53 protein-coding genes (2 of these 53 only partly in view) are annotated in these 57,011 nt (G+C 69.1%); 23 read left to right on the top strand and 30 right to left on the bottom strand.

Translation table 11 applies throughout. The features are described from left to right. The 4 genes from OG801_RS27330 to OG801_RS27315 form a co-directional block, all read right to left on the bottom strand. Positions 1–97: the 5' end (the start) of a hypothetical protein gene (locus tag OG801_RS27330; protein WP_406032202.1), read on the bottom strand. The gene continues 578 nt to the left of window position 1, outside the view; 97 of the gene's 675 nt are visible here — the first part of the coding sequence; its start codon is at positions 95–97; its stop codon lies beyond the left edge, outside the window. Between the two features lie 165 nt (positions 98–262). Next, complete coding sequence (locus OG801_RS27325; protein WP_406032200.1) at positions 263–577, bottom strand: hypothetical protein; 315 nt, start codon at positions 575–577, stop codon at positions 263–265. 123 nt (positions 578–700) lie between these two features. Next, positions 701–6,115 carry an AAA domain-containing protein gene (locus OG801_RS27320; RefSeq protein ID WP_406032198.1) on the bottom strand — a complete coding sequence of 1,805 codons (5,415 nt, stop codon included), beginning with the start codon at positions 6,113–6,115 and terminating at the stop codon, positions 701–703. Between the two features lie 323 nt (positions 6,116–6,438). Next, on the bottom strand, positions 6,439–8,124 hold the full coding sequence (locus tag OG801_RS27315; RefSeq protein ID WP_406032196.1) for a DUF262 domain-containing protein: 1,686 nt from the start codon (positions 8,122–8,124) through the stop codon (positions 6,439–6,441). Positions 8,125–8,553: 429 nt separating this feature from the next. Here OG801_RS27315 and zwf point away from each other — a divergent pair, with 429 nt between their 5' ends. Beyond that, on the top strand, positions 8,554–10,005 hold the full coding sequence (gene zwf, locus OG801_RS27310) for a glucose-6-phosphate dehydrogenase (protein ID WP_406032195.1): 1,452 nt from the start codon (positions 8,554–8,556) through the stop codon (positions 10,003–10,005). Positions 10,006–10,025: 20 nt separating this feature from the next. Here zwf and OG801_RS27305 read toward each other — a convergent pair whose 3' ends face one another. Continuing rightward, complete coding sequence (locus tag OG801_RS27305; protein WP_406032194.1) at positions 10,026–10,829, bottom strand: alpha/beta fold hydrolase; 804 nt, start codon at positions 10,827–10,829, stop codon at positions 10,026–10,028. Positions 10,830–10,906: 77 nt separating this feature from the next. Here OG801_RS27305 and OG801_RS27300 point away from each other — a divergent pair, with 77 nt between their 5' ends. Continuing rightward, positions 10,907–11,746 carry a helix-turn-helix domain-containing protein gene (locus OG801_RS27300; protein ID WP_406032193.1) on the top strand — a complete coding sequence of 280 codons (840 nt, stop codon included), beginning with the start codon at positions 10,907–10,909 and terminating at the stop codon, positions 11,744–11,746. Positions 11,747–11,778: 32 nt separating this feature from the next. Beyond that, positions 11,779–12,795, top strand: coding sequence for a 5'-3' exonuclease H3TH domain-containing protein (locus tag OG801_RS27295; protein WP_406032191.1), 1,017 nt, complete (start codon positions 11,779–11,781; stop codon positions 12,793–12,795). A gap of 7 nt (positions 12,796–12,802) precedes the next feature. Here OG801_RS27295 and OG801_RS27290 read toward each other — a convergent pair whose 3' ends face one another. Further along, on the bottom strand, positions 12,803–13,711 hold the full coding sequence (locus OG801_RS27290; protein ID WP_406032189.1) for an NAD-dependent epimerase/dehydratase family protein: 909 nt from the start codon (positions 13,709–13,711) through the stop codon (positions 12,803–12,805). A gap of 74 nt (positions 13,712–13,785) precedes the next feature. On the opposite strand from OG801_RS27290, the gene OG801_RS27285 reads away from it, so the two are divergent. After that, complete coding sequence (locus tag OG801_RS27285) at positions 13,786–14,706, top strand: AraC family transcriptional regulator (protein WP_406032187.1); 921 nt, start codon at positions 13,786–13,788, stop codon at positions 14,704–14,706. A gap of 40 nt (positions 14,707–14,746) precedes the next feature. Here OG801_RS27285 and OG801_RS27280 read toward each other — a convergent pair whose 3' ends face one another. After that, on the bottom strand, positions 14,747–15,982 hold the full coding sequence (locus OG801_RS27280) for a trans-sulfuration enzyme family protein (RefSeq protein WP_406032185.1): 1,236 nt from the start codon (positions 15,980–15,982) through the stop codon (positions 14,747–14,749). Between the two features lie 114 nt (positions 15,983–16,096). On the opposite strand from OG801_RS27280, the gene OG801_RS27275 reads away from it, so the two are divergent. Then, the gene (locus OG801_RS27275) at positions 16,097–16,588 is read left to right on the top strand and encodes an Lrp/AsnC family transcriptional regulator (RefSeq protein ID WP_355017071.1); all 492 of its coding nucleotides are present in this window, start codon (positions 16,097–16,099) and stop codon (positions 16,586–16,588) included. A 22-nt stretch (positions 16,589–16,610) separates the two neighbouring features. Here OG801_RS27275 and OG801_RS27270 read toward each other — a convergent pair whose 3' ends face one another. Beyond that, on the bottom strand, positions 16,611–16,823 hold the full coding sequence (locus OG801_RS27270) for a dodecin (RefSeq protein WP_350657846.1): 213 nt from the start codon (positions 16,821–16,823) through the stop codon (positions 16,611–16,613). A gap of 158 nt (positions 16,824–16,981) precedes the next feature. Between OG801_RS27270 and OG801_RS27265 the strand changes: the two genes are divergently transcribed. From OG801_RS27265 to OG801_RS27250, 4 genes are read left to right on the top strand one after another with little or no spacing between them, the layout of a single operon-like run. Continuing rightward, positions 16,982–18,412 carry an MFS transporter gene (locus tag OG801_RS27265; protein WP_406032183.1) on the top strand — a complete coding sequence of 477 codons (1,431 nt, stop codon included), beginning with the start codon at positions 16,982–16,984 and terminating at the stop codon, positions 18,410–18,412. Then, a complete protein-coding gene (locus tag OG801_RS27260; protein WP_406032181.1) occupies positions 18,409–18,855 on the top strand; it encodes a hypothetical protein in 447 nt (148 codons plus the stop codon). The genes OG801_RS27265 and OG801_RS27260 overlap by 4 nt, the downstream gene beginning before the upstream one ends. Further along, entirely contained in the window at positions 18,852–19,316 is a 465-nt protein-coding gene (locus OG801_RS27255; RefSeq protein WP_406032179.1) for a GNAT family N-acetyltransferase, read from the top strand. Before OG801_RS27260 ends, OG801_RS27255 begins: the two co-directional genes overlap by 4 nt. Continuing rightward, a complete protein-coding gene (locus tag OG801_RS27250) occupies positions 19,286–19,927 on the top strand; it encodes a TetR/AcrR family transcriptional regulator (RefSeq protein ID WP_406032177.1) in 642 nt (213 codons plus the stop codon). Before OG801_RS27255 ends, OG801_RS27250 begins: the two co-directional genes overlap by 31 nt. A gap of 5 nt (positions 19,928–19,932) precedes the next feature. Here OG801_RS27250 and OG801_RS27245 read toward each other — a convergent pair whose 3' ends face one another. Beyond that, positions 19,933–21,201, bottom strand: coding sequence for an oxygenase MpaB family protein (locus OG801_RS27245; protein WP_406032175.1), 1,269 nt, complete (start codon positions 21,199–21,201; stop codon positions 19,933–19,935). A gap of 61 nt (positions 21,202–21,262) precedes the next feature. Between OG801_RS27245 and OG801_RS27240 the strand changes: the two genes are divergently transcribed. Beyond that, positions 21,263–21,856, top strand: a complete 594-nt coding sequence (locus tag OG801_RS27240) for a TetR/AcrR family transcriptional regulator (protein ID WP_406032173.1) — start codon at positions 21,263–21,265, stop codon at positions 21,854–21,856. Between the two features lie 20 nt (positions 21,857–21,876). On the opposite strand, the gene OG801_RS27235 is transcribed toward OG801_RS27240, so the two are convergent. Beyond that, positions 21,877–23,505 carry an ABC-F family ATP-binding cassette domain-containing protein gene (locus tag OG801_RS27235; RefSeq protein WP_406036311.1) on the bottom strand — a complete coding sequence of 543 codons (1,629 nt, stop codon included), beginning with the start codon at positions 23,503–23,505 and terminating at the stop codon, positions 21,877–21,879. 286 nt (positions 23,506–23,791) lie between these two features. Here OG801_RS27235 and OG801_RS27230 point away from each other — a divergent pair, with 286 nt between their 5' ends. From OG801_RS27230 to OG801_RS27210, 5 genes are all read left to right on the top strand, one after another. Then, complete coding sequence (locus OG801_RS27230; protein ID WP_406032171.1) at positions 23,792–24,307, top strand: GNAT family N-acetyltransferase; 516 nt, start codon at positions 23,792–23,794, stop codon at positions 24,305–24,307. Between the two features lie 77 nt (positions 24,308–24,384). Further along, positions 24,385–25,602: a PucR family transcriptional regulator gene (locus OG801_RS27225; RefSeq protein WP_406032170.1), complete on the top strand. Its 1,218-nt coding sequence runs from the start codon at positions 24,385–24,387 to the stop codon at positions 25,600–25,602. An 86-nt stretch (positions 25,603–25,688) separates the two neighbouring features. Beyond that, positions 25,689–27,101, top strand: a complete 1,413-nt coding sequence (locus OG801_RS27220) for a fatty acid desaturase (protein WP_406032168.1) — start codon at positions 25,689–25,691, stop codon at positions 27,099–27,101. After that, positions 27,098–27,292, top strand: coding sequence for a ferredoxin (locus OG801_RS27215; protein WP_355017060.1), 195 nt, complete (start codon positions 27,098–27,100; stop codon positions 27,290–27,292). Before OG801_RS27220 ends, OG801_RS27215 begins: the two co-directional genes overlap by 4 nt. 29 nt (positions 27,293–27,321) lie before the next feature. Continuing rightward, a complete protein-coding gene (locus OG801_RS27210) occupies positions 27,322–28,530 on the top strand; it encodes an NAD(P)/FAD-dependent oxidoreductase (protein ID WP_406032167.1) in 1,209 nt (402 codons plus the stop codon). On the opposite strand, the gene OG801_RS27205 is transcribed toward OG801_RS27210, so the two are convergent. The 5 genes from OG801_RS27205 to OG801_RS27185 form a co-directional block, all read right to left on the bottom strand. Next, a complete protein-coding gene (locus OG801_RS27205; protein ID WP_406032166.1) occupies positions 28,488–29,375 on the bottom strand; it encodes a universal stress protein in 888 nt (295 codons plus the stop codon). The two genes, OG801_RS27210 and OG801_RS27205, sit on opposite strands and share 43 nt — an antisense overlap. A 45-nt stretch (positions 29,376–29,420) precedes the next feature. Continuing rightward, entirely contained in the window at positions 29,421–29,837 is a 417-nt protein-coding gene (locus OG801_RS27200) for a pyridoxamine 5'-phosphate oxidase family protein (RefSeq protein ID WP_406032164.1), read from the bottom strand. Positions 29,838–29,851: 14 nt separating this feature from the next. Continuing rightward, the gene (locus tag OG801_RS27195) at positions 29,852–30,826 is read right to left on the bottom strand and encodes a universal stress protein (RefSeq protein ID WP_406032162.1); all 975 of its coding nucleotides are present in this window, start codon (positions 30,824–30,826) and stop codon (positions 29,852–29,854) included. A gap of 81 nt (positions 30,827–30,907) precedes the next feature. Next, positions 30,908–33,265, bottom strand: a complete 2,358-nt coding sequence (ppsA, locus tag OG801_RS27190; protein WP_406032160.1) for a phosphoenolpyruvate synthase — start codon at positions 33,263–33,265, stop codon at positions 30,908–30,910. After that, on the bottom strand, positions 33,262–33,849 hold the full coding sequence (locus tag OG801_RS27185; RefSeq protein ID WP_406032158.1) for a hypothetical protein: 588 nt from the start codon (positions 33,847–33,849) through the stop codon (positions 33,262–33,264). The genes ppsA and OG801_RS27185 overlap by 4 nt, the downstream gene beginning before the upstream one ends. Before the next feature lie 239 nt (positions 33,850–34,088). Between OG801_RS27185 and OG801_RS27180 the strand changes: the two genes are divergently transcribed. Beyond that, entirely contained in the window at positions 34,089–35,666 is a 1,578-nt protein-coding gene (locus OG801_RS27180; RefSeq protein WP_406032156.1) for a GAF domain-containing protein, read from the top strand. A gap of 87 nt (positions 35,667–35,753) precedes the next feature. On the opposite strand, the gene OG801_RS27175 is transcribed toward OG801_RS27180, so the two are convergent. From OG801_RS27175 to OG801_RS27165, 3 genes are all read right to left on the bottom strand, one after another. Then, the gene (locus OG801_RS27175; protein WP_406032154.1) at positions 35,754–36,674 is read right to left on the bottom strand and encodes a universal stress protein; all 921 of its coding nucleotides are present in this window, start codon (positions 36,672–36,674) and stop codon (positions 35,754–35,756) included. Positions 36,675–36,795: 121 nt separating this feature from the next. After that, a complete protein-coding gene (locus tag OG801_RS27170; RefSeq protein WP_406032152.1) occupies positions 36,796–37,737 on the bottom strand; it encodes a universal stress protein in 942 nt (313 codons plus the stop codon). A gap of 105 nt (positions 37,738–37,842) precedes the next feature. Continuing rightward, positions 37,843–38,568, bottom strand: coding sequence for a hypothetical protein (locus OG801_RS27165; RefSeq protein ID WP_406032150.1), 726 nt, complete (start codon positions 38,566–38,568; stop codon positions 37,843–37,845). A 237-nt stretch (positions 38,569–38,805) separates the two neighbouring features. Here OG801_RS27165 and OG801_RS27160 point away from each other — a divergent pair, with 237 nt between their 5' ends. Both OG801_RS27160 and OG801_RS27155 read left to right on the top strand, forming a co-directional pair. Then, on the top strand, positions 38,806–39,195 hold the full coding sequence (locus tag OG801_RS27160; protein ID WP_406032148.1) for a hypothetical protein: 390 nt from the start codon (positions 38,806–38,808) through the stop codon (positions 39,193–39,195). Beyond that, positions 39,192–40,004, top strand: a complete 813-nt coding sequence (locus OG801_RS27155; RefSeq protein ID WP_406032146.1) for a hypothetical protein — start codon at positions 39,192–39,194, stop codon at positions 40,002–40,004. Before OG801_RS27160 ends, OG801_RS27155 begins: the two co-directional genes overlap by 4 nt. Here OG801_RS27155 and OG801_RS27150 read toward each other — a convergent pair. The 5 genes from OG801_RS27150 to OG801_RS27130 all read right to left on the bottom strand — a co-directional run bounded on the left by OG801_RS27150 (position 39,966) and on the right by OG801_RS27130 (position 45,375). Beyond that, positions 39,966–40,736 carry a hypothetical protein gene (locus OG801_RS27150; protein WP_406032144.1) on the bottom strand — a complete coding sequence of 257 codons (771 nt, stop codon included), beginning with the start codon at positions 40,734–40,736 and terminating at the stop codon, positions 39,966–39,968. The genes OG801_RS27155 and OG801_RS27150 overlap by 39 nt on opposite strands. An 11-nt stretch (positions 40,737–40,747) precedes the next feature. Then, on the bottom strand, positions 40,748–41,710 hold the full coding sequence (locus tag OG801_RS27145) for a universal stress protein (RefSeq protein WP_406032142.1): 963 nt from the start codon (positions 41,708–41,710) through the stop codon (positions 40,748–40,750). Between the two features lie 112 nt (positions 41,711–41,822). Continuing rightward, entirely contained in the window at positions 41,823–43,478 is a 1,656-nt protein-coding gene (locus tag OG801_RS27140) for a SulP family inorganic anion transporter (RefSeq protein WP_406032141.1), read from the bottom strand. Positions 43,479–43,534: 56 nt separating this feature from the next. Continuing rightward, entirely contained in the window at positions 43,535–44,641 is a 1,107-nt protein-coding gene (locus OG801_RS27135) for an ATP-binding protein (RefSeq protein WP_406032139.1), read from the bottom strand. Beyond that, positions 44,638–45,375, bottom strand: coding sequence for a response regulator transcription factor (locus OG801_RS27130; RefSeq protein WP_355017042.1), 738 nt, complete (start codon positions 45,373–45,375; stop codon positions 44,638–44,640). The genes OG801_RS27135 and OG801_RS27130 overlap by 4 nt, the downstream gene beginning before the upstream one ends. Before the next feature lie 159 nt (positions 45,376–45,534). Between OG801_RS27130 and OG801_RS27125 the strand changes: the two genes are divergently transcribed. Together OG801_RS27125 and OG801_RS27120 are read left to right on the top strand one after the other, a co-directional pair. Then, positions 45,535–46,977, top strand: a complete 1,443-nt coding sequence (locus OG801_RS27125) for a multicopper oxidase family protein (protein WP_406032136.1) — start codon at positions 45,535–45,537, stop codon at positions 46,975–46,977. Positions 46,978–47,075: 98 nt separating this feature from the next. After that, positions 47,076–48,134, top strand: coding sequence for an alcohol dehydrogenase catalytic domain-containing protein (locus OG801_RS27120; protein WP_406032135.1), 1,059 nt, complete (start codon positions 47,076–47,078; stop codon positions 48,132–48,134). Positions 48,135–48,146: 12 nt separating this feature from the next. Here OG801_RS27120 and OG801_RS27115 read toward each other — a convergent pair whose 3' ends face one another. The 4 genes from OG801_RS27115 to OG801_RS27100 all read right to left on the bottom strand — a co-directional run bounded on the left by OG801_RS27115 (position 48,147) and on the right by OG801_RS27100 (position 51,667). Further along, positions 48,147–49,901: a GAF domain-containing protein gene (locus OG801_RS27115; protein ID WP_406032133.1), complete on the bottom strand. Its 1,755-nt coding sequence runs from the start codon at positions 49,899–49,901 to the stop codon at positions 48,147–48,149. A gap of 39 nt (positions 49,902–49,940) precedes the next feature. Continuing rightward, positions 49,941–50,612: a response regulator gene (locus tag OG801_RS27110; RefSeq protein WP_406032132.1), complete on the bottom strand. Its 672-nt coding sequence runs from the start codon at positions 50,610–50,612 to the stop codon at positions 49,941–49,943. 96 nt (positions 50,613–50,708) lie between these two features. Then, positions 50,709–50,909 carry a hypothetical protein gene (locus OG801_RS27105; protein ID WP_355017037.1) on the bottom strand — a complete coding sequence of 67 codons (201 nt, stop codon included), beginning with the start codon at positions 50,907–50,909 and terminating at the stop codon, positions 50,709–50,711. Beyond that, positions 50,906–51,667: a DUF4389 domain-containing protein gene (locus tag OG801_RS27100; protein ID WP_406032130.1), complete on the bottom strand. Its 762-nt coding sequence runs from the start codon at positions 51,665–51,667 to the stop codon at positions 50,906–50,908. Before OG801_RS27100 ends, OG801_RS27105 begins: the two co-directional genes overlap by 4 nt. A gap of 154 nt (positions 51,668–51,821) precedes the next feature. Here OG801_RS27100 and OG801_RS27095 point away from each other — a divergent pair, with 154 nt between their 5' ends. Together OG801_RS27095 and OG801_RS27090 are read left to right on the top strand one after the other, a co-directional pair. Further along, positions 51,822–52,343, top strand: a complete 522-nt coding sequence (locus tag OG801_RS27095; RefSeq protein ID WP_406036310.1) for a flavodoxin family protein — start codon at positions 51,822–51,824, stop codon at positions 52,341–52,343. Position 52,344: 1 nt separating this feature from the next. Continuing rightward, positions 52,345–53,328, top strand: a complete 984-nt coding sequence (locus OG801_RS27090) for an Acg family FMN-binding oxidoreductase (RefSeq protein WP_406032128.1) — start codon at positions 52,345–52,347, stop codon at positions 53,326–53,328. 1 nt (position 53,329) lies between these two features. Here the strand turns inward: OG801_RS27090 and OG801_RS27085 are convergent, their stop codons facing one another. Beyond that, positions 53,330–54,550 carry a universal stress protein gene (locus tag OG801_RS27085; protein WP_406032126.1) on the bottom strand — a complete coding sequence of 407 codons (1,221 nt, stop codon included), beginning with the start codon at positions 54,548–54,550 and terminating at the stop codon, positions 53,330–53,332. A gap of 246 nt (positions 54,551–54,796) precedes the next feature. Between OG801_RS27085 and OG801_RS27080 the strand changes: the two genes are divergently transcribed. Beyond that, positions 54,797–55,759, top strand: coding sequence for a 1-phosphofructokinase family hexose kinase (locus OG801_RS27080; protein ID WP_406032124.1), 963 nt, complete (start codon positions 54,797–54,799; stop codon positions 55,757–55,759). A 107-nt stretch (positions 55,760–55,866) separates the two neighbouring features. Here OG801_RS27080 and OG801_RS27075 read toward each other — a convergent pair whose 3' ends face one another. Continuing rightward, on the bottom strand, positions 55,867–56,865 hold the full coding sequence (locus OG801_RS27075) for a zinc-dependent alcohol dehydrogenase family protein (protein WP_406032122.1): 999 nt from the start codon (positions 56,863–56,865) through the stop codon (positions 55,867–55,869). After that, on the bottom strand, positions 56,865–57,011 hold the final stretch of the coding sequence (locus OG801_RS27070) for a GNAT family N-acetyltransferase (protein ID WP_406032120.1). 2,598 nt of this gene lie beyond the right edge of the window; only the last 147 of its 2,745 coding nucleotides appear in the window; its start codon lies beyond the right edge, outside the window — the gene reads right to left on this strand; the stop codon is at positions 56,865–56,867. The genes OG801_RS27075 and OG801_RS27070 overlap by 1 nt, the downstream gene beginning before the upstream one ends.

Genomic DNA, 57,011 nt, shown 5'->3' with positions numbered 1-57,011 from the left:
GGAACAGGTCGGCCTTCGACAGAGCGACAATCCAGATCCGCGGGAACCTGGTCAGGGGACCTTTGTCCTGGAGGATGTCATCCTGAAGGTGGAGCATCCCTTGCCGGAAGTTTCTGAAGAGCGCCTTGAGGGGCGATGTGCTGCTCTTTGACGTCCAGGGGCATGCCGCGAAACGTAACGATACCCGTGTCCCCTCGGACCCCTGCTTTCAAGTCCGTACCCCACATTGGGGAGGCGAGTACACCAGTCCGTGGTCGTGTGATCAGAGACGGTCGATCCAGGTGTCCTCGTCACGTTCGTCCCAAGCTGAACTCGACGAGGAGGGCGAAGCGGCCTTCCGGGCGTGCAGCCCCTCGAGAAGCGGGCGGACCTTGTCGTACGTCAGGTCTTTCAGGGCAGTGATCGAATGACCAATGATCTCCTCAACGACCATCTGCCGTTCGGACATCTCCGTCACGCCCAGATTGTCCAACGCAGTTCGCAATTGCTCGATCTGCCAGGCGGCCGCAGGCTGAACCGCGGCCGGCTGCTCCTCAGGCTCGTCGCCGAACCGAAAGAGCATGTCGTCGTCTGTCACGTTGGGCATCCTAGAACCGGCGCCCGCCAACCGCGCTAGGTGCCTGCGGGGTCAGCAGAGGCCACCACACTGGATCGCCGACCACGCCCAACAGGCCTTTGCCCTTAGGGTCGTAGCTTCACGTCACCGTGATCCAGCCGCGGGCTTCGCGAGGGTGAGGGTGTCGTCATCAGAACGGAGGACGTCGTCGGTCGCGATGAGCCGATTGATGGCCTCGTTGATGCGTCGCTCGACGATAGCGCCCGTCCTCGTCCACCCGAAGACTCGAGCGATGCCCTGCACCGCTTCGGACCGAGTCACGGCGCCCACGTCGCGAATAGTCAAGACTGCCGCCATAGCAAGTTCATCGAGATGAACCTGTTCAACCTTGCGGGCAACGCCGTCGCCCGGGGTTCTCACCAGAGTCACGTCAGCCGCTGGCGCCAAGAGGAATGCGCCGTCGCGGACAACCTGCGCCCGTTTGATTGCCATGTCGATGTTCGCGCGGATGTTCACGCCGATGCGGCCGACATTCCACCAGGCCCGGAGACGTTCGTACGCCACGTCGAGATGAACCGGCGTCTCGTGCGCGACGAGGGCTTCGATGGCTTCGACCATGTGAAGATGGTTGCCTGCTTCGCCGGGGTCTACCCATCGAGGCAGACCCCGGGCCGGGGCCACCGTGTACGAGCTTGTCCAGGTCGGTAGAGCTGCGATGTCTGCCTGTTCGGTCTCAACGACCGGTCGTTCGACGGGCGGCACCCGCTTCGTTCGGCTCTCGAGGGGTGCAGCGATCGCTTCCTCGATTGCAGCCCGTAGTCGGGTCTCCTCGATCGCGCGGTCGCGGTACCAGGCGGTACCCCAGATGCGGTGGAGTCGCCAGCCGAGGCCGACGAGGATCTGATCACGGAGCCGGTCGCGGTCGCGAGCGGCTGGAGCGGAGTGATACTGGTAGCCATCACATTCGATGCCGATTGCGAACATGCCAGCGTAAGCGGGGTGGCGGACGCCGATGTCGATGCGGAAGCCAGCGGCTCCGACCTGTGGTTCGACGACATAGCCCCACCCCTGGAGAGTTGCGATGACCGACTCTTCGAACGGCGAGTCGGGATCGAGTCCGGTCGACGAGTAAGGGACGGCGAGCGTTTGTGGGCCCTTCTCGGCATAGTCGAGGTAGCCGCGGAAGTACTCGACGTTCTCGTTGGTCGAAGGCGGGATCTGTCCAGCGTGCATGGATGCAACGACCTCGACCCGCTGCCGAGCACGGGTAATGCCGACGTTGAGGCGCCGCCATCCCTTCTCCTTGTTGAGTGCGCCGAACCCGGTTGACACCTTGCCTGCTTCGTCCGGGCCGTATCCGACGGAGAAGATGATGACATCGCGCTCGTCGCCTTGAACTTGCTCCAACGCACGGATGAAGAAGCCGTCGAGGCGGTCCTCGGTGTCGAAGAATCGGTCGAGGTCGCGCCTGTCGACTCTGGCTTCATCGATGGCGTTCTGCACTGCATCAGCCTGGGCGACGGAGAACGTCACCACCCCGAGCGTCAGGGTTGGACGGTTGGCGAAATGTTCGATGACCCTTTCGGCGACCTTTGCCGCCTCGATCGGGTTGTAGGCACCTCCCCCACGGCGGTAGGTGCCGTGGGCATGGAAGAACTCGACGCCCACGTCGTCGCCTTCAGCGTGCGCGGAAGGGAATGTGACGAGCTTGCCCTCGTAGAATTTGTAGTTCGAGTACGCGATCAGGTCCTCGTGTCGGGATCGGTAGTGCCATCGCAGACCAAGGTTGTTGAACGCTCCTGACGCCTTCGCCAACTCCAATACTGACTGGAAGTCCTTGACGTCGGTCTCCTCGTCTTCGTCATCGGCCATGCGCTCAAAGAACGAGGTAGGAGGAAGCTGCTTGTCGTCGCCAGCCAGGATGAGGGCTTTGCCACGGTAGATGCAGTTGATGGCGTCCCCCGGCGTCACCTGTGATGCCTCGTCAAAGATGACGACGTCGAACGTCATATCGGACGGCAGGTACTGCGAGACTGCCAAAGGCGACATCATGAAGACCGGCTTGATGCTGGGGGTGACGGTGCGAGTCAGCGACATCAGGTCACGAACTGGCTTGTGCTTCCTCTGCTTGCTGCCTTCGCGACGGATCACGCCGGGTTCGCCCATGGTCGTGTTGACCGGGCGACGGGCGTTGGTAGCAAGAACGATGTCAGCGGTCGCCGTCTTGAGGAGGTCGCGGTCGAGGGTTCGGTACTCCTCGACGAGCGAATCGCGGTCCCCCGCGAGTAACGGCCGGAGTCGCGCGTCGGCTTGGATCATCGCGTCCAACCAGCCCCGCAGCAGAGCTCGGTTGACGACGTTCGGAACCTCGCGCTCGGTCAGTCGCTGCTGAATGCAGAAGTCGACGGCGGTGTCGAGTCCGCGTGCGGCGAGGTCGGCGTACGCGTGTTGGTAGTCGAACCACTCCTGCTGACCAACAGTGTCGCCTCGGAGGTCGGCTGTCAGTTCCAACGCACCGCTGTAGTCGTCAAGTTCCGCGGCGAGTTCACGGTGACGCTGGGGAGCGAAGGCGCTGATGATCCTGCTGCTTGCCTGCATCCATCTGTCGTAGGCGGGCCACGTCGCCTCGACAAGATTGGAGTCCTCCAGCGCCTTTACCTGGCTGGTTGTGAGCGGTCCCTTTGCGATCGAGCGAAGGCCGATTGCCCATCCGATTGCTTCGTCGAGCAGGTCAAGGTCGGTTTCCCCGAATTTGAAGACGTCCCCGAGCGCCGCTCGATAGGTCGCTTCGGCGGCGACGATCTCTTCGGTGCCACGTTTGGCGTTGGCGACGAGTTCGACCAGGTCGTTGATTTCGGCCAGCGTGTGTATGCCACCAGTAATGCGCGCGACGGCGTTGATGCGGGCTGCTCCGCGCCGGGCTGGCTGGACATGGGCAGTGAGCCAATCGATGGCATGGCCGATGGATCCGAGCACCAATTCGAGCCGACCTGACAGCGCCGGCGCCGGTCGAAGTTCGCGTTTCCACCTATCGATATCGGCACGCGCAGCATCTGCGACGGTCTGAAACGCGTCGTTGGATTCAGTCCCTGTCAGGTAGGTCACCAACGCTGCGGGCACCTCGCCAGCAGTGAGGGTGAGGACTTCTTCCACGATCCTGAAAGCGAGGTCGAGGGAAACGAAGTCTGTGTCCCGCCCTGCCCAGTGTGCACCCAGCGCTTCGCCTCGAGCTGCGGCAAGCCTTTGGAAGGCCTGGTTGGAATCGCCCCACTCGACGGCGTCGGCGAGATGCGTGATACCGATCTTGACGTCGGCTGCATCGGTGAGCAGTCCCGCTACGGCTCGTTTGTCCATGCGGTAGTTGCCTGAGAGTTTCTTCAAACCCTTGTGGAGGTTGGCGAACCGATCCTGCAGATCGGCCAGCGGAGCGTGAAGAGCCGCTGGGGTGAAGACCGAGGCTGCTTTCGTCTCAGCAGCGGCCAATGCAACGACATGCTCGCGCATCTGAGCTGCCAGGGCACGTGCATCTACCAACCCGGTGGGTGTGAACCATCGGCGGTCCGGGCGGGTGTTCTGGGAGCGCAGGTCGATCAGTCGAGTAATGCGTTCGATGTCAGAGAAGGTGTCCACCGGGGGGAGCCCAAGGTTGCCTGCCAAGGACGAGAGCGAGCCAACCCACTGCCCGAGCATCCGGGCGTCAGCCTCGAATCGGTCCGCGGTGGCGGACAGGTCAGCTGCCGATGACGTTTGCAGATCGACTGCGAGTGGTGAGACCGCGACTGGCGGCGGGGATGATGGTAGCGACCCCGGTTCGGGAAAGGCGGTCCACGGTCGCGAGCACGCTTGTAGCACTGCGCCCTCAGCGTCCCTCAACTGAGCTATCTGCTGGCCGATGCCTGCGCGCGCAGAGACCAATGACTCGATCGAATCAGCCGTAAGCCAACGTTCCAAGACACGATCTGGGTGTGGGCGATGCTGGTGCTCAATCAGCTCGATGAGCTGAGGGGTGTCGGAGGGCCTAGTCAGCTCGAATACCTCGACCAGGTCAGCGTTCAGCGCGACCGTACCTCGCAGTTCCTCGAGCGCGGATTCAGCCTGGTAGAGGCGTACCTCCAGCGACTGCTCGTCGACGACGTCGCGCCACAGGAACGAGTTACCCTGCGCAGCCGGGCGCCACGCACGTACGAGCTTTGCCAGAGTCTCCTGAATGCCGAGGTAGTCGCCTTCGCTGAGATCGGTCGGCGCGACCTCTGGGACCGGCGCGGTCGGTGTGCCCACGAGGTTCGCGTAGTCCCCCAGCACATGGTGCAGCGACTTGTTCAGTGGTTCGCGGATCTCGTTCATCGCCGCCGCGTAGTCATTGAGCGACTCCCGGCGGTCCTTGAGGGACTGGCGGGCAAGCGTCGGCATCTCCACGGGTGGCCTGGCGACATTGTCGAGCGTCTTCAAGAGCTCGGTCGCGACCTCTTTTCGACTGGCCTTGTGAGAGTGAAGTTCCATCAGGTAAGACCCGAGCCCGGCGGCGGCCAGACGGTTGCGTACGACATCGAGTGCCGCGATCTTCTCTGAGACGAACAGCACGGTCTTGCCGGCGTGGAGAAGCGCACCGATCATGTTGGCGATCGTCTGAGACTTACCAGTTCCTGGAGGGCCGTCCATGACGAAGGTCTTGCCTGCCAAGGCCGCGGCAACCGCGGTCCGCTGAGACGAATCGGCGTCCAGGACCAATGGCGTCGCTTCTGGCGGGGCGAGCCTGTCGATGTCCTCAGGATCGATCGGATCGAACTGGAACTCCCTCGACTGCTGCATCGGGTCCGATGTCGCCAATGCTCGCACCACAGGGTGGTCAAGAATGGTGGCTTCGTTGTCGGCCAGATCCTTGAACATCGCCTCTTTGGCGAAGGAGAAGGTAGCCAAGTAGACAGCGTCACGAAGCGTCCAACCGACGAACGTCTTGCTGGTGGTCAGCGCAGCGCGTACCTCGGCTAGGGTCTCGGAGACCGTGAGCCCCTCGATGTCCTGTGCAGTCGGAAGCTCGATCCCGAACTCCCTCAGCCGCAACGCGAGCGCAGGATTGATCACCGGGTCGTCCTCACCAACAGTGATGCGCGGCGTCCCCTTGGGCCCCTCGGGCAGCAGCTGCACCGGCACTAGCAAGACAGGGGAGACCATCGCTGTCTCATCAACGTCGCGCCAATCCAGCATGCCGAACGCGACATAAAGCACCGTTAGACCTCGATCGAGGAACTCTGCAGCCGCTCTCCGCATCAGGTTCCTGACCACAGGGCCTACCTCGCCGTCGGGCCTTGGCGAATGAAAAAACACCCCCGACGGGAGCTGGCGCGGCCCGTTCGAGTCATCAAGATCCACATCGCCGCGGAAAGCCTGCGACTTGCTAGACATCAGGAGGGCCAGGACGTCGTCAGCGTCCGGGGAGTCAATGAGCAGCGACGACGTCTTGGGCGCGCGGAACTTGATGAGCGCACTCTGGCGCGTCAAGCCAACGAGCCCGTCACGCCATGCCTTGAGAGCCGCTTTGATCTCGTCGTCCTGAGGCACTGTCCTACTCCCGATCACCACTCTGAGCCGACGTTCGTACGGCAGAAGCAGGATCTTTACGATTCGCGGGATCAGGCTCGAGAGGAGAACCGGCTACACCAATTTGGGTACGGCCAGTCTGGCCTCGTGCTCGCGGATGAGACCTGCCGCCCTCATGCCTGTAAGCCAAGCTGGGGGTGGCTTCCTCAAGACTTCGGCCCAGTCCAATCAACGCGTCGTCGGAGGCGTCGAGGTGTCCCGTGCGTGTCGCCTGGAGTGCCGGACAAACCCGTGAATCGAATATTCAAGCCGATCCGATGAGTAACATCGCGCGGCCCAGCACATCACGTCGCCAACGACCACTCATCGATCAAGAGTCCAAGAAGCGCCTCCTGGCGTGCCTGAATGACCTTCGGCGTCCATGCCTGCTTCCCGATGACCTGGGTAGTCAGCGCGAAGTTCGCCACGCCATTCGTGCTAGTGAAGTACTGACTCTTCTTGTAGGCGAAGTCGAAGTTGTTGGCGGTGGCGTTCTTTGCCCTGTTGAGGAGCACGAGATTGCCCAACTTGTGGGTCCACGCGACTCGTTCTTCGTCGGTAAAGTTCTGCCGCCACTCGCTGTCGCTGCTCGGAGTCTGTGGGAGCACGTGCTCGATGGTGATCTTGTCGTGCTCATAGACAACGCCCGAAGTTCTCGCCAAGATCTCGTCCGTGCGCAGGAGGATGAACTTGGTGATCTTACTGACGAGGTAGATGTCGCCGCCGAGGTGTTGTGTCGTTGCAGCGCGCTCCTCGGGCGAAAGTTCGAATCTGTCTGCATCGAGCCCGTGGCCGTCATCGAGTTGCTCGAGAAGCTCGTTGTAGCGAGCCACCCGTGGAGTTGTGTAGATGCGACGAACGAAGAGGCTGGCAGCCAGGCGCTCGAGTTTCCGTAGAAAGGCGTCCAGGAACACCGGGTCGTCAGCGTGGTTCTTCAGCGCCCATAGCGCAGCTGGCCGCCAGTCCTGGTTGTCGAACTGGGCAAGCCGCTGAAGCCAGCCGTTGATCAAGCTCCACTTCGGGTCCGACTTGTCGAAGTCACGATTGACCAGACGCATGTTGGCCTGAGCATACGGTGTGAGGAAGTCGTCGATGAAGCCCTTAGCGTTCGTCGGCAGGTACTTCGAGAGGACGAGCTCGGGGAACTCGATGAGCAAGCCCTTGACTCCCTTTTTCTTCACCACGAGCGTGCGTAGATGAAGGAAGAGTTCGGCGAACTGATCACGGCCCAGTTCCTGCTCCAGGTCCTCCCAGGTCTCGGCGTACGCCGCCCGCTCGTCGTCGTCCGCGATCTCCCCGATCACGGTCGACTTGAAGATGTCTGGCGCCGTCAGCGGCAGACCACGCGAGTTCATGACGCTGAAGATTCGGTACGCGCTCGTAAGGTCGGGAGTGCTGACGACCACGAGGTATGTGCGGCCTCCGAGCATCTTGAAGAGAGCCGTCCGCTCCTCGGCAGACCACCCGGCAAGCGCTCTGTACAGGGCTATGGCATTGTCACGGATTGACTTCTGGGAGTCGGTCTCCAGCGCCTGGTCGGACTGAGCCATCAAGTCATCAATCGAGCCGTCAGTCTGCACGTGCTTCTTGAAGAACTTCGCATCACGCTTGCGCAGCTTCAGCCGCACCCGTGCTGCCTTGTCGTCCCACACCACCTCAGGTTCCTCAACGAACTTATGAATGTCAGCCCGCAACGAGGCGTTGCTCGTTAGGTCTCGAAGCACAGCACACAGGATGGTCAACGTCGTCAGTCGCTGCTGACCATCAATCACCTCAGAGGTAGGAAGACCCTTCTGCTTCACCAGCACGATCGACCCGAGGAAGTACGGCTCGTCGCTCGTTCGGGTCAGGGCGTCACGGAGGTCATCGAGCAGCTGAAGCGTCTCGTCCTTACCCCAGGCATACGGTCGTTGGTACTCGGGGATCACGAAGTCATACTCCGCAGAGAAGACCTTGCCTACCTGCACCTCGCCGGCTTCAAGCAACTTCACTTGCACCAATTCCTCTCCAAAGTGTCGAGGCTGTTTGCCCGATTGCGGTTCTCGGGTGACGCTACAGCCTCGCCGCGGTGACGAGTTCGCCTTTGCATTGATGGACGCGCCTGTCACGCTGACCGCCGGCGCCGTGGCAGCCACCGACGGTGGGTTCTCGCTCATCGCGCAGATCGACACGCACCACCCGCAGGCCACCTACATCGAACTCAGCGCCGCGCGCACCACGTACACCCACACCGCCGCCAATGCCGCCCCGAAAGCCTCGAGGACGCCACGGGGGTCATCGATGCGAACACCGAGGACGGTGTATTGCGCCACCTCACGGCAGCCTGGGCAGCCGACACCGCGACCATGATTCCAAGCTGAACGCACCCTGGTAGCGCGAGTCCCTGGCACCGATTACCGCGGGTGGCGGAGACTAAGGATGTGCCCACCAAACCAGCCCCGCACGTACTCGTCCTCTTCGGCGCGACCGGTGACCTGGCCGCGCGCAAGCTGTTCCCCGGGCTGTATCGGCTCGCGCTCGCGAAGCGGCTTCCCGAGCAGCTCGCGATCATCGGCAGCGGGCGGCGCTCGCCCGGAACCGACGACGAGTTTCGTGACCAGGTTCGCCAGTCGCTGAAGGAGTTCGTCCACGAGATCGACGAGGGCGTCGCCGGGCCGCTGCTGGAGCGGATCCGCTTCGTACCCTCCTCCGCCGAGGACGGGACCGCGCTGGCCCAGGCGGTGCACGAGGCCGAGGATCGGCTTGCGCTGGAGAGCGGGCAGACGGTCGGCGACGTACAACGCCTTCTCTATCTCTCCGTGCCGCCGCAGGCCGTGGAGGGGATGGTCGGGATGTTCGCCCGGGAGAAACTGAACGTCCGCAGCCGGCTGGTCGCGGAGAAGCCGTTCGGCACCGATCTTGCCTCGGCGCGCGAGCTCGATGCCGTGCTCAGCGAGGCGTTCGAGGAGGTGCAGATCTTCCGGATCGACCACTTCATCGGGAAGGAGGCCGTGCAGAACCTGCTGGCGCTGCGCTTCGCCAACGGCCTCTTCGAGCCCGCCTGGAACCGGCACAGCATCGAGTCCGTGCAGATCGACGTACCGGAGAAGCTCACCGTCACCGGGCGCGGCAGCTTCTACGAGGGCACCGGCTGCCTGCGCGACATGGTCACCACCCACCTGTGCCAGCTGCTCGGGTTCGTGGCGATGGAGGATCCGCACGCCTTCCGCGAGGGCGCGATCCGCGCGGCGAAGGCCGCCGCCTTCGCGGCCGTGCGGCCGCTGGATCCGGAGCGCGTGGTCTTCGGGCAGTACGACGGCTATCGCGAGGAGCCCGACGTCGCCGAAGACTCCGACGTGGAGACGTACGTCGCCATCGAGGCGTGGATCGACAACGACCGGTGGCGCGGGGTGCCGTTCTACCTCCGCACCGGCAAGGCGCTCGCGGCCGGGCGACGGACGATCACGATCCGGTTCATCGACCCGAGACATCAGTGGCTGCAGCCGGCGGACCCTGGGCGCGCGGAGCCCAACGAGCTGGTTATCGAGCTCAGCGACGAGGCCCGGATCGAGATCGACGTCCGGGCCAAGCGCCCCGGCCCCGGCATGGCGCTGGTCGAGGGGGTCTTCCGCCTCGACCTCGCCGAGGACACCCCGGACGCCGGGCCGCTGGAGGCGTACGAGCGGCTGCTCCTCGACGTCATGAACGGCGACCGGACGCTGTTCACCAGTGCGCGCGAGGTGGAGCGGCTGTGGGAGATCTGCCAGCCGGTCCTCGAGCATCGGCCCGACGTGGAGAGCTACCCGCAGGGATCCTGGGGCCCGGAGTCGGCGCTCGAACTGCCCGTCGGCGGCTGGCGGCTGGGCAGGAAGCAGACGAAGCAGTCGACCTAGGCTGCGTACGGCACCGAGGTTCAGCCGAGGAAGTCGAGCAGCAACCGGGCCGTCTCGTCCGGCGCTTCCAGCATCGCGATGTGCCCGACACCGGCGAGGTACTCCACGCGCCCACCCGGCAAGACGTCGTACTCATGGGCCGATTCAGGGTTCCAGCGCGGGTCCGCGTCTCCGAAGACCACGAGCGGCTGGCGCCCCAGCCGTAGGAGCCGCTGCGGGATGCTCTGTTCGACGAGGTAGTCGCGGTTCGCCTGCATGATCGCCCTGAACGTCTTGAACGATGTCCGCCTCAGGTCATCGATGACCGCGTCGCCGATCGTCACCGGCCGTGCGGCGGTGGCGGCGATCCCCTTCCGGAGCAGTGCGTCAGTACGCAGCGGCCACACCAACGCACCGAGCGCAGCCCCGGTGAGCAGCTTGACCAGCGCGGGTTCTGGAAGCAGTGCCTCCATGCTCGGCCCGGTGCTGATCAACGCCAGTGGCCCGACCAGTTCCGGGCGTCGCTCGGCCAAGGCGGTGGCGACGTACCCGCCGCTGGAGTGGCCCACGACTGCCACATCCTTCGTGATCCCGAGGTCGTCAAGCACAGCAACGACACGGTCGGCCTGGTCAGGCACGGCGTACGTCGCCGCCGTGCTCGAGCTGCCGCAGCCCGGCAGGTCGATCCGCAGCACCCGGAACCGCTCGGCGAGCGCAGGGACCATCGGCCCCCACGTCGAACCGGTCGCACCGGATCCATGGATGAGCAGCAGCGGCGGTGCCGTCTCCGGCCCGTCCTGGAGCAGGTGGACACCGTGGGCAATGGGCGTGTCGTACGCAGTCATGCTCATGACGGTCTCGTGCAAACCCGCATCTCGTCTTGGACGAATGTCGCGCTTGCCTGCCGCCCTAGCCTTGCGTCATGGACTGGTCGCAGGTGGGCGTCACCATCCCCCGCGGGTCGCTCGGCGTCGCGCCGGTCCCGGGCGTCCACATGGCGGGTTTTCACTACTCCGGCACCGGTCCCGTCGACATCAGGATGGTTGCCCACCCGGCGGTCACCCTGCTCTTCGACCTCAGCGACCACGGCTGGACCGCGCATGGCGATGCCGGCACGCACACACGTGGCAGCGTCGCGATCGGGCTTCTGCCCGGCAACGTGAGCCTCACCGGCTCTGGTGCCGGCGCGTGCCTTCAGGTGCGCCTCTCGCCGGTTCTCGCCGCCGAGATCCTCGACACCGCCGGCCTCACCGGCACCTTCGCCGAGCTCGATGACGTCCTCGGACCGAAGGCGAGAAAACTCAGCTCCGACCTTCGAAGCACCACTTCGTGGGACGAACGGTTCGCCTTGACGCTCGACTTCCTCGGCGCTCGCCTGGACGGGCGACGGCAGGTCGACCGCGAGGTCGCGTACGCCTGGCAGCAGACCTCGCTTCGACAGGGCCGGGCCGATATCCACGCACTGGCCGCGGAGACAGGATGGTCCCGCCAACGCCTCTGGTCCCGCTTTCGGACCCAGCTCGGCCTCTCACCCAAGCAGGCCGCCCGACTCGTACGCTTCGACCACGCCGCCCGACTCCTCGCCGACGGCACTCCGCCCGCGGAGGCTGCAGCCCGGGCGGGCTACTCCGATCAACCGCATCTCAATCGCGAAGTGCGCTCGATCGTGGATACGACGCCTCTCGGCGTCGCCACCGCGCCCTGGCTTGCCATCGACCATGCCGCCTGGCCGACATTCATGCCGCGAGGCCGTCAGAGATAGCCATCGGACGTCCCGCGCCTACGATGGGCGCGATGTCGATGAACAGCTCGCCGAGCCCCCGCCGCCTCCTGCTCGTCGTCGACGCCCCGTCGCTGCTGCATCGCAACCACCACGCCCGCGCGCACACCCGGATGATCGACCGTGCCGGCCGGCCCGCCTGGGCGCTGCACGGCATGCTGCGCCAGATCCTCGACTCGATCGACGCCTTCGCCCCGGACGCGGTGCTCTTCGGCCTCGACGACCGCACCTCGTCCGTACGCCGGGACGCCTATCCCGACTACAAGGCCGGGCGCGCCGAGAAGGACCCCATGCTCGTCGAGCAGCTCGGCAGGGCCGGCGCCATGCTCGACGCCCTCGGGCTCGCGACCCTCACTCCCCCGGGCCTCGAGGCCGACGATGTCAACGCCTCCGGGGCGGCGTGGGCGGGCCGCAACGGCTGGAACTGCGTCGTGATCACCTCTGACCGCGACGCGTTCGCGCTGATCAGTGAGCACACCCAGGTCCTGCGGCTGATCAACGGCGGGATCAACGGCTCTCCCCTGCTCAACCCCGCCCGGTTGTATGCGATGTACGGCGTGCCGGCCTCTCGCTATCTGGAGTACGCAGCCCTGCGCGGTGACGCTAGCGACAACCTGCCCGGGGTGAGCGGCATCGGCGAGAAGACCGCCGCCGCCCTCCTCGACCAGGTCGGCCCGATGGAGGGCGTCTGGGCCGACATCGACCACAACTCGGGTCAGATGGTCACCGCGGTCCTCGACGCGTGGGCCGCCGACACCGGCGTACGCCGCATCGGCGCGCGCGTCATCCGCGCGCTCTCCGCGCCCGACGCCCGGGCGCGCTTCGACTTCAACCTGCGGATGATGACCTGCCGCGACGACCTCGATCTACGCCTCACCCCGGACGTCCCCGGCACCCCCGGCCTGCTCCCGCTCGACATCGACCGGGTCACCCGGGTCGTGGGCTTCCTCGGCGTCGACGCGACCACAGCGGTGGCGCAGCGGGTGCTGAGCACGAACCCCGCCTCGGCGGTCTCGCCGGCCGAAAGGTGAGCACAGCTCAGTTCGCCGGTGCCAGTTCGCGTAGAACATCGTCCAGCGGGGTGGGTTTCAGATCGAAGGCAGTCGCGGTCTCCGACCAGTCCATGACTGCCGGACGGCGATACAAGTACTGCATCTCCGGCATCTCCGCCGTGACCGGATCCGCGGTCGCCTGCGTGTGGAGTTCCTGCGGGGTCGTCTCGCGGATCGAGGGCATCGGGACCCCGGCCACCTCGGCGAAGCGGGTCGCCATCTCCCGGATCGAGATGTCCGAGGTCTGCGGGGTGTGCCACGCGCGGCCCCACGACTTCTCCGACCTCGCTACCGCGACCAGCGTTGCCCCCACGTCGCCGGTGTACGTCCAACTGTGTGCCACATCCAGGTTCGCAGGGAACACGACCTCCCGACCCGCGAGCACGTTCGGGGCGATCATCATGTTGAACAGCGCCAGCGCACCCACGCCCAGGTAGTCGCCGGGGCGTACCTCCGTGAACCGGATGCGGCCCGCCTCGTGCGCTGCGAGGCCGTCCAGGTACATCTGGGCCCGGACTTGGCCTTTGATGGTCGTCGGACGCAGCGGCAGGTCGGGGGTCAGCGGGTCGTCCACTGGGCCGTAGCCGTAGCCGTTGGACAGGCTGACGTACGCCGCGCCCGTGGTCTCCGCCGCTGACAGCAGGGCCGCCGACAGCGCGGGGGCTTCCTCCGGCCAGAGGTGGTATGCGGGCATCGCGCAGTTGATGATCGTGCCGGCCCCCCTGGCCAGCGCCGACAGCTGGGTGGCGGCGTCGGCCGCCACCAGCTCGATCCTTGGATGGGACGGACCGGTGCCGCGGCGAGTGACGACTCGAACGTCGTCGCCGGTTTGTGCCAGTAGTAGGGCGGTCGCGGTGCCGGTCGGACCTGCGCCGACCACAACATGTGAAGTCATGGCGCCGACATTATGGTCGACCGCGAAGACTGTAGATGGTTCAAAGTCTTCATTTGATGTCCTAGAGTCTTTCCATGGACGTTCTGAGCGACGTGTTGATCGCCCTGCGAACCGGGCAGCCCTCCGCCGCGCGGTCGTCGAGCCACGCACCGTGGGGTGTCCGGTTCCACCGCGGTCCGGCCGCCGGTTGTCACGTGGTGCTCGAGGGTAGTTGCTGGCTGCTCTCTGACCACGGCGAACCCCGCCGGCTCAGCACAGGCGATGTCCTGTTCACACCGCACGGCGACGGGCACTCGCTCGCCGACCACCCCGACAGCCCCATCGTCGACTTCCAGCCAGAATCGCACGGCTCCGAACCGCTCGGCGGGATGCGCATCGACGGCGCAGGTCCCGTCACCGAACTGCTGTGCGCCTACTACTGGTTCGACCCCGACCGGCCGCACCCTCTGCTCGCCGAGCTGCCCGCAATGATCCACGTGCCCGCGCGGGTCGGGCAGCACCCGTCGCTGCGGGCCACCGTCGAACTGCTCGGGCAGGAGGTCGCCGATCAACGCCCTGGCACCGAAGCCGCCGTGCGCGCACTGATCGACATGCTGCTGCTGTACGTGCTGCGCGCCTGGCTCGACGAGCAGCCCGACGGGCAGCCCGGCTGGGCCACCGCCCTGCGCGACCCCGCGATCACCACCGCGCTGCGGCAAGTCCACCGCCACCCCGAGAAGCCATGGACTGTCGAGGACCTCGCCGCCGTCGCCGGGCTGTCGCGCGCCGCGTTCGCGAAGCGGTTCACCACGATCATCGGGCAGCCGCCGCTGACCTACCTGACGTGGTGGCGGATGACCACCGCCGCCCGGCTACTCCGCGAGACCGACGAACCACTGCGCGCCATCGCCGCCCGCTGTGGCTACGCTTCGGAGTACGCGTTCAGCAAGGCCTTCAAGCGTGCCTACGACGCCGCGCCGGGCTCATACCGGACGGCACTCAAGCGCACGGCGTAGCGCCCGTCGCCTTGGCCCACAGAACCGGCGTCGACGCAGATCAGGCGTACTCGGGTGACCGGCCCAGGTGGGTCTCGGAGATGGCGCGGCGAGCAGCGGGGACGGGCGCTCCGGAGAGCGCGGCATCGAGGTCGGCAATCAGGTCCGCAGGGCTCTCCAGGCCGATCGAGAGACGTACCAAGTTGGCCGACGGCTTGGCGTGGGCGGCGACGGGGCGGTGGGTGAGGCCAGCGGGGTGCTGGATGAGCGAGTCGACGCCGCCGAGCGAGACGGCGTGGGTGAAGAGCTGGACCGATGAGGTCAGGCGGGCGGCTGCTTCGTACCCGCCGCGCAGGGCGATCGTGACCATGGCGCCGGGGCCGCGCATCTGCTTGCCGACCAGGCCCCGATCGTCGTCCTCCCCGGGGAAGTAGACCCGCTCGATTGCCGGATGCGCTCGCAGCCACTCCGCGATCTCGACCGCGCCGGCCTGCTGGGTCCGTACGCGGGTGGGCAGGGTGGCGAGGCCGCGGTGCAGGAGGTAGGCGCCCAGGGGGTGCAGGAGGCCGCCGGTGACTGCGCGGACCTGGCGCAGGCGGGCCGCGGTCTCCTCGTCGCACGCGATCACGCCGCCGACGACGTCGCCGTGGCCGCCGATGTACTTGGTGGCGCTGTGCAGCGACATCGCCGCGCCCAGGGTGAGCGGGTTCTGCAGGATCGGGGTGGCGAAGGTGTTGTCAACGAGCACCGGTACGTCACCGGCGGCCGCGACGACCGATGCGATGTCGACGAGGTCGAGCGTCGGGTTGGCCGGGGTCTCCAGGACGACCAGCGCCGTGTCGGAGCGGACGGAGGCGGCGACCTCGTGCTCCGCGCAGAAGGTCACCTCCACGCCGAGCAAGCCGGAGGCGAGCAGGTGGTCGGTGCCGCCATAGAGCGGCCGGACCGCGACGACGTGCCGCTTGCCGCTGAAGGAGGTGCTCGCGATGATCGCTGCCGTCATGGCCGCCATCCCCGAGGCGTACGCGACCGACGTCTCGGCCTGCTCGAGCTGTGCCAGCGCCGACTCGAACCGCGCGACGGTGGGGTTCCACAGCCGCTGGTAGACGGACCCGCCGTCCGGGAGCGGATGACCGCCGGTCGCCATGGCCTCGTACGACGCGCCACCGCGCTCGATGTCGGGGAGCGGATTGGTCGAGGACAGGTCGATCGGGAGGGCGTGGACACCGAACATCGCCAGGTCCTCCCGTCCGGCGTGGACGGCGAGCGAGTCGAGGTGAGGGTTCGCAATCGGCATGACCCGATGCTCGCGAGAACCACAAGATCAAGCCATATCGATTGCCGAAGATCCCATCGAATCCCTGATACTGACGTCTTCGAGCAACTCGACCAGTGATCCAGGTGAGCCCCGTTGGCGAAAGTACAACCATCCGTAGCCGCCCTCGACTCCGTCGACCGCCGCATCCTGAGCGAGCTCGCCATCAACCCCGAGCTCACCAACAAGGCCCTCGCCTCGCGTCTCGGCCTCGCCGAGTCGACCTGCGCCTACCGGTTGCGGGCCCTGCGCGACAACGGCGTCATCACCGGCCGCCGCCTCGACGTCGACGTCCGCTCCCTCGGCTACCCGCTGCAGGCCGTGATCAAGGTGCGGCTCGGCAGCCACAGCAAGGAGCACGTCGAGAAGCTCTACGACGATCTGGCCACGACCCACGGCGTGATCCAGGCCTTCCACGTCGCCGGCGCGGACGACTTCCATCTCCACGTCGCCGTCGAGGACGCCGAGGCGCTGCGCGACTTCGTGCTGCAGCACGTGACCGTCCACCGGGTCGTACGGCAGACCGAGACGCAGCTCGTGTTCGAGCTGCGTGAGGGGCCGGGCGTACTGCCACGCGACCCCGCGTAACCCGTTCAGCGCTGCGGCGCCGTCACTCGTCCTCCATCCGGAAGCCGACCTTCAGCCCGACCTGGAAGTGCTGGATGTCGTCGTCGTCGACGTGCCCGCGGATCTGCGTGACCTCGAACCAGTCCAGGTGACGCAGCGTCTTGCTCGCGCGGCCGACGCCGTTGCGGATCGCCTGCTCGAGTCCTTCGTCGGAGGTCCCGACGATCTCGGTGACGCGGTAGGTGTGTGAAGACATGCTCCTGCCCCTTCTCTCGATGCTCGCTGTATCCACCTTGGGCGCGACGTCGGGACCGTGCAAGGGGTGACGTCCCGAGAAACTCCGTTGTTGAACACCGATGTTCGAGTTAGTATCTCGTACATCAATGTTCGACTTGCGCCCTCAGGAGATACGCCATGACTTCAGACAGCAACGCCGGCGAAGCCGTCGCCCAGACCGCCGACCCGCGCCGATGGCGGCTGCTCGGGTTGCTGGGGCTGGCGCAGTTCATGCTGATCCTCGACGTCACCGTGGTGGCGATCGCACTGCCACACATGGGCGCCGATCTCGGGTTGGGGCGCGATGCGCTGACCTGGGTGGTCAGTGCGTACACGCTCGCGTTCGGCGGGTTGATGCTGCTCGGCGGACGGGCTGCCGACCTGTTCGGCCCGAAGCCCGTGGTGCTCGCGGGGCTCGCGACCTTCACCGTGGCCTCGCTGGCCACCGGTCTCGCCACCAGCGCAGAGCTGGCGATCGGCGGGCGGGTCGCACAGGGAGTCGGGGCGGCGATGCTCTCGCCCGCTGCCCTCTCGATCGTCGTTCGGCTCTTCGACGGCGAGGAGCGCAACCGGGCGCTCGGGATCTGGTCGGCGCTGGGCGCCGGCGGAGCGGCGATCGGCGTACTTCTCGGCGGCGCCCTGACCGCCGGACCCGGTTGGGAGTGGGTGTTCCTGATCAACGTGCCCGTCGGAGTCGTCGTGGCGATCATCCTGGCCCGGCAGCTCCCGGCGCTCCCCGCCTGGGGAGGCGACGTACGTCTCGACCTCGTCGGCGCACTGATCGTCACTGCCTCCACCGGGCTGCTGATCCTCGGCTTCATCGAGGCCGGCGACGAGGGCTGGGCCTCGACCCGCACCCTCGTCCTCCTCGCGGGCGGAATCGTCGGATATGTCGTCCTGGCCGGCTGGTTGCGACGCACGCCCCACCCCCTCATCGACCCGGCGCTGGTCACCCGGCGGCCGGTCCTGTCCGGCACCTTCGTGCTGTTCGTCGCGACCGGGCTGATGGTGGCGGTGTTCTTCCTCGGGACGTTCTACCTGCAGAGTGCCGCCGGACACGGGCCACTCACGACCGGGCTGCTGTTCCTCCCCGTCGCCGCCGCGACCATGGTCGGCGCGCAGCTGGCCGGCCGATTCATCGGCCGTCTCGGCGCTCGCACCCTCGGGATCGCCGGGCTGCTCGTCGCCGCCGCCGGGCTCGTCGTACCCGCGATCAGTATGAGCACGCTGTCCACCGTGATCGCGGTCAGCGTCGGCTCCGCCGGCCTCGGCGTCCTCTTCGTGGTCGCGGCCGCGACCGCCCTGAGCCAGGTCGAGCCGCAGCTCGCGGGCGTGGCCTCAGGCATCCTGAGCACCTTCCACGAGCTCGGCGCCTCACTCGGCGCCGCGGTCATGTCCGGCGTCGCCGCGGCCAGCCTCGTCGACGGCACCACCGACGGCTTCGAGAGGGCCTACCTGGTCGCGGCCGTGATCGCTGCGCTCGCCGCCGTCCTCGCCGGGGCACTGATCCCCGGTCGACCCACATCCACGGAGACCCACCAAGAGCCCCATCAGGAGACCCAGTCATGACGAAGACCCACCGCCCCAGACCCCGCGCGCTCTCGTTCGCGCTCCACTACCTCCAGATGGTCATCGCGATGGCCGTCGGGATGATGCTGCTCTACCCGCTCTGGCAGCTCGCCGTCGGCGGGCGGCCGGAGAGCGCGTGGGTGCATCGCGCCGACGTCGACTCGCTGGTCATGGCCACCACGATGGTGATCCCCATGGCTGCCTGGATGCGCTTCCGCGGCCACGGGTCGAGGCCGATCGTCGAGATGTCGGCGGCGATGTACGCCGGCTTCGTGGTCCTCTTCCCCTTCCTCTGGACCGGGGTGATCGACGCGGGTGGCCTGATGCTGCTCGGCCACGTACTCATGCTGCTCTTCATGTTCGCCGCGATGCTCGCGCGCCCCGCCGAGTACTCCGGGAGCCACGCACACGCCCAGGCCGCGAGAGACCAGGAACCAGCATGACCGCCCACGCCGACGTCGTCGTACGCCAGGCCACCCCGGAGGACGCCGAGACCGTCCGCACGCTCATCGGCGAGATCGCCGCCCATCAGGCCCAGTCCGGCTCCGTCACCGTGACCGCCGCTCAGTGGGCCGGCTACCTCGAGCGCCCGGACATCATCGTGCTGCTCGCCGAGATCGACCGAGAGCCGGTCGGCTACGTCTCGGCCGTACGCCGCCTGCACCTGTGGTCGGGCGGCGACATCATCGCCCTCGACGACCTCTACGTCCGCCCCGGCCATCGCGACGCCGGCGTCGGCAGGCGGCTGATGACCGCGCTGGCGAAGCGTGCCGGCGGCCTCACCATCACCTGGGGCGTACAACCCGACAACGACGCCGCGATCCGGTTCTACCGTCGCCTCGGCGCAACCGTCCGCGCCAAGGTGATGTGCGCGTGGCCGGCCGCACGGCAGCCGATACCCTGATCCTCAACATCTCGTGGGAGGTTCCGGCCGTGACGACCCTCAAGCGCGCCGACGCACGTAAGAACATCGAGTCGATCATGGACGCGGCGACCGCCTGCCTCGCCCGCGATCCCGACGTCAGCGTCGCCGACATCGCCAAGGCGGCGGGCGTCGGACGGGTCACGCTCTACGGCCACTTCGAGTCCCGGGCGACCCTGGTCACCCAGGTCGTCGAACGCGCGATCCAGCAGTCCGACGAGGCCCTCGGTGCGGTCGACCTCGACGGCGACCCCCGTGCGGCCCTCAGCCGACTCCTCGAGGCGTCATGGCGGCTGACGCAGCAGTACGGCGCGCTGATCGTCGCGGCCGAGCAGAGCATGCCCCACGAGCAGTTCCAGGCGGTCCACATCGGGCTGATCGACCGCTGGAAGCCGCTCATGGAGCGCGGTCGCGGCGACGGCAGCTTCCGCGACGACCAGCCGCTCGAGTGGCAGCTGACCCTGCTCCAGAGCGTCCTCCACGCCGCCTCCGGCGCCGTCTACCGGGGCGAGATCAAGGCGGCAGACGCCGCCGCCCTGATCGACGGCACCCTCCAGGCCGCCCTCACCCCTCCCGGCGCCACCCGCGGCTGACGCACTCACCCCGGGAGGTCGCCGACCGCCGCGCGCTCAGAGCCGAAGTAGCTGGCCAGTAACGAGGCCGCATTTCGTTCACCTCGCCGCTCCAGGCGAGCCCGGCCCTTCGCGGTCCGTCCGAGGACCCGGTACCTGAGCACGTTCAGCGGAAGCAGGTAGGCGTGCGCCCACGGGGGCCTCGTCGCAAGGCCGAGCTCGCGCATCGACCTGGTCCCGAGGAAGACGGTCAGCATCGAGAGGAGCCGCTCCGTCTCGTACCGGCCACGCACCCGTTCCAAGGAGCCCGGCCAGCCCGGGTAGCTGCGATCCCGCTGGACCTCGACCGCCGCCTGCGCCAGCTGCGGGCCGGCCTCGGAGATCTCAGCCTGCGAGAGCAGCACGTGGTAGTTGATCCGGTGCCGCTCCCACTCGTCGTCGACGAGGAAGTCCTCGTCGACGCCCATCAGCCAGCCGACGTACTTCCACAGATGCATCAGCGCCCGGGCATCCCGCCTGGAGATCGGCACTCCCAGTGCCCGGCACCCGATGATGAGTACGCCGTCGAACAGGCCCAGCGTGGCCGCTTGGTCGGCCTGGTTGATCGGCAGCCCCCACCTGCCGGTGTCCCACCTGGGTTCGAACCCGGCGTTGACCAGCGCATGCATGGCCCGGACGTGGACCGTGAGCCGCCAAGCCTCACCTGAGGCCGAACCGGTCCCCGGCTCCGGTGGCCGTAGCGCGCCGGGCGTACGCAGGCTCACCGCCCAGTGCTGGGTCTCGGCCAGGCGCCGCCGGGTGGTGCCACCGGTCAGACCGCCGGTGGCCACGAGCAGGTCCGGCGGGCCGCCGAACCGGTAGCCGCTGATGAGCGAGAGCTGCAGGAGCACGTCGGCCGCATTCTGGCCGAGTCGCGTGAACACGCGGCTGCCCTCGTCGACGAGGTCCCAGTCGACCCAGTCCGGGGTGGCCTCGACCTGCGCGAAGAAGTCGGCGAGCACCGGAGGCGGGGACTCCACCGCCGCGACACCGTGCTCCAGGGCCGTACGCAGCTGGGTCATGGTGACCTTGCCCGGAGTCCCGGCTCGCATCCGGATCGCCTCCGCCAGCCGCGCGCCGGCCTCGTCCCGCTCGCCGAACGCCCGCCCGATCCGCTCCATCAGGTCCTCGTCGACCTCGTCGATGCGGCCCAGGAGGCGCAACGGCCGGCCGAGACGGCGGCTGCGCGCCTCGCCTTCGCGAAAACGTGTCGGGAATCCGGTGGGTTGGGTGCCCTGCTGCGCGAGTGTGGTCATACCTACAGCGTGATGCGAGCCAGAGCTCGCTTTCAATTCGCGTTCTGCCTAACGTAGAGCCATGCGCAAGACACCCACCCAGGCCCGTTCGAGGGCGACGGTCGAGCGCATCCTGGAGGCCGGACGCCAGGTGCTGGTCGACGACGGCTACGAGACGTTCTCGACCAACCGCGTCGCGGTCGCCGCCGGGATCAGCCCCGGTTCGCTCTACCAGTACTTCTCCGACAAGTCCGCCATCCTCGACATCGTGATCAGCCGCTACTGGGACGACGTCTCCGAGCGGACCGCCTCGGCGCTGGCACTGCAGGCGAGCACCGTCGGCACGCCGGCGATCCGGTCGGTCGCCGACGCACTCCTCGCCGGGCTGGAGCAGGACCCGGCCCTCCTGCGCGTCCTGACCGAAGAGCTCCCCGCCTCGCGCAACCGAGATCGCCACGCCGCACTCGTCAATCGCGTACGCGATCTCACCGCCGCCTATCTGCGGGCCGGATCGGTCGGGTTGACCCGCCCCGACCCGCAGATCACCGCTTGGGTGCTGGTGGTGGCGATGGAGAACATCGCGCTGCGCTGGGTGCTCGATCGACCGCCCTACCCGCGCGAGGCCGTGCTCGAGGAGATGGTCGCGCTCACCGCGGGCTACCTGGCGCGGGTCTGATGCCTCGTTCCTAGAGCACCTCAGCCGACGACGTCCACCCGACCGCCGCCGTGCACACGTACGCGCCGCGCCCCGGTGGCGCGGCGGATCCAGTGGCGGTCGTGGGTGACGGTGACGACGGCGCCGGGGTGCGCGTCCAGGGCGTCCTCGAGCTGCTCGACGAGCTCGGGGTCGAGATGGTTGGTCGGCTCGTCCAGAAGCAGTACGTCACCAGGGTCTGCCAGCGCGACCGCGAGGTCGAGACGGCGCCGCTGCCCGACCGAGAGAGCCCGCACCGGGCGGCCCATCTCCTCCTCGCGCAACAGCCCGAACCGCCGCAGGCGCTCGATGGCGTCCTCTAGGTGGATCCCCACGGTGCGCGCGAAAACGCCGGCGACCGAGCCCGCTGGAGGCGCCGCGACGTCCTGGCGAAGCCAGGAGACCCGCACCCCCGGGGCGCGCTCGACGGTCCCCGAATCCGGAGCGAGCTCGCCGGCCAACAGCCGCAGGAGCGTCGTCTTGCCGGCCCCGTTCGGTCCGGTGACCAGCCAGCGGTCCCCGGCGCTCAGGGACCACTCGGCCATCTGCAGCTGGGCATCGGCCTCACGGCGTACGTCACGAAGAGCGATGTAGGGTCCCTCGGCCGGCGACCGATCGAACCCGAGACCGGCGGCGAACCGGAGCGGCTCAGGTGGCGGCGCGACGGGATCGGCCCGCAGCCGGGCGACACGCTCCTTGGCCATCCGGATCCGGCCCATCGCACCGTGGTCGCGGCTGCGCGCCCGGAACGCGCCGTGACCGAACCCGTCGAGCTCGAGCTTGCGCGGGATCGCGGAGAGCCTGAACGCGTTCGCCGCGACGAGTGCCTCGTTGCGGGCCAGCTCGGCCTTCCACTCCTCGTGCCGCTCGGCCTGGCGGCGTCGCTCCGTAGCGCGAGCCACGAGGAAGCCGGCGTAGCCGTTGCCGTAGCGGCGCAGCCCGCCGTCGCGTACCTGGACGATGTCAGAGGCGTTCCGCTCGAGGAAGGCCCGGTCGTGGGTGACCACCACCATGGCTCCGCGGTGTGCGTCCAGCTGCGATTCGAGCCAGGCCAGTGCCGCATCGTCGAGGTCGTTGGTCGGCTCGTCGAGCAGGAGCACCTCAGCATTGGCCGACAGCGCCACGGCGAGAGCGAGCCGGGCGCGCTCGCCCCCGGAGAGCCCTTCGACCGGACGCCCCCGGTCGACAGCGCCCAGACCGAGCTGGTCGAGCGCGGCGTCGATACGCCGGTCGACGCCGTAGCCGTCGCGGGCCTCGAACAGGTCGATCAGCTCACCGAGCTCCTCGAGCAGCGCCGGCTGGTCCTGGCCGCCGGCGATGGACAGGCGCTCAGCGCAACGCTGGATGCGCGACTCGAGCGCCCGCAGGTCCGCGAGCAGGAGGTCGACGGCATCTCGCACCGTCGCTCCGGCCGGGAACCGCGGCTCCTGCGCGGCGTGTGCGATGCCACCGGGGATGACGACGTGGGTCTCACCGGCGACCGGCGTCACCACACCCGCCAGCAGGTCCAGAAGCGTCGACTTGCCGGCGCCGTTGTCTCCGATGACGGCGAGTCGGTCGGTCGGGCCGACGGCGAGGTCGACGCGGTCGAGGACGATCCGGTCGGAGAACCGGACCGTGGCCGAACGCAGCTCACAGACGCGGTGACTGCGTACGGTGGAGGGAGAGAAAGCAGACGGGAACAAGAGGACACTCCTCGTGGCGACGGGTCGGAAAACGGACCTCGAGCGCGCCGGTCGGACGGCGCGGTCGCTCAGGACCCACTGCGGAGAAGACTCGACGCAGCGTCCCGATCTATCGCTTCAGAGTACCCATCGGGGAATACGATAGCGGCCCTCTTCGGTGCCCGCGACTGGTTTACGAGCACCACGTCCAAACCGTTCGACAGCCGATCGGGGCCGTGCCAGCGTTCGCTCCATGCGCGTCAGAACCGGGTCGGTCAGCGACCTCCCTGCAGCCATGGGTCTCCTCGATGCCGCGGTCGCCTGGCTCGCCTCGCAGGGCCGCACCGGACAGTGGGGCGAGGCGCCGTTCTCATCCGTCGAGGCTCGGGTGGAGCAGATCCGGACGATGCTCTCCGAGCGCACCGTCCGCATCGCCGAGACGGACGGGCAGGTGGTCGGGGTCTGCGTCCTGGCCGACGAACCACTGCCGTACGTCGATCCCGCGCCGATCCCCGAGCTCTACCTGCAGCTGCTCGTCACCGATCGTGCCCGGAGCGGTTCCGGCATCGGCCGGACGCTGGTCGACGACGCCGTCGAGATCGCCCGACAGCGAGGTGTCGCCCAGCTGCGGCTCGACTGCTACGCCGGAGACGACCAGGCGCTCGTCCGGACGTACGAAGGATTCGGGTTCGCACTGGAGCGTCGTTTCACGGTCGACACCGGACAGCCCGAGCCCTGGCCCGGCGCGATCCTCCGGATGCAGATCTGAGCCTCGTCTCCGGGCCGACCTCTCGCAGCCGGCGTTTGTAGACTGCGCGAATCCGGCGCGTCGAAGGGGTGAGTGCGATGACCGAGATCAGTGCCTGGTTGGCGGCATTCGCCGACGACCAGCGCCGGCCCGAGGAGGTCGCCCGCTGGGCCGCGTCGACCGCCGACGCGATCCTGGCCGACGGCGAGATCGATCTGGCCGATCTCCGCCCCCTCCTCCTGAAGGCCGTCGAAGAGCACTGGTACGCCTTCCTCGACCGGATCACGCTGCCGGACGCGGATTTCGAGCTGGTCCCGTCCGCACACGCCATCGCGCTCGAGGCAGCGCGCCGCCATCTCGGTCTGCCGTTGCTGCTCAAGGTCTACCAGCGCGCTCAGGAGGAGAGCTGGGACTTCGCGGTGCAGGTCGTCCGGCAGGCGCCCGGCGATCTCGACCACGAGGCCCTGCTCGTCTGGTTCTGGACGAAGGCGACCGCGTGGTTCGGCTCCTCGGTCGAGCAGTCGGTGCTGATCCACCAGGCCGAGACGACCCGGATCCAGCAGCGCGGGGACGCGCGGCGTTTCGAGGTGGTCTCCCAGGCGCTCGACACCCGGAGCGTCTCCCCCGCCGAGCTGTCCGCCGCACTGGCCGGCCACCCGATCAACATCCCCGGTCACGTCGCTTTGGTCGCGCACGCGCTCACCGCCGACTCCATCGAACAGCTGGAGCCTGCGCTCGCCGCCGTCACCCGCCGGGCCGGCCATGCCCGCTCGGTGCTGGTGCGCCCGGGAGGAAGGGAGATGTGGGCCTGGCTCGCGCTGGGCGAGCGACCGGACGGCGTGACCGACACCGGGATCGACCCCACAGCCGTACGGGTGACGGTGGGCGTCGGCGGAAGCGGTCTCGACGGTTTCGTCGCGGCGCATCTCGACGCGCAGGCGGCTCAGCGGGTCGCCCTGGCGCCGGGGCGACGAGAACCGGTGACCGCCTACGACGACGTGGCCGCCCTGGTCCTCGTCGCCCATGACTCGGAGGCCGCCGAGCGGTTCACCCGTACGACGCTGCGCGGACTGGCCGATCCGCCCCACGGCCGGCTCCGCGAGACCGTGCGCGAGGTGCTCACCTCGGCCGAGACGGCGGACCGGCTCGCCGAGCGGCTCGGCATCCACAAGAACACCATCCGCTACCGCGTCGCCCAGGCCGAGCGGCTCCTCGGGCATCCGCTGCGTGAGCGAGCCGGCGACCTGCTCCTGGCGCTCGACTACCACGACACGTTCCTCGCCAACACGACTGTGAATACGCACAGTTATCGGTGATCGATTCGGCCTGATCAGCCAGAGACTCTGCTGCCTCGTACGTCCATTCTGACAGTGGTCGTAACCGAACTCACAGGAGGCAGCAGATGACACTCGGCGCCAGCGGCACCGTCGACAGGGGCTCCACCGAGAGGTGGCGGGACAGGAAGCGCTATCTGTGGCTCCTCGGACTCGTGGTCCCGTCCTTCGCCTTCATCGCCGTGGGTGGCTACGTCCTGACCGGGTGGGGCGTGTTCCTGTGGACGGGCCCGATCGTCGTCCTCGGCATCGTCCCGCTCATCGACTTCGCAGCCGGCCTGGACCGCTCCAACCCGCCCGACGACGTCATCGAGGAGCTCGAGGAGGACAGGTACTACCGCTACATCACCTTCGCGTTCCTGCCGATCCAGTACGCCGGGTTCGCCTTCGCGATGTATCTGATCGCGACCCAGGACTGGCCGTTGGCGCACAAGGTCGGGCTGGCCCTCACCATCGGGTTCATCGGTGGCATCGGCATCAACACCGCCCACGAGCTCGGCCACAAGAAGGAGAGCCACGAGCGCTGGCTGTCCAAGATCGCCCTCGCGCAGAGCTTCTACGGACACTTCTACATCGAGCACAACCGCGGCCACCACGTACGTGTCGCGACACCGGAGGACCCGGCCTCCTCCCGGATGGGCGAGAGCCTCTACGGGTTCTGGTTCCGCACCGTGTTCGGGTCGCTCCGCAGCGCGTGGGGCCTGGAGGCCAAGCGCTACCGGCGCAAGGGCACCCACCCGTTCCACCTCGGCAACGACGTCCTCAACGCCTGGCTGATGAGCGCCGCCCTTTGGACCGGCATGACGCTCTGGTTGGGCGTCGGGATCCTGCCGTACCTCGTCCTCCAAGCCGTCATCGGGTTCTCGCTGCTGGAGGTCGTCAACTACCTGGAGCACTACGGGATGCTGCGCCAGAAGACCAGCTCCGGGCGCTACGAGCGGGTGCTGCCGATGCACTCGTGGAACTCGAACAACATCGCCACCAACGTGCTCCTCTACCACCTGCAGCGGCACAGCGACCACCACGCCAACCCGACCCGGCGCTACCAGACCCTGCGTGACTACCGGGAGTCGCCGGCGCTGCCGACCGGCTACGCCGGGATGATCGTGCTGGCCCTGATCCCGCCGCTGTGGCGCCGGGTGATGGACAAGCGCGTGGTCGCTCACTTCGACGGCGACGTACGGCTGGCCAACGTACGCCCCGGCCGGCTCGACAAGCTGCTCGCCACCTTCCCACCGCCCGCCGAGCCGGCGAGCGAGGAGACCTTGAAGATCGACGTGACCCGGCAGGCCTTCGACGACGAGGTCGCGGCCGGTCGCTGCCCCGGCTGCGGCTACGTCTACGAGGTCGCCGTCGGCAACGAGCTCGAGGGCTTCGCGGCCGGCACCGCCTGGCGCGACATCCCCGACGACTGGTGCTGCCCGGACTGCGGCGTACGCGAGAAGGTCGACTTCATCCCGCTGAAGGAGTCCATGCTGTGAGCGTCATCGAAGCGGACAAGTCGGTGTGCGAGGGCATCGGCATGTGCGAGGCCCAGGCCGACACCTACTTCCAGATCGGCGACGACGGCCTCGTCGACGTCCTCAACGACGAGGTGCCCGACCCGGACCGCGGGTACGTCAAGGCAGCCGTCGACTCCTGCCCGGTCTCCGCGCTCCGCCTCCTCGGCTGAGCACGACCCATCGAGTGGAGGAAAGACCAATGCCATCACTTCTGGTCGTCGGCGCTGGGCTGGCCGGGCTCCGCGCCGTCGAGGGCGCACGTCAGGCCGCCTGGTCCGGGCCGATCACGATCGTCGGCGACGAGCCGTACCCGCCCTATGACCGGCCGCCGCTGTCGAAGGCGGCTCTCTCCAGCGAGGAGGAGCCCGGCGTGCCGGTGCTGCGGTCGAGCGAGGTGATCGAGGAACTGCGGGTGCACCACCTCTCCGGGGTGCGGGTCCACGGCCTCGACACCGAGCGCCGCACGGTGACCACCAGCGCCGGAGACCTCGGCTACGACGCACTCGTGATCGCCACCGGCAGCACGGCGACGACACTGCCGGGGCTGTCCGGAGTGCGCGGCGTACAGGTGCTCCGTCGCTACGACGACGCGCTCGCCGTACGCGACTCCCTGGCGCGCTCGCGCCGGGTGGTGATCGTCGGCGCCGGGTTCATCGGCTCCGAGATCGCCTCGGCGGCCCGTGCCCGCGGTATCGAGGTCATCGTCGTCGAGGCGAGCAGCCGACCGCTGGAACGCGCGGTCGGCCCGCTCGCGGCCGCCCGGCTGATGCAGCTGCACACCGACGCCGGCGTAAGGCTGCTCACCCGGACCACCGTCTCCGGCGTACGCACCCTTCGACAGGCTCAGGACATCGGCTCGGACCGCGGCGTCGACGAGGTCGAGCTGAGCACCGGTGAGACCGTGGCCGCCGATGCCGTCGTCCTGGGCATCGGCGCCCGGCCGGCGACGACGTGGCTCGCCGGTAGCGGCGTCGCCCTGGACAACCGCACCGGCGGGGTCCTCTGCGACCGCCGGCTCGCCACCAGTGCGCCCGGGGTCTGGGCCGCGGGTGACGTGGCGTGCGTCGACGGCGAGCGCAGCGAGCACTGGATCGCGGCGGGCGAGCAGGGTCGGGTCGCCGGCGCGAACGCCGCCGGAGCCACCGAGGTCTTCGCCTCCGTCCCCTTCGCCTGGTCGACCTGGCACGGGCACCGGATCCAGGTCGTCGGCGAGACGACGGCGGCCGACGAGGAGGAGCGGGAGGCCGGGTTCATCGTCTACCGGCGAGGCGGCATCGAGGTGGGCGCGGTCGGCATCGACAACCCCGGTCCGCTCGCCCGGCTCCGCCGCACCCTCGCCGCCCAGGCTCCCTCCGGGACCAGGGCTCACACCGCATTGGCCGGAGGCGTCGTACCTGCTCGGGAGTAGCTTGTCGGGACGGTGACGACGACGCTGTGCGCGTGGTCCAGGAGGTGATGGGCCACCGCTCCCCCACCGCCGACCACGACCATGTGCATGGTCTGGGCCTGCTCCGCGAGCGCGTGTCCGAGGCTTCCGGCCTGGATCCGCAGGTGCGGGTGCAGGTCCGGATAGCGCTCCCGGAGTCCGGCCACACACTCCGCGACCAGCACCCGGTCGTCGTCGGGCCGCTCCGTGCTGCCGGCGCGGTAGCAGTACAGCACCGTCACCGGCAGGTTCCGCTGGTCGGCCTGGTCGAAGGCGAACTCCAGGGCGGGGATGGAGTCGCTGGTCCCGTCGATGCCGACGAGCACGCCGCGGCCCACGCCGCCGGCGCCCGGGCACAGTACGACGACCGGGCACCGCGCGTCCTCGACGACGGACCGGCTGACCGAGCCGAGGATCCAGCTGCCGATCGGTCCCTTGCCCCGCGACCCGAGCACCAGCAGCGAGGCGCGGCCGGACACGGCTACGAGCACGGGTATCACCGACCCGACCTGCTGCGTCGTGGTCACCTCCGGGCGCCGGTGACCGGCGAACCCCGAGACTCCGGAGAGCGCGTCGAGGCGACGCTCGGCAAAGCGCTCGGCGCTCGCCTGCACCACGGACCCATGAGCCTGCTCGGGCTCCGAGGGGGCGCCGGCGCGGAATCCAGGCGGCGTATCCAGGGTCGTGGCGGACACCACGTGGACGAGCGCCACGTCACGTCCGTCGCGGTAGGCCTGCTCGACCGCCCACGACACGCTCTCGGCCGCTGCCGGCCAGTTCTCGACCCCGACCAGGACCGCGCCCTCGGGGATTGCTGCGTACGTCATCTCGACTCTTCCGCCTATTCCGTCTACTCGTCTGTTCCGTGCGATTCAGACCGGCACGACACGCCGGCCGGTGATCTGGGTCGGCGTGATGCAGACGTACAGGGTCCGCCGGCCGTCGGCCCATGGCTCCGGCTCGAGGTCGTGCGCCCTCAGCCAGACGCCGTCGACGAGCTCCGCCGTCCCGCGAACCAGCACGCTCCAGCCCGAGGAGGTGTAGGAGTCGAACTCGTCGATCTGATACGACACCTGGCCGGTGCCGACGTGGTCCGCGATCGCCGTGCGCGGCGCGGTACGAAACACGATCCGGTCATCCACCATGACGTGGTTGACCGGCAGGACCAGCGGCCCGTCCGGGTCTCCGAAGGCGACTCTTCCGACCTCGCTCCGCTCGAGCAGCTCCACGCACTCGGCGCGGTCGAGCTCGGTCAGGTGACCGGGAAACCATCGTGCTGCCAGGTACATCGCCTTCTCCTTCGTCACTGACGGCCGGCACCGACCGGCCGACTCTCTGCTGACGTGACCCCGTCCGTGGCTCCGGCGTCCCCCTCGAATGCCGGTGCCACGGACGGGTCGATCTCGATCGGGCAGATGCTTTCGCGAAGCACCGCCCGGGCAGTCCCGCCCAGATGCCCGAAGCCGCGGAAGCTCCGGCCATGGCCGAGGATCAACAGATCCGCGGTGCGGGATGCGTTCACCAGGGCGTACGCCGTCTGGGCGTGCACGACGTCGACCCGGGCGTCGACTCCGGCTGCCGCCGGGCTCGAGGCCGCTCGGGCCGCGCCCAGGGTGGCGGTGAGCTCCCGCTCGGCCCGGTCGATCCAGGCCTGCTCCTCGCTCCCGACGGTGAGATAGTCCTGGAAGGCCCCGAAGGTGTGCCAGGCGTGCAGCAGCCGCAGGGGCGCGCCCCGCTCGGCCGCCACTTCCAGCCCGCGGCGTACGAGAGCGATGGAGCCGGAAGCGTCCTGGATCCCGACGACGATCTCGCGGGGTTCGTCTCCGGGAACCCAGGTGGCGGGGACGGCGACCATCGGCACCGGCGCGTGAGCCGCGACCGGGGCGAGGATGGAGGAGGTGATGATCCGGTCGAGCAGCGTGCGCGGCTGGTCACCCAGCACGACCAAGCGTGCCTTGGCGGACTCCTGGGCCAGCACCGTCGCCGGCAGGCCGAGCAGGAGGTCCGTCGTCACCACCACGCCGCTGTCCGTGACTGCGTCCTCCGCCTCCGCGAGGATCGCTCGTCCGAGCTGGCCCATCCTGGAGTCGGGGGCGGTGGGCGCCACCGGCCAGGTCGGCAGCGGCGGTGCGTACGGGTCGACCACGTAGACCAGGTGCAGCACGGCACCGGACCGGGCCGCCTCAGCGGCGGCATAGCGGGCGGCGGCGAGCCCGGCCTCGCTGCCGTCGACTCCCGCCAGGATGAGGTCTCTGCGCCCCTTGATCACTTCAGCCATGTCTCCAGCGTCGGGCCGCGAGGCGGTCGCCGAACAGGGACCCTGGGCCCGAGGCAAGGGTCTTTGGTCGCCGATCACGGCTCACCCCTCGGCTGCGAGCACGGTCTGCGTGACCGCGAGGACCGAGTCGGGCGTGACACTGATCGAATCGATGCCGAGCCTGACGAGGGAACGTACGACCTCGGGGTGGTCCGAGGGCGCCTGACCGCAGATGCCGGAGTGCATACCGTGACGCCGGCAGCCTTGGACGGCGAGGGCGATCATCCGCTCCACCGCAGGGTCACGCTCGTCGTAGTCGAAGGCGACCAGCTCACTGTCGCGGTCCACGCCGAGGGTGAGCTGGGTGAGGTCGTTGCTGCCGATCGAGAACCCGTCGAACCGCTTGGCGAACTCGTCGACGAGGATGACGTTCGACGGGATCTCGCACATCGCATAGACCTTCAGACCGCGCTTGCCACGGCGCAGCCCGAGCTCCGCCATCCGGGCCAGCACCCGGTCGGCCTCGTCGAGGCGGCGGACGAACGGCACCATGACGACGACGTTCTCCAGCCCCATCTCCTCGCGAACCCGGCGAAGAGCGGCGCACTCGAGGGCGAAGCCCTCGGTGTAGGCCGGATGGGCATAGCGAGCAGCCCCGCGGAAACCGAGCATCGGGTTGGGCTCGGCCGGCTCGAAGGCCGCACCTCCGAGGAGCGCCGCGTACTCGTTGGTCTTGAAGTCGGAGAGGCGCACGACGACAGGCTTGGGGTGGAAGGCCGCGGCGATCGTGCCGATGCCCTCGGCCAGCCGCTCGATGACGTACGCCGCACCGTCGTCGCCGACGAGGCGCTCGACCTCCGCACGCTGGTCGGCGTCGGTGATGCGCTCGGGATGCAGCGCGGCGAGCGGGTGCACGCGAACGTGCTCGGCGAGGATGAACTCCATCCGCGCCAGTCCGACCCCGTCGTTGGGCAGGAAGGATGACTCGAACGCGATCCCGGGGTTGCCGACGTTGAGCATGACGTGTGTCCGCGGACGCGCGGTCAGCTCGGTGGCGACCTCGTTCGCGTGGAAGTCGGCCAGGCCGCGATAGACATGGCCGTCATCGCCTTCCGCGCAGGAGACGGTGACCTCTTCGCCGTCGGTGATCGTGCCGGTCGCGTCACCGGTGCCGACCACAGCGGGGATGCCGAGCTCGCGGGCGACGATCGCTGCGTGACAGGTGCGCCCGCCGTGCTCGGTGACGACGGCGGAGGCGATCTTCATCAATGGTTCCCAGTCGGGGCTGGTGCTGGTTGCGACCAGCACGTCACCGGAGGCGAAGCCCACGTCCTCCCCGATGCTGCGGACGATCCGGGCGCGGCCCGCGCCGACCCTGGCACCGACCGCGCGGCCGGTGGTGAGCAGGTCGCCGTGCGCCTCGACCACGAATCGGGTCATGACTGCCGGCCGCCGTCTCGCGGCCACCGTCTCGGGGCGGGCCTGGACGACGTACAAGAGTCCGTCGGTGCCGTCCTTGGCCCATTCGATGTCCATCGGCTTGCCGTAGTGGCGCTCGATGGTCATCGCCGCGCCGGCGAGTTCGAGCACGTCCTCGTCGGTGAGGCAGAAGCGGCCGCGGTCGGCCGGCGGCGTGGGCTCGTTCCGCACCGGCTCGGTCTCCCCCAGCACCATGCGCACGGCCTTGCTCCCGAGGCGGCGGCTCAGTACGGCACGGTGCCCGGCTGCGTACGTCGGCTTGTGCACGTAGAACTCATCGGGCTCGACCAGGCCCTGCACGACGTTCTCACCGAGGCCGTAGGAGCCGGTCACGAAGACGACGTCCCGGAACCCCGACTCCGTGTCGAGCGTGAAGGTGACCCCCGAACAGGCGAGGTCGGAGCGCACCATCTTCATCACTCCGACAGAGAGCGCCACCGACAGCTGGTCGTAGCCGTGCCGGGCACGGTAGTCGACAGCCCGGTCGGTGAAGATCGAGGCGAAGCAGCGGCGTACCGCGTCGAGCAGCGCCTCCTCGCCCTGGACGTGGAGGTAGGACTCGTGCTGGCCGGCGAAGCTCGCGTCCGGCAGGTCCTCGGCGGTTGCCGAGGACCGGACCGCGAGCGCGACGTCACTGCCGTACTCAAGTTGTAGCGCCCGGTGGGCCGCCACGATCTCGTCGGCCAGGTCCCGGGGAAGCTCCGCGGAGAGCAGAAGACTTCGAGCCCGGGCGGCGCGCTCGGCGAGGTTCTCACGATCGTCGACGTCGAGATCGGCGAAGACCGTCACGAGAGCCGAGTCGATGCCCGCGGCGCGCAGGAAGTGGCGATAGCCGTCGGCCGTGACGGCGAACCCGTTGGGCACGCGGATGTCACGATCGTGGAGGCTGCGGTACATCTCACCGAGGGAGGCGTTCTTGCCACCGACGAGGGGGACGTCGGCGATGCCGACCTCCCCGAACGTACGTGTGTAGCTCGTCATCGCAGCCACGGGTGGTGCATGACGAGCGGCATCCGTGCCCACTGCTTGCCGAAGCCCCAGGTGTCACCGGAGTACGTCAGCGCCAGGACGCCGAGGGTGAGCGCACCGAGCAGGTGATCGTCGATGATCGGGTTCTGATCCAGCGGGAAGCTGGAGAACCACATCAGCGCGTACATCGTCGCGCCGGCGATGGCCCCGACCCGCATCCCGATGCCGAAGGTGAGTGTGAGGCCCACGCCGAGCAGCCCGATCATGAACAGCCAGTCGGCCCACGCCTGACCCGCCATGTCGTTCCACATGCCCTGCAGCCAGTTGTTCTCGGGCACGTTGGACAGGTAGCCCTCGGTGGGACTGCCACCGTTGATCCAGGCTGCGTCCTCGGCGAAGAAGTCGATGCCGGTGCGGGCGCCGGCCTCGTTGGTGATCGCACCGGTGTGGAAGCCCAGCGCGAGCAGCTTGTCGAAGAAGGCCCACAGGAAGGTGAGCCCGAAGGCGATCCTCAGCGCCGCCAGCATCCGCGCGGCGGGCAGCGGGTAGTGCCCCGGCAGCGTTGTCGCGGAGCCTGGTGTGGAGATTGAAGTCATCATTCCTCCAACGGTCTCGCCGGCCGGTCTTGGCCGGACACCCTCAGCCAACCGCCGTCGCACCGTCGGGGCGAGGGAACGGGGTCCGCGCCGGGCGGGCACTTCGTCCCCGGCGCCGTAGGACTGTCGACCGTGACCGCCCGTCGGCTTTCGGTGATCTCGAGGCCGAAATCACCGAGGTAGGGGCTCCGTAGTCCTTTACCGAGAAGTCCCGGTGCTGCAGGTCTAGAGTGAACGTCATGGCATCGCCGGAGACGGGGCTGCCGGATGCTGCGCGGGCAGTGCTCGACGCCGTCAACGTACTGAACTCCGATCTGGACCTTCCCCGGGTCCTCGACCGGATCGTGCGCTCTGCCTGCACCATCACCGACGCCCGCTACGGCGCGCTCGGTGTCCTCGGCGACGACCGTACGCTCGTGGAGCTCGTCCAGCACGGGATCGACGAGGCCACCCGGAACCGGATCGGACCGCACCCCCTCGGACGCGGCATCCTCGGGCTGCTGATCAACGACCCGCGGCCGATCCGTCTCGAACGACTACAGGATCATCCGGCCTCCTACGGGTTCCCACCGCACCATCCACCGATGACATCGTTCCTTGGCATTCCGGTGACCATCCGCGGCAGGGTGTACGGCAACATCTATCTCACCGAGAAGGCCGATGGCCGGACCTTCACCGAGGAGGACGAGGTCCTGCTCACGGCGTTCGCCGCCGCGGCCGGCACCGCGATCGAGAACGCCCGGGTGCTCGCGGCCTCCGAGCGGCAGGGCGCCTGGCTCGCCGCGTCGTCGCGGATGTACAACGCCCTCCAGATGCCGACCACGACCGAGCATGCGGTCGAGCTGATCGCCAGCTGCATACGCCCGGCCTGCGGCGCCGACGGCGTCGGTGTGGTTCGGCAACGCAGTGGCGGCCCCGAGGTGCTGGCCACGGACGGGATCCTGGCCGCCGAGATCCTCGCCACCTGCATCACGGCCCACGACGCGTTCGAGACCGCCGCCAAGGGTGAGAGCGTGCCGCCCGTGGCGGTGGCCGACGGATCCGTGGTCCTGCTGGCGCCCCTGCGCGGCCACCTCTACGGCCACGCGGTCGTCGTCGCGGTGGTCTCCGACCTCCTGGGTGCCCGGGCCCAGCACGATCTCCTCACCTCGTTCGCCGACCAGGCGGCGGTGGCGCTGGATCGCGTCCAGGCGGTCGCCGAGCACCAGGCGGGGGCACTTGTCACCGACCGTGACCGGATCGCCCGCGACCTGCACGATCTGGTGATCCAACGCCTGTTCTCGACCGGTCTGCTCCTTCAGGGCACCCGGGCGAAGGCGACCGGTCCCGGAGTGCAGCACCGCATCGACCAGGCGATCGCCGACCTCGACAGCACGATCCGCGACATCCGCTCCACCGTCTTCCAGCTCCAGCCGAACGTGTCGGAGGGGATTCGCGACTCGTTGCACGCGCTGCTCGCCGAGTACGCCGGCGCCCTCGGCTTCACTCCCGAGCTCCGCACCACTGGTCCCCTGGACACGCCCCTGCCGCGGACGATCAGCGACGAGCTCCTCGCCGTGCTCCGTCAGGTCCTCTCGGGCATCGCCCGGCAGGAGGAAGCCACCCGGGTCTCCGTCCAGGTTGGCGTCGAGACCGACGCGGACGGCCGCCGGTGGGTGCGCCTCCAGGTCACTGACGACGGCGGAGGCCTCAGCACGACGGGGAGCTGGCTGCGCAACATCCGAGAGCGCGCGACCGAGCTCGGCGGAGCCGTGTCGATCGGCGACCACGAACCCGGCGAGACCCGGCTGGGCTGGCGCGCGCCGCTCGACGGATGAACTGCCCGGTGGAGGCTGGTGCGTAACCAGCCTCCACCGGGCGTCTTCCCCGGCTCGGCCCACCCCCTGGGCCGACAGCCGGAGGCTCTAGGCGGCCCCGGCCGTCGAGTCCGACATCGGTGCCGATCGGCCGTTACCCGTCAGCCGCGCAACGGGGACGACCAGCACCGGGACATCGGCGCTGTTGAGCACCTCCCGTGCCACCGCACCCAATCCGATCGAGGCACCGTTGCGATGATCTCGAGCCAGGACGATCAGCTGGGGGTCGCCTGCGTGGTCGGTCAGTACGTCGGCCGCATGGCCGTTGTCTCGCACCACCGTGGCCGCGACGCCGGGAAACTCGTCTCGGAACGGACCGACCAGCTCCTCCAACGCCGCCACGCTGCGCTGCTCCCACTGCCGATAGAGGGGCGCTCCCAGGACCTTGTCCCAGACGAGCATGGGACGCAGGTCGACTGCGGACACGACGCGCAGCGGTGCCTCGGACCGCATCGCCTCCCGGAACGCCAGCCGGAGCGACTCCTCGTCGTCCGCCGCCGGATCGACACCGACGACGATGGTGCCCGGGTGATGAGGCCGCGCGCTCCACACCGGCGGCACCACCACCAGCGGAGACGACGCCCGAGCGGCGAGCCGGAGCGCGGTGGTCCCGACGCGCATGCTGCGCAAGGGACCCATACCGCGCTTCCCGACGACGAGCAGGTCACGCACGCCGACGGTCGCCAGCAATGCGGAGACCGGGTGGCCGAACCGGACGAGCGTACGCACGCTCAGCTGTGGATGCGCAGCCAGCACGCGGTCGCGGATGTCCTCGAGGAGCACCCACTCGTGGCTCGCGTCCGCATCGGCCTCGCGTCCATCCGGGACGCCGACGTCGACCACCCCGACCAGCATCAGCGGGCCGCCCGTCGCCAGCGCCGAAGCGACGGCGTAGTCGACCGCGGCTCGGTTGCGCTCGGAGCCGTCGACACCGACCACCACCTTCGCTTGGTCTCGTTCGTACGTCATCGCACCACACAGCTCCTCCGGCTCGATCTCACGGACTTCTCCAGCACACTCGTCACCCATGCGCCGCGTCGAGAGGCCATGGTCCGGACAGGTCGGGATGAAGGTCCATCACAGCACCGGCTCAGCAGTCGGCCGGCTCGGACGGGCAGGGCACCACGGCGACAGGCACCTCTGCGTTGTGGATCACCTCGCGTGCGACCGGCCCGAGGCCCCAGGTGCCACGCGCGTCGTGGCGTCGCCCGAGCACGATCAGCTGAGCGCCGATCGACCTGGCCAAGATGATGCCGGCGGCGTGGCCGCGGTCTCGCTCGATCGTGACGTGGACCTGTGGATACTCCTCACGTAGCGGTTCGATCGCTGCCTCGAGATCCACGGTGCGGCGTTCCTGGCCGTCGCGTACTAGCGGTGTGTTGGCGGTCGGGTCCCAGACGAGCACAGGACGCAGGTTGACCGAGTGCATCACCACCAGCTCGACCCCGTCGCGGCGGGCCCGCTCGAGCGCGGCCCGCAGCACCGGCGCATGGAGACTGTCCGGGTCCACGCCGACGACCACTGGTTCCCCTCGGTGGTCCGCAGGGCTCCAGCCAGGCGGCACGACCACCACGGTCCCGAGGGCTCGACCGGCGACCCTCATCGCCGTCGACCCGACCAGGAACCGAGGTGAACCCCCGAGGCCGCGTTTGCCGACAACCAGCAGATCCTCCACGTCCGAGTACCCGAGCAGAGCCGGAACCGGGTGGTCGAACTCGATCAACGACACCGTCCGTACGCCGGCATCTGCAGCTTCGGCCTGACGCTCGATCTCCTTCAGCACGGGCCACCGGCGCCCGTCGACGGCGCCGTCCTGCTGTCCCACCGGGTGTCGAACGGCGCCGATCGGCACGAGCGGCCGGCCAGAGGCAGCCGCTTCGGCGATCGCGTACGCCACCGCGGCTCGGTTGGCCTCGGAGCCGTCCACGCCGACCACGACCCTGGGTTCGAGCGGTGGCAGCGGGCGGGTCGGAGAACCCGAGGGCTCCTCGCCCACCGTGGCCTGCCGGCCAGGACTCGAGGTCGCGGTCATATGTCCTCCCTCACGAGATCGGGTGATCGGGTGATCGCTCCATTGGCCTCCAGCGAATCCCGCCGATTGCGCACGGTGCCAGGGACGTAGGTCGGACAGGTCGGGTCAAAGGTCCTCAGGCGCCCGAGGCTCAGCACGCGGCTCGCCACGGCCGAGGCGTTGCGCCCCGAGGTAGCGGTCCGGCCCACCTGCCGCCCGGGCACCGGACCTGAACCATGCCTCCAGTCCTGGGCCGTCGCGTCGCCCGAGCTCGTCGAGAAGCAGCTCGCGGATCTCGACCGCCCGCAGCTTCGCGCCCGGGTCCATGGCCCGGTCGAGAGCCACATAGCTGGATCGCCAGGCCATGCACAGGTCGGAGTCGGTCAGCCCGTCTGTGACCGCCAAGACAGCCTCGACCGGATCGATCACATGTGGTCTGATCGCTCCTGCCACTGACGCTGCCACAGCCTCTGTCTCTGCGCGCGCCCGCCGCCTGCCCGTCCGGTGACGGCGCTTCACCGGTCGCACGGTGCGCGGTGGCCAGCCGAGCCACCCCATCTCCCATGCGGCGGCGAGTCCCGCGGCGGTCACCAGCAGACCACTCGTCCAACCGAGCGCGTAGATGAGTCCTGCCGCGGCCAGCGCCGTGGTCGGCCACAGCAGGCTCCTGACGAGGACGACCTTCCACTGGATCGGGCCCGTGTCGGGTCCCAGGCACACCAACAGCGAGAGAGTGATGAAGCTCGCGCCCGCCCACCAACCGACCGTCAAGGGCACGGACCACACCATGAGTGCGGCCATGCCGCAACCGGCCACGATGGCGGCCACGGCCGACCAGACCCAACCTCTCATGTGGTCACCTTCCCGGCTGGCCGGGGACGGGCGGACGGGCCAGGATTCCTCCGGCTCCGGGACCAAGGCCCCGACGCCGGTAGTCGTTGGTCACACGCTGAGTCTCCCGGGACTCTCGTCGTGAGGACTTTGGCGCAGGGTCACGAGGACCTTCGCCACTGCTTCGAGACCTCGAGCGGTGCCTAGCGTGGTCACGTCATGAGGGGTGACCCCCATGTCCCCGGCGACGGAGGCGCGATGAGCCGCAAGAGCAAGGTCCTGCTCGGGTTGCTGCTGTTCAACGGCTTGAGCGCCACGGCCGGGGGTCTCGCGCTGATGACCGACTGGATTCCCGAACAGGCATCCTGGGTCCGGGACACCGACTTCCCCAGCAACTACTTCCCGGGCGTGATCCTGATGGCCGTCGTAGGCGGCAGCTCCCTGATCGCCGCCGCCGCCCTTGCCAAACGCAGCCCCGGCTGGCAGCTCGCCAGCATCGTTGCGGGAACGATCATGGTGTTCTGGATCGCCGGAGAGGTCGCGTCGATCCGTGGGTTCCATTTCCTGCAGGTGATCTACCTCGTGACCGGTGCGCTCGTGGTGGCGTGGACACCGGCGCGGCAGACAGAAGAGGCCGGTTCGACGTGATCAGTCGGCGGACCCGGGGCCTCTGTGCCGCCGTCGCAGCGCTGGTGGTGGTCGCTGCCGCTCCCACGTTCTTCGTGGACGGGATCCTCAACGGCACGCCGGTGATGAACGGCTCCGCGCGCGGCACAGCGCTCACGATGTTCGCCCTGGCGCTACCGGTGCTCGCGGTTGGGCTCATCACGTCGACTCGAGGCTCGGTCCAGGGGCGGGCTGCCCTGATCGGCGCGCTCGGCTACCTCACCTACAACGCCACCCTGCTGGTGTATGCCACTCCGTTCAACGAGCTGTTCCTGGCCTACGTCGCCCTGCTCGGACTGTCGCTGTGGTCACTGGTCAGCTCGCTGCTCGACCCCCTGCCGCTCCTGGAGCCGGACAGCAAACTGCCGGCGCGCAGCATCGCCGCCTTCATCCTGACCGTGGTCGCGCTCAACGCGCTGGCCTGGCTGCGGTTCGTCGTACCTGATCTGGGTGAGGACCCTCCCGGCTTCCTGGACGGGACCGGGCTGACCACCAACCCCATCTACGTCCAGGACCTCGCGGTCTGGCTGCCTGCGCTGGCGATCGTGGCCGTGCTGCTCTGGCAGCGCCGACCCGCCGGTGTCTTCCTCGCCGGAGCCGGGCTGTTCTTCTGGATGATCGAGGCGATCGGGGTCGCGGTCGACCAGTGGTTCGGCCACCGCGCCGATCCCGCCTCCGACGTGGCGACCCTCGCTGGCGTCGTGTTGTTCGTCGTGCTCGCCGCAGCGACCCTCGTCCCTCTGGTCCTCTGGCTACGCGCGGTCCCGTCGCGGCCAGGACGGCGGGTGTGAACCCGACTCGCTGACTGCCTCCGCTGCCAGTCTCCACAGCGCGAAGCCTGTCCAGATCAGCCATACGAACAGCAGGACGCCGTAGAACGCGTAGGCCCAGCCGAGGACAGGTCGGAGCACCTCCGAGACGAACCCGACGCCGCCGGTCACCACGCCGAACCAGGCAAGCCCTTTCCAGGTGATGCCCTTCAGCATCAGCAGGGAGATCAGCACGATGCCGAGGGTCTGCAGCGCCCCGATCACGGCCGGAACATCGTTGAGCGCGATCAGGACCTCGGCGCCAGCCACGAAGGGGGCCTGGTCGGCCGCCGTAGTGGCGGCCGCGTACTCGTCGCTCAGGATGACCATGGCCAGCGAACCGCCACCGGTGGTCGGCCAGGCGAACGACACCGCCCACGAGGCGACCGAGACCACGCCCGCGATCAGCGCGAAGCTCTTGTCCAGGTGACGCAGCGCCATGGCGAGAGCGAGGAAGACCACCATCAGGAGAAGGCTCGGGACCAGCCACATCAGCTGCTGCGCGATGTAGACCGTCCGATGAGCGTCGACGTACTCGAGCATCTCCTCCCCGCCGGAGACCGGAGGGACCGCTGCGACGGCGAAGACCACCAGGGCCGCGACGTACAGCGCCACAGCCAGGCCGGCGGAGACTGCCCCAGCTCGGTAGAGCCGGTGCCACGACGGGTCAGCGCCGGGCAGTCGGCCACTCATCGCATCCAGCGCCACGCGCATTCGTGGACAGCTCAGAAGGCCGGGGCCGGGTCGACACCGGCCTTCTCGAACCGGCCGTCGTGCTCGAGGACGAGGTCGGCGGCGGTGAGGACGTCGGGGATCGGTGGCTGGATCTCGACCGGGCAACGGCTCTCGCGGATGACCGCACGGCCGGTGTTGCCCAGGCGACCCAGGGGGAAGGAGTGCCGGCGGCGGCCGATGATCAGGAGATCGGCGTTCCTGGTCTCCTCGGTGATCTCCCTGGCCGGTTGGCCGTGGCGAACCTCGATCCGTACGTCCACGTCCGCGGCGTGCGGGACTCGGCGACGGGCGCGGTCCAGCGCGTTCTCCAGGGCGCGGCGAGCGTTGTTCTCCCAGTCGCTCATGTCCAGGTGCGCCACGGTCATGTCGTCGTAGACCGTCTCCAGCTGCCAGGCGTGGAGCACGATCAGCTCCGCGCTCCGGTCCGCCGCGTGCTTCAGAGCCTGGGCGAGCAGGCCCGCCGAGCTGACGCAGTCCTTGACCGCCACGACCACGCGGCGAGTCGGGTCCTCAGGCGACCAGCCGCTCGGCACCATGACGACCGGGACCGGCGCGTGGCCCGCCACCCGGTTCGTGACCGACCCGGTCACGATGCGCTCCAGGCCCTGCCTGCGATCGTCACCGAGGACCACCAGCCGGACGGCGGCAGCGCAGTGAACCAGACCGGAGACCACGGAGCTCTCCAGGAGGGTCGCGGTCACATGCTCGGCACCGACGTACGCGACCGCCTCCTCGGTGGCCTTCTCCAGCAGCTCGTTCCCAGCACGGCGGACGTCCTCTCCGAACGATGGGTAGGGGTAGGGGCCGATCACATCGGCCGGCTGGGACAGAGTCACGTGCACCAGCCAGAGGTCGGCGTCGTCCAGGCCGGCCTCGGCCGCGGCGTAGGCGATCGCCACTCGGCTACCCGCTCCCCCGTCGATGCCCACCAGGATCCGGTTGTTCTCGGACATGTCGTCTCCTCACGGGCGCGACGCACCCGGCCGTCCCGTTCCCACTCTCATCGAGGTCGTCACCAGCGGGCAGGGACGTCGGTTCCGGGATCCGAGGACCTTGGTCCGCCGCTCACCGCTGCCGGTAGGCCTCTACGGCTGTGGGAAGGGTCGGGAAGAGCCGCTCCTCGCCGATCCGGTCCAGGATGCCGGAGGGAGCCAACGAGTCACGCAGATCCTGCTTGATCCTGGCGATCGCGAGGACGATGCCTCGCTCGCTCAGCGAGGTGCGCAGCGCCTCCAGCGCGTCCACCGCGGTGACGTCGACCTCGGTGTTCGCCTCGGCGTTCAGCAGGAACCACTCCACCGGCTGCTCGGCGGCGTCGACCGCCGCGAGCGCGCGAGTGCGGAAGTCCTCAGCGTTGGCGAAGAAGAGCGGCGAGTCGTAGCGGTAGACGAGCAGGCCGGGCACCTCCTCGGCGTCGGGGTAGTCGTCCACGTCGTGCATCCCCGCCAGCCCTGGTACGTGGCCGAGGACCGCGTCGTGCGGGTGCGCGACCCGGCGCAGCAGGTCGAGAACGGAGAGACCCACCGCGATCAGTACGCCCCACATCACCCCGGCGGCGAGCACCGCCACCGTCGTGACCAGGGCGAGGACGAGCTCGCTGCGCCTGAAGCGGGCGAAGCGACGCAGCTCACCCACCTCGACCAGCTTGGTGGCGGCGTAGACCACCACCGCGCCGAGCGCGGCCTCGGGGAACGCCTCCAGGACCGGCGCCAGGAGCAGCACCGCCGCCACCGTGGTGGCCGCTGCAGCGTACGAGGTCAGCTGCGTACGCCCGCCCACGGCGTTACCGATGGCGGTCCTGCTGCCGCTGCTGCTGACCGGGAACCCGTGCAGGAGCGCCGAGCCCAGGTTGGCCCCACCCAGGGCGAGCAGCTCCCGCCGCGCGTCGACATGTTCGCCGCGGCGGGCGAAGGCGCGGCCGGTGAGGATGTTGTCGGTGTAGCCGACGAAGGCGACGCCGAGCGCCGGGCCGAGCATCGCGACGATGGCGCCCGGGTCCAGGACCGGGAGACCCGGGGCCGGAGGCCGGCTCGGGATCTCGCCCACCAGCCGCAGCCCGGAATCCTCGCCGAGCAGTGCCACCAGCGCGGTGGCGGCGAGCATGCCGATCAGCGCGACCGGCGCTCGCGGGGCGAGCAGGGAGCCGGCGATCATCGCGGCGGCCGCGCCGCCACCGAGCAGCAGCGTGGGGACATGGACCTGGTCGAGGTTGCCGATGAAGCTGCCCAGCTCCGCCAGCACCCCGTCGCCGGTGATCGTGACGCCGGTGAGGTTGTCGAGCTGGGAGACGACCATGAGGACCGCGATCCCCGTCATGTAGCCGACCAGCACCGGCCGCGAGAAGAGCTCGGCCAGCACCGAGACTCGCAGAAACCAGCCCACCACGCAGATCGCGGCGACCACGAGCGCGAGCGTCGCCGCGAACGAGGCGGGGTCCTCAGCCGCGGCCGGGGTGGCGCCGATCGCAGCCGCCGTCATCAGCGCAGTGGTCGACTCCGGGCCGACCGAGAGCAGTCGGGAGGTGCCCAGCAGCCCGTAGACCACCATCGCACCGACGCAAGCCCACAGTCCGGTCTCTGGCGGGAGACCGGCCAGCTCGGCGTACGCCATCACCTGGGGCACCAGGTAGGCGGTGATCGTCACCCCGGCGAGCAGATCCAGCCACAGCCAGCGCCGCTGGTAGCCGCGGGCCCACGGCGGCATCACGCGGCGTACGTCCATGGCAGCACTGTCCCACGAGTCGCCGTCCGCCGGCCGAGGTCAGGACGAAGGACCTCCTACCGGGTCCGCGACGCGGGGATGGTCAGGATCAGCGACGAGCCGGCACCGACTCCGCCACTGGTCGCATCCAGGCTTCCGCCGTGGGCTGTCGCGATGGCCCTGCTGATGGTGAGGCCGATCCCCGATCCCTGGTGCTCGCGATCGCGGGCGGTGTCGCCGCGATAGAAGCGCTCGAAGATGTGAGGCAGCTGGGCGGCGGGGATGCCGTCGCCGGTGTCGGTGACGCGGATCGTGACGCTGTGGTTCGCGTGGTCCCAGTCGATGCCGACGCTGCCGTGCTCCGGCGTGTGCCGGCGGGCGTTGTCGAGCAGGTTGGTCAGGACCTGGAGCAGTCGGGACTCGTCGGCGTCGATCGTGACGGCCGGTCCGCCGTCGATGCCGAGGGCCACGCCCTTCGCTGCGTACGCGCCTTGCTGCGCTCGAACGGCCGTCTCCACCAGATCCGCGACCGCCACCGGCGCCAGCTGGAGGCTGAGGCGGCCCTCCTCCGCACGAGACACGGCGTCGATGTCGCCGGCCAGCCGGCCGAGGCGGTGCACCTGGTCGGCCAGCAGCGTACGAGTGTCGTCGTTCCAGGGGGTGACGCCGTCCTCGAGTCCTTCGAGGTAGGCGGCGAGCGTCGCCACGGGGGTACGCAGCTCGTGGGCCAGATCCGAGAGCAACCTGCGCCGGGTGTCCTCGGTCCGGGCGAGCTCGCCGGCCATCGAGTTGAAAGCGGTGGCCAAGGAGTCCAGCTCGGGGCCCGCGTCACCGACCGGGACGCGGGCGTCGTACCTGCCGCCCGCCATCACGGTGGCGGCGCGGGTCATGTCGGTGAGTGGTGTCTGGAACCGACGCGTGAGATACCAGGTCACGAGCAGGGCGATGAGGAGGGCGGCGGCGACCGCGAGGCCGAGCGAGATCGCGCTGGCGGTGCGATAGGCCTCCTCGACGTGCATGCGCTCGGACGGGTCGGGTGCGCGATCGGCCCGCTGCATGTGCGCACGGAAGATCGGCGGCCCGACAAGGGCGGCGATCACGGCCGCGGTGAGGATGGCGGCGACGAGGACGAGTGCCTGGGCCAGGAGCAGGCGGGTGCCGATCCGCCACGTGGATCGCTTCATTCGGCGGCCTCTCTCACGGGCTCGGCGATGAATCGGTAGCCGACGCCGCGCACGGTGTCGACGTAGCGCGGTGTGGCCGGATCGTCGTCGATCTTCCTGCGCAGGTGCGCGACGTGGACATCGACGATGTGCGCGTCGCCGCCCCAGCCTTCGCCCCAGACCATGTCGACGATCTGCTGTCGGCTGAAGGCGCGACGGGGATGCTCGGCGAGGGCGGCGAGGATGTCGAACTCGGTGCGGGTCAGCGCGACCGGTACGCCGGCCCGGGTCACCTCACGGGTGGCGGTGTCGACCGTCAGCCCGTCGAAGGCCCACCCGTGGTCGGCGTCGGGCGCGACCGCGAGCCTGCTGGCGCGTGGTCGTCGCAGGGCGGCCTGGACCCGCGCGACCAGCTCGCGCAGCGAGAAGGGTTTGGTGAGGTAGTCGTCGGCGCCGACGCCGAGACCGATCAGCTTGTCGATCTCGTCGTCGCGGGCGGTGACCATGATGATGTAGCAGTCGGAGAAGGTGCGGATCTCGCGGCAGACCTCGACACCGTCCAGTCCAGGCAGGCCGAGGTCGAGCACGACGAGATCGGGATCGTGGTCGCGGGCGGCACTGACGCCGTCAGGTCCGGTGTGGACCTGGATCGCGTCGTACCCGGCCTTGGCGAGGTAGTCCGCGACGATCTGTGCCAGCGGCCGTTCATCCTCGACGACGAGCACCGGGCCGCTCGACGAGGTGTGAGTGTGCATGGGTCCAGTGTGGCGCGCCAGGCGGTCGAGCCGTCCGCTGCTCGCGAGCCAACCTTCGTCAGACCTTCATGGAACCTCACGGAGACCTCAAGAACCGACTGACACGATCGAAATCGTGATGGGAACGGGCCGCTGGCCCCACAAGAGAAGACACCGTCCATGAATGTGTCGAGGCGCACCCTGCTGCGCGGCGGCCTCGCCGTCGCGGGCGGAGGCCTCTTCGCGGCCTGCTCCGGCAGGCCCGGCGGGAGCGGGATCGTCGTGCCCACGCCGACGCCGCTGGCGCCGCGGTCCGGTCAGAGCTTGGTCACCAAGACCCTGACCGCACGGCCGGCCATCCTCGACCTCGGTGGACCCACAGTGTCCACCTGGGCGTACGACGATGTCCTGCCCGGCCCTCTCGTGCGAGCGACCGCGGGCGACCTGGTGCGGATCACCGTCGACAACAAGCTGCCGGTCGAGACGAGCGTCCACTGGCACGGGATCGCCCTGCACAACGCCGCCGACGGCGTACCCGGCCTCACCCAGAAGGCCGTGACCAGCGGGCGTCAGTTCACGTACGAGTTCGTCGCGCCCGATCCCGGCACGTACTTCTACCATCCGCATGTCGGCGTGCAGCTCGACCGGGGCCTCTACGCACCGCTGATCATCGACGACCCCCACGAACCGGGCGCCTACGACGCGGAGTGGATCGTCGTCCTCGACGACTGGATCGACGGCACCGGCACGACCCCCGACGAGGTGCTCGCCGACCTCATGGCATCCGGCTCCTCGTCCGGCGGCATGCACGGCATGGGTGGCATGGGCGGCTCACCCTTCGGGGACGCCGGCGACGTCACCTACCCACACTTCCTGATCAACGGTCGCGTCGGCACCGCGCCTGACCTGCTGCGCGCCGAGCCCGGCCAGCGGGTCCGGATCCGGGTCATCAATGCCGCGGCCGACACCATCTTCACCGTCGCATTGGGCGATCACCGGATGACCGTCACCCACACCGACGGGTTCGCCGTCCAGGAGCAGGAAGCAGGCGCCTTCTACATCGGGATGGGTGAGCGGTACGACGTCGTCGTGACCCTGGCCGACGGCGTCTTCCCGCTCGTGGCCAAGCCGATCGGCAAGGACGGCGCCGCTCTCGCCATGGTCCGTACCGGCTCGGGCCCGATCCCGACCCCGGCGCGTGCCGCAGAGATCCGGGAGCTGACCGGTCCCGTGCTTCTCGGCTCCGATCTACGCCCCGCCGACTCCGCGCGCCTTCCGGACAAGGACATCGGCCAGAGCGTCGATCTCGCCCTCAGCGGGCAGATGAGCACCTACGAGTGGGCGATCAACGGAGCGCCGTACGGCAAGAACGAGCCGATCACGATCGAGTCCGGCGAGCGGGTCTCGATGCAGATCACCAACATGACGATGATGACCCACCCCGTGCATCTGCACGGGCACACGTTCGCGCTGCCCAACGGCCTGCGCAAGGACACCGTCCTGCTCACACCCATGCAGCGGATGGTCGTCGAGCTCGAGGCGAACAACCCGGGCAACTGGGCCGCGCACTGCCACAACATCTACCACGCCGAGGCGGGGATGATGGCCGCCCTCGTCTACTAGCGACAGGACCAAGGCCCCCTCACCGGTGGCCGATGACCACTCCTGCATGCGCCTGGTCGGGCAGAGGATCGACGCAGACCCGACCTCAGGAGGGAACCATGAAAGCACTCGTATACGACGGCCCGGGAACCCGGAAGTGGACCGACGTCCCCGACCCGGTCATCGCCGACGCGGAGGACGCGGTAGTCCGCGTCGACGCCGTCACGATCTGCGGCACCGACCTGCACATCCTCAAGGGCGACGTACCGAGCGTGGCCCCCGGCACGGTGCTCGGCCACGAGGCCGTCGGCGTGGTCGAGCAGACCGGTTCGGGAGTACGTGACTTCGCACCGGGCGACCGGGTGCTCATCTCCTGCATCAGCAGCTGCGGACGCTGCCGCTACTGCCGGGCAGGCAGCTACGGCCGGTGCACCGGTGGCGGCGGCTGGGTGCTCGGCCACCTGATCGACGGCACCCAGGCCGAACGCGTCCGGGTGCCGTTCGCCGACCACTCGATGCACCACCTGCCGCGCGAGGTCGACGACATGACCGCTGTGCTGCTCGCCGACATCCTGCCGACCTCCTACGAGGTCGGTGCGCGCAACGGCCGGGTGAGCCCCGGCGACACCGTCCTGATCGTCGGCGCCGGCCCAATCGGGCTGGCCGCGATCGCGACCGCTCGCCTCTACAGCCCCCTGCGGATCATCGTCGTCGAGCCTGGCGAGACCCGGCGCAAGAGCGCCGAGGCCTACGGCGCCGACGTCACGCTGACCGATGCCGAGGAGGCACGCGCCTGGGTCCGGGACAACACTTCCGACGGCGTCGACGTCGCCATCGAGGCGGTCGGTGTCCCCGAGACCTTCGAGCTGTGCGCCGAGCTGGTCCGTCCGTGCGGTCATGTGGCGAACGTCGGTGTCCACGGGCGCAGCGCGGTGCTGAGCCTCGAGGCGCTGTGGGACCGCGACGTCACGATCACCACGGGACTGGTCGACACGACCTCGACACCGATGCTCCTGTCGATGCTCGCGGCGGGACGGATCGCGCTCCCCGACCTGGTGACCCACCGGTTCGGCCTGGCTGAGATCCAGGAGGCGTACGACGTCTTCGCCGATGCTCAGGACACCGGGGCGATGAAGGTCGTGCTGCTCGGCGACGAGGCGGATCTCACCGGCCCGTGACGAGGCGGGAGCTCAGCCGAGGGGCACCGACCACTCCACCACGGTGCCCTTCGGCGAGGCCGGCTCCACGGTGCACCGGCCACCTCTCATCTCGGCACGTTGGCGCATGTTGGCCAACCCGCTCTCCACCACCTCCGCGGGGACGCCGACTCCGTCGTCGCGCACCCGGAGCACGAGGTCGGTGCCCGCCGAGAGCGACACCTCGACCTCGCTCGCGTGCGCGTGACGCACGGTGTTCGACAGTGCCTCGCCGAGGACGGCGAGGACGTCCTTGGTGACCTCGGGCGTGGACCGGAGCCGGACCGGACCCGAGAAGATCAGCGCCGGGCGGAACTTGAGCGACTCCGCAGCCCGGTTGACCACATCGGTGACCTGGGACTGGATGTCACCGCTGTGCTCGGGCGCGCCGAGCTCGAAGACCGCTCGCCGAAGATCGCGGATGGTGTCGTCGATGTCGTCCACGGCCTTGTCGAGACGGGCGCGAAGCTTGGGGCTCTCGGCCAGGTTGAGCCCGCCCTGCAGCCGCATGCCGATGACGAAGAGCCGCTGGATCACGATGTCGTGGAGATCGCGTCCGATCCGGTCGCGATCGTCGTAGACGACCAGCCGCTGACGCTCCTCGCGGCTCTGCGCGAGCCGGATGGCCAGCGCGACCTGCTCGGCGAAGGCGTTGGCGACGGCCAGATCCACGTCCTGTGCCTGGTCGGCGTGCTCGCGGCGCCAGGCGAGCGCGAGCACGCCCACCGCGTTCATCTCCTCGGAGGGGTCGGTACGTCCCAGCGGCACGAGCACGCCAGGCCCGATGTCGCTCAGGTCGATGACGGCGGCGGCGCTGCCGCCACCGGCGGCGGCCGCGATGTCCTCCACGATCATCGGCGCGCCGACGCCGATCGCCTGACCAGCGACCGATTCGCGCAGCGGCGCGTCCTTCAGCAGCTCGACGTCGATGTCGGTCCCGGAGACCACCTCCACCCGCAGCCGTTCGGCAGTGGGTCCGGTGACGATCCAGGAGACGTCGGCGCCGGAGATCTCGCGGGCCCGGTCGGCCACCAGCTGAAGGGTGGTGGTGCGGTCGATGTCGCCCATCAGCGCGCTGGTGATCTCGGCCCGGGCGTCGAGCCACCGGCTGCGGCGGGCAGCCTCCTCGGCCAGCAGGGCGTTCTCGATCGCGACGCCGGCGGCGGCGGCCAGGGCGACCACGATGTCCTCGTCCTGGTCGGTGAACTGATCGCCGTCGATCTTGTCGGTGAGGTAGAGGTTGCCGAACACCTTCTCGCCGATGCGGACGGGGACGCCGAGGAAGGAGTGCATCGGCGGATGGTTCGCGGGGAACCCGTAGGACGCTCGATGCGCGGTGATCTCAGGCAGCCGGAGCGGCTCCGGGTGGTCGATCAGCAGGCCGAGCACGCCGTGTCCGCTCGGTAGGTCGCCGATCAGGATCTGCTCCTCCACGCTGAGTCCGTGGGTGATGAACAGGCGCAGCCGGCGCTCGCCGCCGCTGGCGAGGACTCCGAGCGCTGCGTACTTCGCGCCGGCCAGTGCCCCGGCGACCTTGACGATCCGGTCCAGCAGGTCGTCGATGGAGAGCCCGGCGCCCATCGTGACGATGGCGTCGAGCAGCAACCGCCACCGCACCTGCTCGTCTCGAGCATCGGTGACCCTGTCGAGCACTTCGGTCAGCAGCTCGTCGAACGGCGCACCGTGAACTGTCGCTACTTCGGTCGTGGAGCTCGATCCACGGCGCTGTCGGGGCGGTGTGCGTCCCACATCGACCCCTCCCCATCGGATGAGTGGTACACCCCCAACCTAGCCCCCTTGCAGGGTCCTGGTCACCAGAATCGCAGCTTGGGTGCGGCTCTCCAGGCCCAGCTTGGCGAGCAGGGACGAGACGTAGTTCTTCACCGTCTTCTCCGCGAGGTGCATCTCCTTGCCGATCTGACGGTTCGTCAGCCCCTCGCCGATGAGCTCCAGGATCCGGCGCTCGTGATCGGTCAGGTGCTCGAAGGCCGAGTTGGTCTTCGGACCGCTGCGGATCCGGTCGAGGACCTGCGCGGTGACCGCGGGGTCCAGCATCGACTTGCCCGCGGCGACCTGGCGAACGGTCTCGACGAGGTCGGCGCTGCGCACCTGCTTGAGCAGGTAGCCGGATGCGCCGGCCATGATCGCGGAGAACAGCGCGTCGTCGTCGTCGAACGAAGTGAGGATCAGCGCGGCGATGCTCGGGTCGACCGAGCGGACGTCGCGGCACACGTCGATGCCCGATCCGTCCGGGAGCCGGCCGTCGAGGATGGCGACATGGGGCCGCAGCGCCGGGATCCGGCGCCGGGCCTCGTCGGCGAGACCCGACTCGCCCACGACGACGATGTCGTCCTCGTCCTCGAGGAGGTCCTTGATCCCCCGGCGGATCACCTCGTGGTCATCGAGCAGGAAGACCCGGATGGGTTCGCTCTCGCGCTCGGGCACTGCTGAATCGGTCACCTCGTCAATCTACGACCGAAGACGGCCGACGCCAATGCTCGTCGGGCCCGTAGGCCGAGGACCAAGGTCCCTCGACGCATCCGCCCGCGTGTGGGATCAGTCGAGTGCATCGAAGCCCGCATAGACCATGAGCGCCGGCCAGAAGATGCCTTCGACGAGGCCCCAGATGTGACCCCAGAAGCCGTCCTCCTGCTGCCAGAACCAGACCCAGGCGCCGATGACGCCGAGCCCGTAGATCGCGTTCCCGACATGGGTGCTCACCGCCGCCGCGCCACCGCTGCGGTCGCTCGCGCTCACTGCTGACCCGTTCCGACGGGGCTGGGCGCGGGCTCGGGCTCGGGCTCGGGTGCCACCGCCTCACCCGACGGCATCGACGGCTCCGGCGGGACCAGTCCGGCCGGATCGCTCCCACCCTGGTCGAGCCGGAACGGCGGGTAGGTGTCGGTCATCAGGCAGACGTACGCGGCGACCCGAACCGCCCACCGGTCGATACCGAGGACCAGGTCGAAGATGCCCTGTGGGTAGCGACGCCCGAACAGCATCACCACGCCGGCGAAGAGGACCAGCAGTCCGACGATCCCACTCCCCCAGGACCAGGCGATCGCGTCGGTCCCCTGGGTGGCGTACAGGCCGCTGCCCAGGAAGAAGGCGAGGATCATCAGGTGCGGGATCGCCAGCAACCACGACTTCACCAGCACCAGGCCGCGAGAGAGCTGCTCGGGGTAGGCGATGTGGAGACGGGCCGGGTAGTCGGGCACGTCCTCGAGCGTGAACGGCGGATAGGTGTCGGTGCCGAGGGCGGCGTAGCCGTAGTAGTTCACCCGCCAGGTCCAGCGCATCACGCCGAGGTTGAAGTCGAAGATCGCTCGCGGGTAGCGACCGGTGAACAGGATGGCGAACCAGGCGATCACGGTGAGTACGGCGAAGGCGATCCAGAGAAAGAGCAGGATGACGTAGTGCGGGATCAGCAACAGCCACTTGACCAGCCACAGCGCGCGGCTGATCCCGGAGTCGAGGCGTCCCTCCAGCACTACCGGGGAATCGAATGTGTTCATGCCTCCACCCTCCGCGCAGTGCGGGCCAGCGGCATCGGACCAAGGTCCTCGGGTCGGGGACGTGCGCCACTCCCGACGTGCCCCGACGCGGCCGGAAGGTGGTGACACTGGCAGGACGCGGTGGGCGCGGCGCCAGAGGAAGGACGTGAGTCAGATGCGAGCAGCAGTCGTCTACGAGTCGATGTTCGGCAACACCGCCACGATCGCCACCGCGGTCGCCAGCGGACTCCGGAAAGCCGGCATTCAGGTCAAGGTGATCCCGGTGGCACTTGCCGGCGATGACGTGCTCCACGACCACGACCTGGTCGTGATCGGGGCGCCGACGCACGCGCTCGGCCTGAGCAGACCCAGCACGCGCGCTGACGCCGTGCTTCAGGGCGCTCCGGCCGAGGTCGAGGCCCGCGGCGTCCGGGAGTGGCTCGCGGAACTGACCGACGCTGAACCGAACTCGGTGCGGATCGCCACCTTCGACACCCGGGCGCGGGCGATGCGTCACCTCCCGGGCTCCGCCGCCCGGCACGTGGCCCATCTGCTGCGCCGCCGCGGCTACGACGTACCCCCGGCGACCAGCTTCTACGTCGCTGCCACCGTGGGACCCCTCGCCCACGACGAAGAGGCACGTGCCAGCGACTGGGCCGCGAACCTCGGCCACCAGCTGAAGCGGCAGGTGGCCTGAGATGTCGAGGCTCCCCAACGAGGCCACCTTGCACGCGATCCTGGAGCTGGCCTGCCGCGCGCCATCGGTCCACAACACCCAGCCCTGGGCTTGGGTCGTACGCGACACGATGCTGCTGCTGCGTGCCGACCCGCATCGCAAGCTCCTCCACGCCGACGCGAACGAGCGCGACCTGGTGGTGAGCTGCGGTGCCGCGCTGCACGAGCTCGTCGTGGCAGCTGCCGGAATGGGCTGGGAGTGCAGCGTGCACCGCGTTCCCGAAGGGGGCCGCACCGACCTGCTCGCCGTGGTGACGTTCACGCCCCGGGATCCCGACGTCGCGGACCTCGGCATGCTCGCGGCCATCGAGCAGCGGCAGACCGACCGACGCCAGGTCTCGTCGTGGCCGGTGCCACGCCAGCGCCTCGACCACCTCGCCGGCCTCGCCCTCGACTACGGGGTCGTGGCGACCACGGTCCCCGACCACCTGCGTCCGGTTGTGGTGGCCGCCCTGGAGACCGCTCGTGCCCATCAGACCACCGACGAGGCGTACGTGGCCGAGCTCTACTCCTGGACTCGCGGGGGCAGCGACGAGGGCGTCCCGCAATCCAGTCTGCTCGCCGCCGACGCCGATCCGACCTCCTACACCCGATTCCCGAGCGGCACCCTCGCCGAGGACCACGACGAAGCCGGGGTGCCGGCCGAGGAGTGGCTCGTCCTGGCGACCGCGTCCGACGATCCGGTCTCCTGGCTGCGCGCCGGGGAGGCACTCGACGCGATGTGGCTCTCGTGCACGACCTCAGGGCTGGCCCTGGTGCCGTACACGCAGCCGATCGAGGTCGGCTCCACCCGGCGTACGCTTCAGCACGACCTGCTCGGCGACAACTCCTGCCCCCAGGTGCTGGTACGCATCGGCTGGCCGCAGCGCCACCACCGACCGCTGCCCCCGACCCCGCGGCGTGCTCTCGACGACGTCCTGCACCACGAGAGCGCCTCGTCCTCGTGACCTACTGCTCGATCAGGTCGCCGAGCGAGCCAGGCACCGAGCCAGGCACGGCCTCGGCAGCGGCGTGCCAGCCGGTTGGGACGACCGCGACCGGGACGGTCGCGCGGTGCAGCAGCCGCCGGCTCACCGACCCCAGCGGCATCCGCCAGTGCCGGCCATGGCCGGGTCTGCCGACCACCAGCAGCGAAGCGTTCTCGGCCAAGCCGAGGATGACCTCCACCGGAGGGCCGGTCGGAGTGCGCTGAGTCACCGGGACGTCCTGGTAGAGCGCCCGTAGCGGGGTCACCGCCGCGTCCTGGCCGTCGGCGATGCGCTCCATCCACTCCTCCCCGCTTTCGAGGAGCATGCGCGTGCCCGGCGCCACATCTGGCTGCCAGGCCGAGACCGCGACGAGCGGGAGGCCTTGCCCGTGCGCGTAGTCCAGGGCGAACTCCACCGCCTCCAGATGCGGCTCGAGCGCGTCGATCGCCACGACCACGGGGCTCCCGGCTTCGGGAGGCGACCAACCGCTCGGTGCGACCACGACCGGCACGCTCGCGTTCTGGGCGATGGTGATGGCCGTCGCACCCACATAGGAGCCGCCGTCGGACTCCTCATCGGCGCGGCCGATGACAACCAGCTCCCTGCCCAGCGACCGGGCGAGCAGGGCACTCTCCGAGCCGACCAGGACCGAGGACGTGACCTTCACGTCCGGGTGATCCTGGCGCACCTCCTCGACCAGCTCGGCCATCTCGTCGTTCGCGTCGGAGACGGAGCCACGTAGCGTACGTTCCCACGCCGGACCGGCGTCGTCGACGACGTGACACAGCTCGATCCCGAGACCACTCGCCTCCGCGTGCGCCAACGACCACTGGACGGCTGAGGTGAAGCCGAGCGGCCGGTCGGTCCCGACGAGCATCCTCGGCACCGGCCGCCGCCCGCGGATGCGTCGTTCGGGCCCCTCGTTCGCCTCCGGACCCGGCCCGTCGACCCGTTGACGTGCGTCCCGGAGCAGCCCGACCGCGAGCTGCTCGAGGGCGCGACTGGTGGCGAGCTCCTCCCCCACGGCCAGGTCCCGACCGGGACACAGACCGGATTCGCCGGTACCGACCAATGCTGGTCGACCGCTCGCGTGGAGCTTCGCCTCGGCATGCACGGTGCCGTCCTCGCTCTCGAGGAACACGTCCACCGCCCACACCGTGCCGGCGTGACGCTCCACATCGGAAGAAGTCTGGGAACTCACCGATCCGCCTCCAGCCAGCCCATCAGATCCGCGAACGGGTTGGTCGCGCGCTTGATCACGGTGCTCATCTGTCCTCCATGGGTTTCGCGGGCACCTGTGCGGCGCCGCCGTCCTCAGTCTTGTTCCGCTCGAGTCGGGGCTCACGAGACCTTGGTCATCTGTGCCGGGACCTCCGCCACCTGCCCCGTCGAGCAGGGGGTGGTTGCCTGGGAGCGCAACCCCTACGGCTCTGGAAGGGAATCTCCGATGCTCGACTCATCCGACGTCGTGACGATCACCCTGAACCCGGCGCTGGACAACTCCTTCTCCGTGCCGAGGCTGATCCCAGGAAGCAAGATGCGGGGCAGTACGCCTCGGATCGACCCCGGCGGCGGTGGCATCAACGTGGCCCGGGTGCTGCACGTGCTCCGGATTCCGACACTGGCGGTCTTCCCCGTGGCCGGTCACATCGGTCAGGCGCTGACAGAGCTGCTGGAGGCCGAAGAGCTCCCCTTCGAGGCGATCGAGGTCGCCGGCGAGACCCGACTCAGCCACCACGTCACCGACCTCAGCACGGGACTGGAGTACCGCTTCGTCCTGCCCGGAACCGAGCTCTCCGCCCCCGACCTGCACCGCTGCTTCGAGGTCGTACGCCGACGGGGTCACCAGGCGGCGTACGTCGTGCTGAGCGGCAGCCTGCCGCCCGGAGTCTCCGCCGACGTCGTCTCCTGGGTGAGGAGCCAGGCCGACTCCATCGGCGCGCGACTGGTCCTCGACACCTCCGGCGGTGCCCTCGCGCACGCGCACGGGACCTTCCTGCTCAAGCCGAGCGTGCGCGAGCTCGGGGACCACCTCGGGCGCAGGCTGGACACTCTCGACGAGCAGCTGGCCGGGGCGCGGGAGCTGCTCCTGGCGACGGATGCGGGTGCGGTCGTGCTCTCTCGCGGCCATCTGGGGGTCGCCCTGGTGACCGCGGCCGGTGCGGAGCTTCTCCCAGCCGTCGCAGGCGATGTCGTCAGCGGCGTCGGTGCCGGCGACGCCCTCGTCGCCGGGATCATCGCCGGGCTCGTGCACGGCTGGGACCTCTCCCGGGCAACCCGGCTCGGGCTCGCCTGCAGCGCGGCCATGATCGCGACACCGGGTACCTCGGTGTTCTCGAGCGACGACCTCGCTGCGGTCACCGACGACCTTCCATCGGTACCGGCGGCCATGTCGGGCAAGGCGATCTGAGCGTCCGACCTCAGAGCTCGAAGACCAGCCGTGCTGCGGTGACACCGTCAGCGTCGGGCGCTCGTCGCGTCCGTTCGCAGGCTCATCGCGGTGATCGCGGCCTCGCTTCATCTGGTCATGTCGAGGACCGCGACGCCCCGGACGCGGTCCTGGGCGAGGTCGGCGAGCGCCCGGTCGGCCTCGCTCATGGCGTACGGCGTGACCTCGGCGTGGATGCCCAGCCGGCCGGCGAGCCTGAACAGCTCGGCCCCGTCGGCTCGCGTGTTGGAGGTGACGCTGGTGAGCGTGCGCTCCCGGAAGAGATGGCGCTGATAGTCGAGCGGGGGGATGTCGGAGAGATGGATGCCCGCGACTGCGCAGGTTCCGGAGGCTCCGAGATCGGCGAGCGCGTCGCGTACGACCTCACCGGCGGGCGCGAACACGATCGCCGAGTCGAGTGGCGGGACGGCTCTACCGGGCTCGACCGCAGAGGCGGCGCCCAGGTCGAGCGCGAGCCGGCGCGCCGACTCCCCGCGCGTGACGACGTGCACCTCCGCTCCCTGGCGGATCGCGATCTGCGCAGTCAGGTGGGCGCTCGCGCCGAACCCGTAGAGGCCCAGGCGACCTCCCGGCGGGAGCGCGGCGCGCCGCAGTGCGCGGTATCCGATGATCCCCGCGCAGAGCAGCGGTGCCGCCTGAAGCGGCTCCAGCGAGTCCGGGATCCGATAGGTGTAGGCAGCGGGCGCGACGGCGTACTCGGCGTAGCCGCCGTCGGCGTCCCACCCTGTGTAGCGAGACCTCTCGCACAGGTTCTCGGCGCCGGCTCGGCACCATCGGCAGCGCCCGCAGGTCGAGCGCAACCATGGCACGCCGACACGCGTGCCTACACGTGGACCGTCGACGTCATGTTCGAAGCCGCCCAGCACCCGGCCCACGATCTCGTGCCCCGGCACGACCGGACTCCGGCGAGGAGAGAGGTCGCCGTCGACGACATGCAGGTCCGTCCGGCACACGCCGCACGCCTCCACACCGATGAGGACCTCGCCCGAAGCCGGTTCGGGCACCGCGAGCTCGGCGTACGACAGGCGCCCGTCACCTGTCGTACGCCAACCCCGCATCGTCGCCATCACGAGCCGTCCCCCGCGGGCGGGCGCATGTTCCTCAGGTCGGGATCGGGTGCCTGCGGCAGCGGGCGCAACCGCACCTTCGCGTCGACGACCGAGACTCCGCGCTCGTGCACGATCACCGGGTTGAGGTCGATCTCGGCGACCTC

The organism is Nocardioides sp. NBC_00163 (assembly GCF_045206295.1).
In the GTDB taxonomy this organism is placed as follows: domain Bacteria; phylum Actinomycetota; class Actinomycetes; order Propionibacteriales; family Nocardioidaceae; genus Nocardioides.
This window is presented reverse-complemented; position numbering and strand designations above follow the sequence as displayed.

Coding starts and splice junctions, on each gene's coding strand:
- OG801_RS27145 (WP_406032142.1), bottom strand. CDS start 41,710: ATGTCCGAGAACAACCGGATCCTGGTGGGCATCGACGGGGGAGCGGGT.
- OG801_RS27280 (WP_406032185.1), bottom strand. CDS start 15,982: ATGCCGATTGCGAACCCTCACCTCGACTCGCTCGCCGTCCACGCCGGA.
- OG801_RS27150 (WP_406032144.1), bottom strand. CDS start 40,736: ATGCGCGTGGCGCTGGATGCGATGAGTGGCCGACTGCCCGGCGCTGAC.
- OG801_RS27300 (WP_406032193.1), top strand. CDS start 10,907: ATGGACTGGTCGCAGGTGGGCGTCACCATCCCCCGCGGGTCGCTCGGC.
- OG801_RS27210 (WP_406032167.1), top strand. CDS start 27,322: ATGCCATCACTTCTGGTCGTCGGCGCTGGGCTGGCCGGGCTCCGCGCC.
- OG801_RS27125 (WP_406032136.1), top strand. CDS start 45,535: ATGAATGTGTCGAGGCGCACCCTGCTGCGCGGCGGCCTCGCCGTCGCG.
- OG801_RS27245 (WP_406032175.1), bottom strand. CDS start 21,201: ATGACCACACTCGCGCAGCAGGGCACCCAACCCACCGGATTCCCGACA.
- OG801_RS27305 (WP_406032194.1), bottom strand. CDS start 10,829: ATGACTGCGTACGACACGCCCATTGCCCACGGTGTCCACCTGCTCCAG.
- OG801_RS27080 (WP_406032124.1), top strand. CDS start 54,797: ATGCTCGACTCATCCGACGTCGTGACGATCACCCTGAACCCGGCGCTG.
- OG801_RS27090 (WP_406032128.1), top strand. CDS start 52,345: ATGTCGAGGCTCCCCAACGAGGCCACCTTGCACGCGATCCTGGAGCTG.
- OG801_RS27200 (WP_406032164.1), bottom strand. CDS start 29,837: ATGTACCTGGCAGCACGATGGTTTCCCGGTCACCTGACCGAGCTCGAC.
- OG801_RS27195 (WP_406032162.1), bottom strand. CDS start 30,826: ATGGCTGAAGTGATCAAGGGGCGCAGAGACCTCATCCTGGCGGGAGTC.
- OG801_RS27295 (WP_406032191.1), top strand. CDS start 11,779: ATGTCGATGAACAGCTCGCCGAGCCCCCGCCGCCTCCTGCTCGTCGTC.
- OG801_RS27260 (WP_406032181.1), top strand. CDS start 18,409: ATGACGAAGACCCACCGCCCCAGACCCCGCGCGCTCTCGTTCGCGCTC.
- OG801_RS27205 (WP_406032166.1), bottom strand. CDS start 29,375: ATGACGTACGCAGCAATCCCCGAGGGCGCGGTCCTGGTCGGGGTCGAG.
- ppsA (WP_406032160.1), bottom strand. CDS start 33,265: ATGACGAGCTACACACGTACGTTCGGGGAGGTCGGCATCGCCGACGTC.
- OG801_RS27225 (WP_406032170.1), top strand. CDS start 24,385: ATGACCGAGATCAGTGCCTGGTTGGCGGCATTCGCCGACGACCAGCGC.
- OG801_RS27100 (WP_406032130.1), bottom strand. CDS start 51,667: ATGAACACATTCGATTCCCCGGTAGTGCTGGAGGGACGCCTCGACTCC.
- OG801_RS27120 (WP_406032135.1), top strand. CDS start 47,076: ATGAAAGCACTCGTATACGACGGCCCGGGAACCCGGAAGTGGACCGAC.
- OG801_RS27230 (WP_406032171.1), top strand. CDS start 23,792: ATGCGCGTCAGAACCGGGTCGGTCAGCGACCTCCCTGCAGCCATGGGT.
- OG801_RS27165 (WP_406032150.1), bottom strand. CDS start 38,568: ATGAGAGGTTGGGTCTGGTCGGCCGTGGCCGCCATCGTGGCCGGTTGC.
- OG801_RS27095 (WP_406036310.1), top strand. CDS start 51,822: ATGCGAGCAGCAGTCGTCTACGAGTCGATGTTCGGCAACACCGCCACG.
- OG801_RS27175 (WP_406032154.1), bottom strand. CDS start 36,674: ATGACGTACGAACGAGACCAAGCGAAGGTGGTGGTCGGTGTCGACGGC.
- OG801_RS27160 (WP_406032148.1), top strand. CDS start 38,806: ATGAGCCGCAAGAGCAAGGTCCTGCTCGGGTTGCTGCTGTTCAACGGC.
- OG801_RS27270 (WP_350657846.1), bottom strand. CDS start 16,823: ATGTCTTCACACACCTACCGCGTCACCGAGATCGTCGGGACCTCCGAC.
- OG801_RS27240 (WP_406032173.1), top strand. CDS start 21,263: ATGCGCAAGACACCCACCCAGGCCCGTTCGAGGGCGACGGTCGAGCGC.
- OG801_RS27180 (WP_406032156.1), top strand. CDS start 34,089: ATGGCATCGCCGGAGACGGGGCTGCCGGATGCTGCGCGGGCAGTGCTC.
- OG801_RS27075 (WP_406032122.1), bottom strand. CDS start 56,865: ATGGCGACGATGCGGGGTTGGCGTACGACAGGTGACGGGCGCCTGTCG.
- OG801_RS27290 (WP_406032189.1), bottom strand. CDS start 13,711: ATGACTTCACATGTTGTGGTCGGCGCAGGTCCGACCGGCACCGCGACC.
- OG801_RS27130 (WP_355017042.1), bottom strand. CDS start 45,375: ATGCACACTCACACCTCGTCGAGCGGCCCGGTGCTCGTCGTCGAGGAT.
- OG801_RS27185 (WP_406032158.1), bottom strand. CDS start 33,849: ATGACTTCAATCTCCACACCAGGCTCCGCGACAACGCTGCCGGGGCAC.
- OG801_RS27255 (WP_406032179.1), top strand. CDS start 18,852: ATGACCGCCCACGCCGACGTCGTCGTACGCCAGGCCACCCCGGAGGAC.
- OG801_RS27265 (WP_406032183.1), top strand. CDS start 16,982: ATGACTTCAGACAGCAACGCCGGCGAAGCCGTCGCCCAGACCGCCGAC.
- OG801_RS27285 (WP_406032187.1), top strand. CDS start 13,786: ATGGACGTTCTGAGCGACGTGTTGATCGCCCTGCGAACCGGGCAGCCC.
- OG801_RS27140 (WP_406032141.1), bottom strand. CDS start 43,478: ATGGACGTACGCCGCGTGATGCCGCCGTGGGCCCGCGGCTACCAGCGG.
- OG801_RS27170 (WP_406032152.1), bottom strand. CDS start 37,737: ATGACCGCGACCTCGAGTCCTGGCCGGCAGGCCACGGTGGGCGAGGAG.
- OG801_RS27220 (WP_406032168.1), top strand. CDS start 25,689: ATGACACTCGGCGCCAGCGGCACCGTCGACAGGGGCTCCACCGAGAGG.
- OG801_RS27135 (WP_406032139.1), bottom strand. CDS start 44,641: ATGAAGCGATCCACGTGGCGGATCGGCACCCGCCTGCTCCTGGCCCAG.